The organism is Rhizobium sp. NLR8a (assembly GCF_019685235.1).
Lineage (GTDB): Bacteria > Pseudomonadota > Alphaproteobacteria > Rhizobiales > Rhizobiaceae > Rhizobium.
This window is the reverse complement of the sequence record NZ_JABDWI010000018.1, coordinates 56,750-114,044: the sequence shown is the minus strand read 5'-3', so window position 1 is coordinate 114,044 and position 57,295 is coordinate 56,750. Positions and strand designations below refer to the sequence as shown.

General features: G+C 62.0%; 51 protein-coding genes, 1 other RNA gene and 1 pseudogene (2 of these 53 cut by a window edge). 36 read left to right on the top strand and 17 right to left on the bottom strand.

The annotated features are described in order from the left end of the window. The 7 genes from phnD to HJC04_RS28980 all read left to right on the top strand — a co-directional run. Positions 1-294: the 3' portion of a phosphonate ABC transporter substrate-binding protein gene (phnD, locus tag HJC04_RS29010; protein ID WP_210629614.1), read on the top strand. It extends 612 nt beyond the left edge of the window; the window shows 294 of its 906 coding nt (coding positions 613-906); the start codon falls outside the window, past its left edge; it ends in the stop codon at positions 292-294. Positions 295-358: 64 nt separating this feature from the next. After that, the gene (gene phnE / locus HJC04_RS29005) at positions 359-1,318 is read left to right on the top strand and encodes a phosphonate ABC transporter, permease protein PhnE (RefSeq protein ID WP_221147675.1); all 960 of its coding nucleotides are present in this window, start codon (positions 359-361) and stop codon (positions 1,316-1,318) included. Positions 1,319-1,325: 7 nt separating this feature from the next. Then, positions 1,326-2,669, top strand: a complete 1,344-nt coding sequence (gene phnE, locus HJC04_RS29000) for a phosphonate ABC transporter, permease protein PhnE (RefSeq protein WP_221147674.1) — start codon at positions 1,326-1,328, stop codon at positions 2,667-2,669. 141 nt (positions 2,670-2,810) lie between these two features. Beyond that, complete coding sequence (locus HJC04_RS28995) at positions 2,811-3,506, top strand: DUF1045 domain-containing protein (RefSeq protein ID WP_210629617.1); 696 nt, start codon at positions 2,811-2,813, stop codon at positions 3,504-3,506. Between the two features lie 13 nt (positions 3,507-3,519). Then, positions 3,520-4,659: an alpha-D-ribose 1-methylphosphonate 5-triphosphate diphosphatase gene (locus HJC04_RS28990; protein ID WP_210629618.1), complete on the top strand. Its 1,140-nt coding sequence runs from the start codon at positions 3,520-3,522 to the stop codon at positions 4,657-4,659. Next, a complete protein-coding gene (gene phnN, locus HJC04_RS28985) occupies positions 4,656-5,252 on the top strand; it encodes a phosphonate metabolism protein/1,5-bisphosphokinase (PRPP-forming) PhnN (protein ID WP_210629619.1) in 597 nt (198 codons plus the stop codon). Before HJC04_RS28990 ends, phnN begins: the two co-directional genes overlap by 4 nt. A gap of 20 nt (positions 5,253-5,272) precedes the next feature. Continuing rightward, on the top strand, positions 5,273-5,776 hold the full coding sequence (locus HJC04_RS28980) for a GrpB family protein (protein WP_221124358.1): 504 nt from the start codon (positions 5,273-5,275) through the stop codon (positions 5,774-5,776). Between the two features lie 50 nt (positions 5,777-5,826). Here the strand turns inward: HJC04_RS28980 and HJC04_RS28975 are convergent, their stop codons facing one another. Both HJC04_RS28975 and HJC04_RS32135 read right to left on the bottom strand, forming a co-directional pair. Beyond that, on the bottom strand, positions 5,827-6,537 hold the full coding sequence (locus HJC04_RS28975) for a LysR substrate-binding domain-containing protein (protein ID WP_311044190.1): 711 nt from the start codon (positions 6,535-6,537) through the stop codon (positions 5,827-5,829). A 27-nt stretch (positions 6,538-6,564) separates the two neighbouring features. After that, a pseudogene (locus tag HJC04_RS32135) lies at positions 6,565-6,726 on the bottom strand (LysR family transcriptional regulator); the annotation flags it as partial. A gap of 537 nt (positions 6,727-7,263) precedes the next feature. On the opposite strand from HJC04_RS32135, the gene HJC04_RS28970 reads away from it, so the two are divergent. From HJC04_RS28970 to HJC04_RS28955, 4 genes are all read left to right on the top strand, one after another. Continuing rightward, positions 7,264-8,313, top strand: a complete 1,050-nt coding sequence (locus HJC04_RS28970) for an ABC transporter substrate-binding protein (RefSeq protein WP_221147673.1) — start codon at positions 7,264-7,266, stop codon at positions 8,311-8,313. Between the two features lie 109 nt (positions 8,314-8,422). Then, on the top strand, positions 8,423-9,496 hold the full coding sequence (locus HJC04_RS28965; RefSeq protein WP_221147672.1) for an ABC transporter ATP-binding protein: 1,074 nt from the start codon (positions 8,423-8,425) through the stop codon (positions 9,494-9,496). Continuing rightward, positions 9,493-10,662, top strand: coding sequence for an ABC transporter permease (locus tag HJC04_RS28960; RefSeq protein ID WP_210629622.1), 1,170 nt, complete (start codon positions 9,493-9,495; stop codon positions 10,660-10,662). Before HJC04_RS28965 ends, HJC04_RS28960 begins: the two co-directional genes overlap by 4 nt. Before the next feature lies 1 nt (position 10,663). Continuing rightward, positions 10,664-11,452 carry an ABC transporter permease gene (locus tag HJC04_RS28955; RefSeq protein ID WP_221147671.1) on the top strand — a complete coding sequence of 263 codons (789 nt, stop codon included), beginning with the start codon at positions 10,664-10,666 and terminating at the stop codon, positions 11,450-11,452. A 58-nt stretch (positions 11,453-11,510) separates the two neighbouring features. Here the strand turns inward: HJC04_RS28955 and HJC04_RS28950 are convergent, their stop codons facing one another. Both HJC04_RS28950 and polA read right to left on the bottom strand, forming a co-directional pair. Continuing rightward, positions 11,511-13,880: a DNA translocase FtsK gene (locus tag HJC04_RS28950; RefSeq protein ID WP_221147670.1), complete on the bottom strand. Its 2,370-nt coding sequence runs from the start codon at positions 13,878-13,880 to the stop codon at positions 11,511-11,513. Positions 13,881-14,050: 170 nt separating this feature from the next. Further along, positions 14,051-17,050, bottom strand: coding sequence for a DNA polymerase I (polA, locus tag HJC04_RS28945; RefSeq protein ID WP_210629625.1), 3,000 nt, complete (start codon positions 17,048-17,050; stop codon positions 14,051-14,053). Positions 17,051-17,454: 404 nt separating this feature from the next. Between polA and HJC04_RS28940 the strand changes: the two genes are divergently transcribed. Further along, positions 17,455-17,871, top strand: coding sequence for a MarR family winged helix-turn-helix transcriptional regulator (locus HJC04_RS28940; RefSeq protein ID WP_011423544.1), 417 nt, complete (start codon positions 17,455-17,457; stop codon positions 17,869-17,871). A 6-nt stretch (positions 17,872-17,877) separates the two neighbouring features. Here the strand turns inward: HJC04_RS28940 and HJC04_RS28935 are convergent, their stop codons facing one another. After that, positions 17,878-20,265 (bottom strand): EAL domain-containing protein, encoded by a 2,388-nt coding sequence (locus HJC04_RS28935; protein ID WP_221147669.1) that lies wholly within the window; start codon positions 20,263-20,265, stop codon positions 17,878-17,880. 211 nt (positions 20,266-20,476) lie between these two features. Between HJC04_RS28935 and HJC04_RS28930 the strand changes: the two genes are divergently transcribed. The 6 genes from HJC04_RS28930 to HJC04_RS28905 all read left to right on the top strand — a co-directional run bounded on the left by HJC04_RS28930 (position 20,477) and on the right by HJC04_RS28905 (position 29,775). Next, positions 20,477-21,865, top strand: coding sequence for a M20/M25/M40 family metallo-hydrolase (locus HJC04_RS28930; RefSeq protein WP_210629627.1), 1,389 nt, complete (start codon positions 20,477-20,479; stop codon positions 21,863-21,865). Positions 21,866-22,237: 372 nt separating this feature from the next. Next, positions 22,238-22,930 (top strand): SH3 domain-containing protein, encoded by a 693-nt coding sequence (locus HJC04_RS28925; RefSeq protein ID WP_210629628.1) that lies wholly within the window; start codon positions 22,238-22,240, stop codon positions 22,928-22,930. 542 nt (positions 22,931-23,472) lie between these two features. Next, positions 23,473-25,800, top strand: coding sequence for a transglycosylase domain-containing protein (locus HJC04_RS28920; protein ID WP_210629629.1), 2,328 nt, complete (start codon positions 23,473-23,475; stop codon positions 25,798-25,800). Between the two features lie 282 nt (positions 25,801-26,082). Then, complete coding sequence (gene dnaK / locus HJC04_RS28915; RefSeq protein ID WP_221147668.1) at positions 26,083-27,999, top strand: molecular chaperone DnaK; 1,917 nt, start codon at positions 26,083-26,085, stop codon at positions 27,997-27,999. Between the two features lie 85 nt (positions 28,000-28,084). After that, complete coding sequence (dnaJ, locus tag HJC04_RS28910) at positions 28,085-29,212, top strand: molecular chaperone DnaJ (protein ID WP_221147667.1); 1,128 nt, start codon at positions 28,085-28,087, stop codon at positions 29,210-29,212. A 362-nt stretch (positions 29,213-29,574) separates the two neighbouring features. Further along, the gene (locus tag HJC04_RS28905) at positions 29,575-29,775 is read left to right on the top strand and encodes a hypothetical protein (protein WP_085776534.1); all 201 of its coding nucleotides are present in this window, start codon (positions 29,575-29,577) and stop codon (positions 29,773-29,775) included. 125 nt (positions 29,776-29,900) lie between these two features. On the opposite strand, the gene HJC04_RS28900 is transcribed toward HJC04_RS28905, so the two are convergent. Next, positions 29,901-30,266 (bottom strand): helix-turn-helix domain-containing protein, encoded by a 366-nt coding sequence (locus HJC04_RS28900; protein WP_210629632.1) that lies wholly within the window; start codon positions 30,264-30,266, stop codon positions 29,901-29,903. A 380-nt stretch (positions 30,267-30,646) separates the two neighbouring features. Between HJC04_RS28900 and recF the strand changes: the two genes are divergently transcribed. From recF to HJC04_RS28885, 3 genes are read left to right on the top strand one after another with little or no spacing between them, the layout of a single operon-like run. After that, entirely contained in the window at positions 30,647-31,771 is a 1,125-nt protein-coding gene (gene recF / locus HJC04_RS28895) for a DNA replication/repair protein RecF (protein ID WP_210629633.1), read from the top strand. After that, a complete protein-coding gene (locus tag HJC04_RS28890) occupies positions 31,768-32,601 on the top strand; it encodes a molybdopterin-synthase adenylyltransferase MoeB (protein ID WP_405048799.1) in 834 nt (277 codons plus the stop codon). Before recF ends, HJC04_RS28890 begins: the two co-directional genes overlap by 4 nt. Further along, positions 32,598-33,071 carry a GNAT family N-acetyltransferase gene (locus HJC04_RS28885; protein ID WP_210629634.1) on the top strand — a complete coding sequence of 158 codons (474 nt, stop codon included), beginning with the start codon at positions 32,598-32,600 and terminating at the stop codon, positions 33,069-33,071. The genes HJC04_RS28890 and HJC04_RS28885 overlap by 4 nt, the downstream gene beginning before the upstream one ends. Before the next feature lie 33 nt (positions 33,072-33,104). Here the strand turns inward: HJC04_RS28885 and HJC04_RS28880 are convergent, their stop codons facing one another. Beyond that, on the bottom strand, positions 33,105-34,106 hold the full coding sequence (locus HJC04_RS28880) for a D-glycerate dehydrogenase (RefSeq protein ID WP_210629635.1): 1,002 nt from the start codon (positions 34,104-34,106) through the stop codon (positions 33,105-33,107). Positions 34,107-34,291: 185 nt separating this feature from the next. Here HJC04_RS28880 and HJC04_RS28875 point away from each other — a divergent pair, with 185 nt between their 5' ends. Continuing rightward, positions 34,292-34,831 carry an SH3 domain-containing protein gene (locus HJC04_RS28875; RefSeq protein WP_210629636.1) on the top strand — a complete coding sequence of 180 codons (540 nt, stop codon included), beginning with the start codon at positions 34,292-34,294 and terminating at the stop codon, positions 34,829-34,831. Here the strand turns inward: HJC04_RS28875 and HJC04_RS28870 are convergent. Further along, positions 34,824-35,816 carry an adenosine kinase gene (locus HJC04_RS28870; RefSeq protein ID WP_221147666.1) on the bottom strand — a complete coding sequence of 331 codons (993 nt, stop codon included), beginning with the start codon at positions 35,814-35,816 and terminating at the stop codon, positions 34,824-34,826. The genes HJC04_RS28875 and HJC04_RS28870 overlap by 8 nt on opposite strands. A gap of 523 nt (positions 35,817-36,339) precedes the next feature. Between HJC04_RS28870 and HJC04_RS28865 the strand changes: the two genes are divergently transcribed. Then, positions 36,340-37,287, top strand: coding sequence for an AEC family transporter (locus tag HJC04_RS28865; RefSeq protein WP_210629638.1), 948 nt, complete (start codon positions 36,340-36,342; stop codon positions 37,285-37,287). Between the two features lie 121 nt (positions 37,288-37,408). Here the strand turns inward: HJC04_RS28865 and HJC04_RS28860 are convergent, their stop codons facing one another. Next, complete coding sequence (locus HJC04_RS28860; RefSeq protein ID WP_210629639.1) at positions 37,409-37,972, bottom strand: cytochrome c family protein; 564 nt, start codon at positions 37,970-37,972, stop codon at positions 37,409-37,411. A gap of 153 nt (positions 37,973-38,125) precedes the next feature. Here HJC04_RS28860 and HJC04_RS28855 point away from each other — a divergent pair, with 153 nt between their 5' ends. Continuing rightward, on the top strand, positions 38,126-38,881 hold the full coding sequence (locus HJC04_RS28855) for a 3-deoxy-manno-octulosonate cytidylyltransferase (RefSeq protein WP_210629640.1): 756 nt from the start codon (positions 38,126-38,128) through the stop codon (positions 38,879-38,881). A 10-nt stretch (positions 38,882-38,891) separates the two neighbouring features. Next, the gene (locus HJC04_RS28850) at positions 38,892-39,746 is read left to right on the top strand and encodes a prephenate dehydratase (protein ID WP_210629641.1); all 855 of its coding nucleotides are present in this window, start codon (positions 38,892-38,894) and stop codon (positions 39,744-39,746) included. 19 nt (positions 39,747-39,765) lie between these two features. Here the strand turns inward: HJC04_RS28850 and HJC04_RS28845 are convergent, their stop codons facing one another. From HJC04_RS28845 to HJC04_RS28825, 5 genes are all read right to left on the bottom strand, one after another. Continuing rightward, complete coding sequence (locus tag HJC04_RS28845; protein ID WP_210629642.1) at positions 39,766-40,134, bottom strand: VOC family protein; 369 nt, start codon at positions 40,132-40,134, stop codon at positions 39,766-39,768. Positions 40,135-40,266: 132 nt separating this feature from the next. Further along, positions 40,267-40,527 carry a hypothetical protein gene (locus HJC04_RS28840; RefSeq protein WP_210629643.1) on the bottom strand — a complete coding sequence of 87 codons (261 nt, stop codon included), beginning with the start codon at positions 40,525-40,527 and terminating at the stop codon, positions 40,267-40,269. Between the two features lie 142 nt (positions 40,528-40,669). Beyond that, positions 40,670-41,365, bottom strand: a complete 696-nt coding sequence (locus HJC04_RS28835) for a YafY family protein (protein WP_210629644.1) — start codon at positions 41,363-41,365, stop codon at positions 40,670-40,672. A 4-nt stretch (positions 41,366-41,369) separates the two neighbouring features. Next, positions 41,370-42,329: an NAD(+) diphosphatase gene (nudC, locus tag HJC04_RS28830; protein ID WP_210629645.1), complete on the bottom strand. Its 960-nt coding sequence runs from the start codon at positions 42,327-42,329 to the stop codon at positions 41,370-41,372. Next, complete coding sequence (locus HJC04_RS28825) at positions 42,326-42,736, bottom strand: HIT domain-containing protein (RefSeq protein ID WP_210629646.1); 411 nt, start codon at positions 42,734-42,736, stop codon at positions 42,326-42,328. Before HJC04_RS28825 ends, nudC begins: the two co-directional genes overlap by 4 nt. Before the next feature lie 89 nt (positions 42,737-42,825). Here HJC04_RS28825 and ffs point away from each other — a divergent pair. The 3 genes from ffs (at position 42,826) to HJC04_RS28810 (ending at position 45,180) form a co-directional block, all read left to right on the top strand. Beyond that, positions 42,826-42,922, top strand: an RNA gene (gene ffs / locus HJC04_RS28820) — signal recognition particle sRNA small type. Positions 42,923-42,968: 46 nt separating this feature from the next. Further along, positions 42,969-44,834, top strand: a complete 1,866-nt coding sequence (locus HJC04_RS28815; RefSeq protein ID WP_221147665.1) for a DNA polymerase III subunit gamma/tau — start codon at positions 42,969-42,971, stop codon at positions 44,832-44,834. 22 nt (positions 44,835-44,856) lie between these two features. Further along, on the top strand, positions 44,857-45,180 hold the full coding sequence (locus HJC04_RS28810; RefSeq protein ID WP_003571208.1) for a YbaB/EbfC family nucleoid-associated protein: 324 nt from the start codon (positions 44,857-44,859) through the stop codon (positions 45,178-45,180). 84 nt (positions 45,181-45,264) lie between these two features. Here HJC04_RS28810 and HJC04_RS28805 read toward each other — a convergent pair whose 3' ends face one another. Then, entirely contained in the window at positions 45,265-45,882 is a 618-nt protein-coding gene (locus HJC04_RS28805) for an MOSC domain-containing protein (protein WP_221147664.1), read from the bottom strand. Positions 45,883-45,939: 57 nt separating this feature from the next. Here HJC04_RS28805 and recR point away from each other — a divergent pair, with 57 nt between their 5' ends. Beyond that, the gene (gene recR, locus HJC04_RS28800; protein WP_210629650.1) at positions 45,940-46,545 is read left to right on the top strand and encodes a recombination mediator RecR; all 606 of its coding nucleotides are present in this window, start codon (positions 45,940-45,942) and stop codon (positions 46,543-46,545) included. 11 nt (positions 46,546-46,556) lie between these two features. Next, positions 46,557-47,795: a lytic transglycosylase domain-containing protein gene (locus HJC04_RS28795; protein ID WP_221147663.1), complete on the top strand. Its 1,239-nt coding sequence runs from the start codon at positions 46,557-46,559 to the stop codon at positions 47,793-47,795. Positions 47,796-47,801: 6 nt separating this feature from the next. On the opposite strand, the gene HJC04_RS28790 is transcribed toward HJC04_RS28795, so the two are convergent. Then, positions 47,802-48,257, bottom strand: coding sequence for a GNAT family N-acetyltransferase (locus HJC04_RS28790; protein WP_221147662.1), 456 nt, complete (start codon positions 48,255-48,257; stop codon positions 47,802-47,804). Positions 48,258-48,265: 8 nt separating this feature from the next. After that, positions 48,266-49,897, bottom strand: a complete 1,632-nt coding sequence (locus HJC04_RS28785) for an MFS transporter (protein WP_221147661.1) — start codon at positions 49,895-49,897, stop codon at positions 48,266-48,268. A 244-nt stretch (positions 49,898-50,141) separates the two neighbouring features. Here HJC04_RS28785 and rimP point away from each other — a divergent pair, with 244 nt between their 5' ends. The 6 genes from rimP to truB form a co-directional block, all read left to right on the top strand. After that, positions 50,142-50,747: a ribosome maturation factor RimP gene (rimP, locus tag HJC04_RS28780; RefSeq protein ID WP_088396888.1), complete on the top strand. Its 606-nt coding sequence runs from the start codon at positions 50,142-50,144 to the stop codon at positions 50,745-50,747. A 59-nt stretch (positions 50,748-50,806) separates the two neighbouring features. Beyond that, on the top strand, positions 50,807-52,408 hold the full coding sequence (nusA, locus tag HJC04_RS28775) for a transcription termination factor NusA (protein ID WP_064693309.1): 1,602 nt from the start codon (positions 50,807-50,809) through the stop codon (positions 52,406-52,408). Then, positions 52,405-53,097, top strand: coding sequence for an RNA-binding protein (locus HJC04_RS28770; RefSeq protein ID WP_210629655.1), 693 nt, complete (start codon positions 52,405-52,407; stop codon positions 53,095-53,097). The genes nusA and HJC04_RS28770 overlap by 4 nt, the downstream gene beginning before the upstream one ends. A gap of 102 nt (positions 53,098-53,199) precedes the next feature. Then, positions 53,200-55,953, top strand: coding sequence for a translation initiation factor IF-2 (infB, locus tag HJC04_RS28765; RefSeq protein ID WP_210629656.1), 2,754 nt, complete (start codon positions 53,200-53,202; stop codon positions 55,951-55,953). A 150-nt stretch (positions 55,954-56,103) separates the two neighbouring features. After that, positions 56,104-56,508, top strand: coding sequence for a 30S ribosome-binding factor RbfA (gene rbfA / locus HJC04_RS28760; RefSeq protein ID WP_009993666.1), 405 nt, complete (start codon positions 56,104-56,106; stop codon positions 56,506-56,508). Between the two features lie 12 nt (positions 56,509-56,520). Continuing rightward, on the top strand, positions 56,521-57,295 hold the 5' portion of the coding sequence (truB, locus tag HJC04_RS28755; protein WP_221147660.1) for a tRNA pseudouridine(55) synthase TruB. 158 nt of this gene lie beyond the right edge of the window; the window shows 775 of its 933 coding nt (coding positions 1-775); its start codon is at positions 56,521-56,523; the stop codon falls past the right edge of the window.

Genomic DNA, 57,295 nt, shown 5'->3' with positions numbered 1-57,295 from the left:
GACGGCTACACCTCCGGCACCTTCCGCAAGGAAGTCGACAAGGGCGCCGTGGACCCGAACAAGCTCGTTGAAGTCTGGCGTTCGCCGCTGATCCCGAACGGCCCGCTCGTCGTGCGCAACGCTCTCGGCCAAGAGTGGCAGACGAAGCTCGCAGCCTTCTTCACGGCCCTGCCGGAAAAGGATCACAAGTGCTTCTCGGCTGTCGAAGGCGGCGACTACAAGGGCTATGCCCCGGTCAAGCACGACTTCTACAATGCTGTCGTCGAGGTTCGCAAGGCGGCCATCGGCGGCTGATCGCCTTTTCAATGCGGGGCGGCCGGCAACGGCCGCCCTTTGTTTGTTACCGCGGGGAGCGTCCATGACCATTGCCGATACACAGCCGCACGTGCAGAGCACGCAGGAGATCGCCACCGCCTGGGATCGGATGGTCGCGAAGCGCCGCTTTTATACCGTCCTTGGCTTGGTCATGATCGTTGCGGCATTCGTCAGCTCCGTCCGGTTCGCCGATGAGAGCAATGCCGGCCATTTCTTCGAGCGTCTGCCGCATCTTTTCGACTTCCTGAGCTGGCTCATTCCCAAGGATTGGAACGATGTCTGGCGCGCGCTGTTCGACATAGCCAGCGTCAACGACAGAGGCGGCGAGGAATTCAACTTCGACAAGGGCCGCGTCTACGTCTGGGGTGCCTTCTACATTCCGGAATATTTCGAGCTGATGATCGTCACGATCAACGTAGCGCTCATCTCGACCATCATCGCCTTCATCTTTGCGGTTCCCTTGAGCTTCTTTGCCGCGCGCAATCTCACGAATTCATGGCCGCTGCGCATCGTCACCAAGCGGCTGATGGAGTTCCTGCGCGCCTTCCCCGAGATTGTCATTGCCGGCCTGTTTTCGGCGATCCTGTCGATCGGGCCGGTCGCCGCCATCATAGCCATCACCCTGCACACGATCGGCGCGCTCGGCAAACTCTTCTACGAAGTCGCCGAAAACATCGATATGAAGCCGCATGAGGGGATGAAGGCCGTCGGCGCCAACTGGTGGGAGCGCGTGCGCTTCGCCGCCCTGCCACAGGTGCTGCCGAATTTCACCTCCTATGCGCTCTTACGCCTGGAGATCAACGTGCGCGCCTCGACCATCATCGGGGCCGTCGGCGGCGGCGGCATCGGCGAGGAGCTGAAGCTTTCGATCTCGCGCGGCTTCGGCGCCAAGACGATGGCGCTCGTTCTGCTGCTCTTCGTGACGGTCGTCGCCGTCGACCAGTTCTCCGCATGGCTGCGTCGCCGTCTCGTCGGCGAGCACGCTTTCCTTCCGCAACATTGAGGCCGCCATGACGGTGATTGACGCAAACCGCATGCATGAGATCGAAGCGCGCTATCCGGAATATTTCCACCGATCGTTCCGCCAGCGTTTCGGCGGGCTGATGATCCTCATTGCGACGCTGCTCTACGGGCTCTATGCCGTCTGGTTCTTCGACCTGCCCAAGCTCTTCGCCGAGGCCCATTGGGAACGCGTCGGCATCTATCTCAGCCAATGGGTGAGCTACGATGTCCAGCCGGACCTCCGCATCCAGGACGACGGCTCGATCGAGGTGCGTTATCCCCGCTTCTCACCGCTCGGCGATCATCCGCACCCGGACTGGGTGGTCAACAATCCCGACGGCAGCATCACCGTTTCCATCAGCGGCATCAGCCGCAGCGTCACCGTCTCAAAGAGCGAAACGATCGTGACCGCGCACGGCGTCAGCGTCCCCGTCGACGTATCGAGCGGCGCGCCTGAGGTGGTCGGGCCGGTGCCGAGCTGGATGACTGTTTATGACGACAACGTGCTTGCGGATCTCGGCTTTGCCGGCGACGTCAGTATTTCCGTCGATCGCGTGAAGGTCCGCAAACGCTTCCTCGGCTGGGCGAATTTCATCTTCGACACGCAATCCTCCTTCTTCGACAAACCGGTCGGCGAAGTCATCGGCCTCGTTGTTTCCGGCCCGCGCATCAAGCCCGACCAAACCAACCTATCGCTCGCCTTCGAGGATATCTGGAACAACAGCGAATGGCAGCATGGCGACGTCTGGACCAAGCTTTTCCAGACGATCGTCATGGCCTTTCTCGGAACGCTGCTCGGCGCGCTTGCCGCCTTCCCCCTCGCCTTCCTGGCAGCGCGCAACATCACGCCGAACCGCCTCCTGAACCAGATCCTGAAACGCTTCTTCGATTTCCTGCGCTCGGTCGACATGCTGATCTGGGCGCTGTTCCTGACGCGCGCCTTCGGCCCCGGGCCGCTCGCCGGCAGCGGCGCGATCTTCCTCACCGAGACCGGCACGCTCGGCAAGCTTTATTCCGAGGGGCTCGAGAATATCGACAACAAGCCGCGGGAAGGCATCAAATCAACCGGCGCCCAAACGGTGCTCGTCCATCGTTACGGCATCATGCCGCAGATCGTTCCGGTTATCGTCAGCCAGACGCTCTACCAGTGGGAATCGAACGTGCGCGGCGCGACCATCATCGGCGCTGTCGGCGCGGGCGGCATCGGCCTCAAACTCTGGGAGGCGATGCGCACCAACGCCAACTGGGAAAACGTCGCCTATATGGTCATTCTGATCTTGATCGTCGTCTTCCTGTTTGACGCCGCCTCGAACGTCCTGCGCCACCGGCTGATGGGCACGAAGACGCACTGACCGTTCGACGAGGGGCGACGGCGACGCTGCCGCCATCATCATTCTGTCACGGAAATCTTTTAGCCGGGAGCCTGCTTGCGGTTCGCCGCCAAATCACTGCACATTGCGCTCCCCGTTTCGACGATCCCCAGGATAAAAGCCTTGCGCTACGCTCTCTATTTCTCGCCGCCGAAGGATGATCCCCTGACCGGCGCGGCTTCGCTCTGGCTCGGCCGCGATGCTTTCACCGGCAAAACCTATCCTGCACCCGAACATGAGACACTCAGTGCGGCAGAGCAGTTCGAGCTGACCGCCGACCCACGCCGCTACGGCTTTCACGCGACGATCAAGGCGCCGTTTTCGCTTGCCGCTTCCGTCACCGAACGGGATCTCATCACCTTTGCCGAGGATTTCGCGGCGCGCACCCCGGCCTTCAAGATTCCTGAACTCGTGCTCGGCCAGCTTGGCCGTTTTTTTGCACTGGTTCCCGGTTCTCTTTACCAACCTCTTCAGGATTTCGCCGGAAAGGTGGTAAAATCCTTCGAACCGTTCCGCGCTACGCTTTCCGAGACTGATATCGCGCGACGCAACCCGGAGAAGCTCAGCGACAGCCAGCGCGCCAATCTGCAACGCTGGGGCTATCCTTACGTCATGGAGGATTTCGGGTTCCACATGACTCTGAGCGGCCAGGTGCCGGAGACACGCGCGGAGGTGATGAAAACGGTCCTGGCGGAGCGTTTTGCCGGTTTTACCGGCCGGCCGCTTTCGATTTCCGGCCTCGCCGTCTTCATCGAGGAGACGCGCGGCGCCCCGTTCAAAGTTCATTCCTGGCTGCCGCTTTCCGGCGCCAAAAGCTGAAAGACCTGACGATATGAGCAAAGAGACCGTCTTTTCCAACGCCCGCATCGTTCTCGAGGAGGACGTCCTTTCAGGATCGATCCTCATCCGCGACGGCAAGATCGTCGATATCTCCGAAGGCAATTCGGTAGCCGGCGAAGATTTCGAGGGCGACTACGTCATTCCCGGCCTTGTCGAGCTGCATACCGACCATCTCGAAGGCCATTATCAGCCACGTCCGGGCATCCGCTGGCACAAGACGGCTGCCGTCCAGGCGCATGACGCCCAGATCGTCACATCGGGCATCACCACGGTCTTCGACTGCCTGCGCATGGGCGCGGACGAGGACGGCGGCTTCGAACATGGCGAGATGCGCGAGATGGCCGACGCCATCCAATCGGCGGAGAAGGAAGGCAGGCTGCGCGCGGAGCACCTCCTGCACCTGCGCTGCGAGGTCTCGGCCGACAACGTGCTCGAACATTTCGCCGATTTCGAAAAGGATCCGCATGTGCGGCTCGTCTCGCTGATGGATCACGCGCCCGGCCAGCGGCAGTTCCAGACGATGGATCAGTATATCTTCTACTACCAGAAGAAGCGGGGCCTGAGCGATGAGGCTTTTGCCCGTTTCGTCGCCAAGCGCCAGGCGGAATCGGCGCGCAATTCGACGCCTCATCGCAATGCCATCGCCAAGGTCTGCGCCGAGCGCGGCATCACCGTCGCAAGCCATGACGACGCCACGCTCTCTCATGTCGACGAGGCGATCGACAATGGCGTGCGCCTCGCCGAGTTTCCGACCAGCTTCGATGCCGCCCGGGCATCGCACGAGCACGGCATGAGCGTGCTGATGGGCGCACCGAATATCGTGCGCGGCAAATCCCATTCCGGCAACATCGCCGCCCGCGATCTCGCCGAAATGGGCGTGCTCGACGTGTTGTCCTCCGACTACGTGCCGCTCAGCCTGCTGCATGCACCCTTCATCCTCGCCGACGAGGTGGAGAGCATCACCCTTCCGAAAGCGATCGCGATGGTGACATCGACGCCCGCCCGCACGGTCAGCCTCGACGATCGCGGCCGGATCGCGACCGGGCTGCGCGCCGATCTCGTCCGTGTCCACCGTTCGCACGGCGTGCCGGTCACACGCTCCGTCTGGCGCCAGGGACGCCGTGTCGCATGACCCCGCACGAACCACATGCAGCAGCCGGAGCCGAACGGGGCATCATGGTCGTCGTCGTTGGGCCGAGCGGCGCCGGCAAGGACACGCTGATGAACCTCGCTGCGCGACGTTTTGCCGGCCGCGACAATGTGCATTTCGCCCGCCGCGTCATCACCCGCCACCGTGACGCCGGCGGCGAGGATCATCTTTCCGTCTCTCTCCAAGGCTTTGCCGCCATGGAGCAGTCAGGCTCCTTCGCCGTCTGGTGGGAAGCGCATGGCCTGAAATACGGCATTCCGGCCGAAGTCTCGGTGGCGCTGTCGCGAGGCCACGTCGTCGTTGCCAACGGCTCGCGCTCGGCGCTTCACCGCTTCCAAGCCGCTTTCCCGCGGCTGAAGGTCATCAACGTCACGGCCCGTCCCGAAGTGCTCGCCAGCCGGCTGGAAGCGCGCGGCCGCGAGACACATGAGGACATCATGGCCAGGCTCGCCCGCGGGCCGCTGACCGTGCGTGGCGACTACGACGTCACGGAGCTCGACAATAGCGGCTCGCTCGAAGAAGCTGAGCAGAAGATGATCGCGATCCTGGACGGATTGTTGGCCGAAGTGCGCTGACGACAATCGCGAGGAAGGGCATGCGCGCCGTCAAAGTGGTCGACTACAACCCGTCCTGGCTGCGGCTCTTTGCCGAAATCAGCGCCGAGATCTCCATCCTGCTCGGCAATCTCGTGCTTTCCATCGATCATATCGGCAGTACGTCGGTTCCCGGCCTGGCCGCCAAGCCGAAGATCGACCTCGATATCGTCACGATCTCCGACGACGCTCTACCGACGGCGATCGATGCGATGCGCGCGGCCGCTTTCGTCTTCCACGGCGATCGGGGAGAGAAACGCTGGGCCTTCACCCGGGATCACCCGGGTTACGGATTCAAGCTCTATCTCTGCGGAGCCGATAATCGCGCGCACCGCGAGCGCATCCTGTTTCGCGACTATCTCAGGGAGCACCCGGAAAGAGCCCGGGCCTATGCCGAGCTGAAACGCCGGCTGGCTGTGGCGGCAGGCGGCGACTGGGATTTCTACACCGGCGGGAAGACCGGGTTCGTCAGTGAGACGGTGCGGCTGGCCATATCGGGAGCGTGAGATCGGCTGTGCGCCCTTTTTCAAACGAGGAAAGCGTGTTCCACCCCCTCCTATCGCCCCGGCTTGCTGGTTTCATCAGACGAATGACCGCCAATAGTTTCAGCGATTGACTGTTGCATCCATGCGCGGAACCGCGCCAAGGTCACTTCATTCCAGCGTTCTCGCGATCCGACGAAATAGTAGCCGCCGAGCCGAACATCCGTTTCGAGCAATTCGACCAGCCGCCCAGCGCGCAGGTCATCCGCAGCGATCAAACGCGTCGCAAGCGCTATTCCTTGGCCCGCGACCGCCGCATCGACCGTCAGATTGGCCGACCAAAGGCGCGGACCATTCAAAACGACTTCATGCTCGAAGCCGGCCTTGTGGAACCATTGGCGCCATTGGTCGCGGCTTTCCTCATGGATCAACGGCTGGCACACCAGATCATCGAGAGTGCGTATTGGGGCGTTCCTGCTGATCCATTCGGGGCTTGTAACCGGAAACATGCGGGGCCTCTCCAGCAAGATCCAGCGGACATTTCCTCTTGGCTCGTCAGAGTAGCGAATGTCCACATCGGCCTCATAACGCGTGAAATCCGGTTCCAGATCGGTTGCGCGCATCACGAAATCGATTCCGGGCAAGGCAAGCTGGAGCTGATTGAAGCGCGGCGTCAGCCAACGCGTTGCGAGGCCCGGCACGCACCAGATGCGCAACACGGTGCGGTTGACCGCTGGGCGCAATTCCGCCGTCGACTTGGCAATGAGGTCGAAAGCGATCCCCACGGTCTCGGCAAAAATCCGGCCTTCCGCCGTGAGCCTGATGCCGCGCGGTCCGGCATCGACAAGCCGTGTGCCAAGCCAGGCTTCGAGGTTGCGGACGTGACGGGATATGACGGTGTGGCTGAGATTGAGATCGTCCGCGGCCCTGCGCATCGAGCCCAGCCGGCTGACCGCCTCGAAAGCGCGCACCATGGATAATGGTGGCAAACGTCCGCGTTTCTGAACCCCTGCCGGTTCATCTGCCAACGATTTCCCTCTGCGCAATCCTGTCCCTCACAAGGAAAGTGGTTCGACCGAACCGAAGTCGGAATGCCGTCTACGCCTTCCATATTACACAGGCTTCGGACCTTCGGTGTAACGAAGAGTGGTGCACGGTGGTGCATATGATGCACCACTTACCGGTTACTTGACAATTGCGCTACCGGCCCCTTTTTCACCGGCGAGTCCCGTCGAATTCTGGGGCTTGAGCAATGCCTGGCCGTGGAGGTCGATTGGGAGCGGTGCATCCACGTCTCCACCGAGGGCAACAAAAAGCGCCTTTCCGCCCCTTGGGACATCCGCCAGCATTGTCCCTAGCAAAACCGTCCGCCTCTTGGAGATGACACATGGCAAGCCTGCTGCAGCCGGGCTTTGCTTATCCCACAGGCGCGGCTGACGAGATCGCCAACGATTCAGAAGATCGTGGCTGTCAACCAGGCGTCTGAGACGCTCAACAAACAGGGGAAGCGAATGAAACTCAAGAACAGGTCTACGATTGCAGCTCTGGGACTGCTGTCATTGGCAGTCGCTGCCGGGCCGAGCGTGGCCAGGGACCTCACCATAGCTTCCTGGGGTGGGAACTTTCAGGATGCTCAACGAAAGATTTTTTTCCAACCCTTTTCTGAAGTCACCGGCAAGCCCTTGCTCGATGAGGCCTGGGATGGCGGTATCGGTGTACTTCAAGCGAAGGTCAAAGCTGGCAATCCTTCCTGGGACGCCGTGGAGGTCGAGGCAGACGAGCTTGCGCTCGGCTGTGCAGACGGTCTTTTTGAAAAGGTGGACTGGAGCAAGCTCGGCGGCAAGGATGCATTCCTCCCATCCGCCGTCAGCGATTGCGGCGTCGGCTCCATCGTTTGGTCGACAGCAATCGCCTATGACGGCGCAAAGATTGCCAAGGGCCCGGAATCCTGGGCCGATTTCTGGGATGTGAAGAAATTTCCGGGCAAGCGTGCGCTGCGCAAGGGGCCGAAATACACGCTCGAATCCGCGCTGATGGCCGATGGCGTGCCGGCAGATCAGGTTTACGAGGTCCTGGCGACATCGGCAGGCGTCGACCGCGCCTTCGCCAAGCTCGACGCCTTGAAGCCGAGCCTCGTCTGGTGGACCTCGGGCGCCCAGCCGCTGCAACTGCTTGCCTCCGGCGAGGTTGCCATGACCAGCGCCTATAACGGCCGCATCACCGGCATCAACCGCTCGGAAGGCAGGAAGTTCAAGGTTGTTTGGCCGGGCAGCATCTACGCCGTGGACAGCTGGGTCGTCCTTAAGGGTGCCGAAAACAAGGATGCGGCCTTTGACTTCGTTGCCTTCGCTAGCAAGTCGGAAAATCAGGCCAAACTGCCGCAATATATCGCCTACGGTCTTACGAACACAGAAGCCGGCAAGACCCTGCCGCCCGACCAACTGGCGGACCTGCCGACGACCCCGGCCAACATGCAGGGTGCCGTCAGCCTCGATACAGACTTCTGGATCGACAATTCGGAAGCGCTGACCAAAAGATTCGACGCCTGGTTGGCACAGTAGCGGCACAATATCGCCCCACGGATCGCTCGTGCCGAGGATCCATGGGGGCTTCCGCACATCCTCGTCACTTCGTCTCCTTGAGAACCGATAATCCGAACGGAGGGCCGCCTTGGCTACGCCGCGCATACGCTTTGATAGAGTCTCCAAATCCTATGGCACGCTTCAGGTCGTCAAAGACCTGTCGCTCGACATCGAGAGAGGCGAATTCGTCAGCCTTCTCGGACCTTCGGGTTCCGGCAAGACAACCTTGCTGATGATGGCGGCGGGTTTCGAAAACCCAACCGGCGGCAGCATCTGTCTCGACGGCCGCCGTATCGACCATCTGCCGCCGCATCGGCGCGAAATGGGTGTCGTTTTCCAGAATTATGCACTCTTTCCGCATATGTCGGTCGCCGACAACATCGCCTTTCCGCTGAAGATGCGCGGTACCGGCCGCAGTGAGATCGAGGATCGCGTAAAACGAGCGCTCGACATGGTGCAGCTGTCTGCAATGAGCAGCCGCAAGCCGGCCCAGCTCTCCGGTGGCCAGCAGCAGCGCGTGGCACTTGCCCGCGCCCTGGTGTTCGAGCCGGCCGTCGTGCTGATGGACGAGCCACTTGGTGCGCTTGACAAGCAGTTGCGGGAACAGATGCAACTCGATATCCGCGCACTCCACAAACGTCTGGAGCTGACCGTGGTGTTCGTAACCCACGATCAGGCCGAGGCGCTTACCATGTCCGATCGCATTGCGGTCTTCGACCATGGGAACATTGAGCAGATCGGTTCGCCGCGTGATATCTATGACCGCCCGCAAACACGCGTCGTCGCCGAATTCATCGGCGAAACCAATCTGATAGAAGGAACGGTGAAGACGACGGGAGCAGCCGGGGCTTCCATCGAGATCGCCGATGGACGGCATGTGATGGTATCCGGCTACGGCTCCCTCTCGGTCGGAAGCCGCGTCCATATTTCGGTCCGCCCCGAGCGGATTTCTCTTATGGCCCGCGGCACCGGCTCTGCGATGAATGCCTTGCCGACGAAAATACTCGACAGCGTATACCAGGGCGATCACTTGCGGGTACAGCTTGACCACGATGCCTTCCGCTTCGTGGTTCGGACCGACAGGCGATCGGTGGAGTGGCCAGCCGGCGCCGAAGTGGTGGCGCATTTCGCACCGGACGATTGCTGGGTGATTGCGGCATGAGCGCTTTCCGTCAAAGCGTGGGCAGCCTCGCCCTCGTCCTTCCTCTTACCCTGTTCCTGGGTGTCTTCTTCATGTGGCCACTTCTGACAGTGCTCGAGCAGGCGGTGTCCGATCCTGTCGTCAGCCAAAACCTGCCCCGGACGACCGCCGCGGCCTCAACCTGGAACCGTATTTCCCCACCCTCCGACGACATGCAGACAGCGCTTGTCGACGACCTGAAATCGATCGACGACGATCAGAAGCTGGGCGAGGTGGTCCGAAGACTGAACAGCGCCCAGCCGGGCTTCCGCACTCTGATGAGAAAGACCGTCGCCGCGGTGAAAGACGGCGCTGGGGCGGCAACCCTCGGCGAGGTGGACGCGCGATGGAACGATGCTGCGTTCTGGAGAGCGATCGCCGAGGCGACCAATCCTTATACCGATCGCAATCTCCTTGCCGCGGTTGATCTTCAGCACGACACATCGGGAGCGATCGTGGCGATGCCGGATGGAGAGTCGGCCAATCAGGCGATTCTTCTAAGAACTTTCGGTGTGGCTGCCGTCGTGACCTTGGCGACATGCCTGACCGGCCTGCCATATGCGATGCTGGTCGCAGCCACCAGTGGCTGGCGGCGACAGCTTCTCCTTGCCGCGGTGCTCCTGCCGCTATGGACATCGCTGCTGGTGCGCACCGCGGCGTGGTACATTCTCCTGCAGGACAAGGGGCTTATCAACTCCTCCCTCCTGTCGCTCGGCCTCGTCAGCGACGCGTTGCCACTTCTCTTCAACCGAACGGGTGTCATTATCGCCATGACGCATGTTCTGCTGCCCTTCATGGTCCTCCCGATCTACAGTGTCCTCATCGCAATCCCTCGAAATCTCATGCCGGCGGCAGCCTCCCTCGGTGCGAGACCGATCCGGGCCTTCCTGCATATCCTGTTGCCTCTGACATTGCGCGGCATCGCTTCCGGCGGGCTGCTCGTTTTCATGGCAGCGCTCGGTTATTACATCACGCCGGCGCTCATCGGCGGGCCGAAAGACCAGATGATCAGTTCGGTGATTGCCTTCTACGCCACCGGCTCCGCCAATTGGGGCATGGCCGGCGCGCTCGGTATCGTGCTGCTTGCCGCGACCATCGTGCTCTATGGCGTCTATGGCCGGCTCACGACGAAGACGGCAGGTGCATGACATGATAGTTCGTTTGCTTAAATCTCTGTACGGCGCGGCAACGGTGATTTTTCTGCTGGCCCCGCTTTTGGCGATCCTTCCGATCGCATTTACCTCCAGCAGTTTCCTGGCCTATCCCATCCCTTCTTTTTCGACCCGCTGGTTTGCGGAACTCGCAAACGAGGACGCCTGGCGCCGGTCCATCGTCAACGGCCTGCTGATCGGTACGGGGACCACTCTGCTTTCAACCGTGCTCGGCATGCTGGCCTCGCTTGCGCTGCGCAGGCGCATTGTCTTCGGCTCAACGCTGCGGACAATGTTCCTTCTGCCGATGGTCGTTCCAGCGGTCGTGCTCGGCGTCGGGCTTCAAATCCTATTTGCCAAGCTCGGATTTCCGAATACCTTTGCGGCCGTCATCATAGCGCATACCGTTGTCGCCGTCCCCTTCGTGCTGATCAGCATTACCGCATCGCTTGAAGGTATCGACTATCGTGTCGAGCGGGCGGCGACGAGCCTGGGGGCTTCCCCGGCAAAGGTCTTCTGGAAAGTGACGCTGCCGCTCGCCATGCCGGGCGTGCTGTCGGGCGCGGTGCTTGCTTTTGCCACCTCGCTTGATGAAGTCGTGCTGACATTGTTTGTTGCCGGCCCAAATCAGTTGACGCTCGCGCGCCAGATGTTCTCGTCGATTCGCGAAAACATCAGCCCGGCCATCGTCGCTGCGGCATTTCTCTTCATCCTCGGAACGGTCTTTCTCGGAGGCCTGCTGGCCGTCGTGCACAAACGCGCCGCCCGTTCCACAATCGTGGGATGATCCGGGGCTATGGAGTGCAGCGCCTCACGTCGAGCCGTGATGGCGCTGCTCATGCCGATCAATCGCCCTCGCTCCGTCCGGAAACGATCTCGCGCTTGCCGACATGGTTTGCCGGGCCGACGAGACCTTCCTTCTCCATGCGCTCGACGAGCGAAGCGGCTCTGTTGTAACCGATGCCGAGGCGGCGCTGGATATAGGAGGTCGAGCACTTCTTGTCGCGCATGACGACCTTGACGGCCTGCTCGTAAAGCTCATTGCCATCCTCCGAAGCCATGGCGCTCTTGTCGAAAACGGCGCCGGCGTCTTCCTCTTCCGGCTCTTCCTCCTCGTCGGCCGTCACGGTGTCGAGATATTCGGGGCGCCCCTGCGTCTTCAGGTGCGCAACGACTTTCTCCACTTCGGCATCGGAGACGAAGGGACCGTGGACGCGGGCGATGCGTCCGCCGCCCTGCATATGCAGCATGTCGCCCTGGCCGAGCAGCTGTTCGGCGCCCTGCTCGCCGAGGATGGTGCGGCTGTCGATCTTCGAGGTGACCTGGAAGGAGATGCGGGTCGGGAAATTCGCCTTAATCGTGCCGGTGATGACATCGACCGACGGGCGCTGGGTCGCCATGATCAGATGAATGCCCGCGGCACGCGCCATCTGCGCCAGACGCTGGATCGCGCCCTCGATCTCTTTGCCGGCGACCATCATCAGATCGGCCATTTCGTCGACGATCACGACGATATAGGGCATCGGCGCAAGATCCAGCTCTTGGCTTTCCTCGATCGGCGCGCCGGTCTGCCGGTCGAAGCCGACCTGGACCATGATGTGGATGGTCTCGCCCTTTTCGCGCGCCTGGGAGACGCGGCCATTGTAACCGTCGATGTTGCGCACGCCGAGGCGCGACATCTTGCGATAACGCTCCTCCATTTCGCGCACGGCCCATTTCAGCGCCATGACCGCCTTCTTCGGATCGGTGACGACGGGCGTCAGCAGATGCGGAATGCCGTCATAGACGGAAAGCTCAAGCATCTTCGGGTCGACCATGATCAGTCTGCATTGCTCCGGCGTCATGCGGTAGAGCAGCGACAGGATCATCGTGTTGATGGCGACCGATTTGCCCGAGCCGGTGGTGCCGGCGACGAGCAGGTGCGGCATCTTCGCGAGCTCGGCGATCACAGGCTCACCGCCGATGGTCTTGCCGAGTCCGAGCGCCAGCTTATAGCCGCTCTTGTCGAAATCCTGGCTCTCGATCATCTCGCGGAAATAAACTGTTTCACGGGTGACATTCGGCAGCTCGATGCCGATGACGTTGCGGCCGGGAACGACGGCGACGCGAGCCGACAGCGCCGACATCGAGCGGGCGATATCATCGGCCAGGCCGATGACCCGCGACGACTTCACGCCGGGCGCCGGTTCGAATTCATAAAGGGTGACGACGGGGCCGGGGCGGACATGAATGATCTCTCCCTTGATGCCGAAATCCTCAAGCACGCTTTCCAGAAGGCCGGCATTCTGCTCCAGCGTCTCCTGCGACATGATCTCGCCGAGACGTTCAGGCGGCTCCTGCAAAAGAGCGCGCGGCGGGAATTCATAACCCGATGCATCGATCTTTTCAGGCCTCGCCGCAAGGCGCGGCGACGGCAGGACTGCGGCGACCGGGGGCGTAGGCCGAGACACGGGGGCGGCCTGGGGCACGAGGGCAGTCTGAGACTCTGGGGCGGCCTGAGGCACCGGCGTGACCTGAGGCATCGGAGCAGTCTGGGGCGCGGCCTGCGGCGCCGGTGCAGTCGCCGCCTCGCGGGTAGGCACGGGCCTTTCCAGGGAAATGGCCGCCGACGGGCGCGGAGCTACCGGCGCGGGCGCTGCAGCCGGCGGCTGGACCGGTCGGAATGCCGCCTGAGTGGGCTTCGGCGCGCCCGGGCGCCATTCCATGATGCGAAACAGCGAGGTAATTGATTCGGGCGCGGTCTCGATCTTCGGAAGAATGATCGAGGGCGCGCGTACCGGTTCGCCCTCCTCGAAGGCCATGACTTCCCAGAAGGCAAAATCGGAAATCGAAGACAGTTCGGAAGCGACGCGCAGGGTGGGAGCCTCCAGCGCGGCGGCCGGCGGCTGCGGCGTCTCGGTCGTCTGAGCCGGTGCTGCGGCAGCTCCAGCGGGCTCCGGCAGGTAGATATCGAAGGGCACGTCGACCGTGACCGGTTCTATCCGTATCGCCTGCTGTTCCGCTTCCGGTTCGCTGCGAACGGGCTCGTTCGACGGGCGGCGGCGGCTGATCAGCGTTTCGGGCGTGCGGGTGAAGCGAACATTCGGCGCGAGCGAGAAGTTGCTCTGCCAGATCGGCGCCGGCGGCCTCTCGCCTGGATTTTCCTCCGGAAGCTCCGTTTCAATGCCGCTGGAAAAATCTGCGGCATCCGTCAAATTGGTTCTGGGAAAACGCATGCGTCCGCTACTCACTCATGCCTAACAAACTACGACCCTACCGGGATAGAAAAGGAAGGTTAATAAGTTCCTTCCAGCCGTATCGTTCCGATACGAACCAGGGAAGCACATCGTCGTGAATTCAATAAGTTAGGGGAAGCGGAAAAATCTTTTTCGTTTTGGGGAGGCGGTTAATGCGCCTCGTCCCAATTGCTGGCGGCGCGAGCATCGACCTTGAGCGGCACGCGCATTTCGAGCGCCGGCATCGTGGCGTTTTCCATGACGGAGACAATGACCGGCATCGCCTTTTCGACGTCCTCGTCCTCGACCTCGAAAATCAGCTCGTCATGCACCTGCAGCAGCATGCGCACACGCTCGGCAAGACCGGCTTCGGCCAGCGCCGGCTCCATCTTGATCATCGCCCGGCGGATGACGTCGGCAGCAGAGCCCTGGATCGGCGCGTTGATCGCCGCCCGTTCGTTGAAGGCGCGCACCGAAGGGTTGGAGGAGCGGATTTCGGGATAGTTGATGCGGCGGCCGAAGATCGTTTCGACATAACCCTTGTCGCGGGCCATCGCCTTGCGGCTTTCCATATAGTCGCGGATGCCGGGGAAGCGCTCGAAATATTTCTTGATGTAGTCGCCGGCTTCCGAGCGCTCGATCGAAAGCTGGTTGGCGAGGCCGAAGGCGGAGATGCCGTAGATGATGCCGAAATTGATCGCCTTGGCGCGGCGGCGCACCTCACCCGGCATGCCTTCGACCGGCACGCCGAACATTTCCGAGGCCGTCATGGCGTGAATGTCGACGCCATCCTCGAAGGCCTTGGTCAGCTGCGGGATCTCGGCCACATGGGCGAGCACCCGCAGTTCGATCTGGCTGTAGTCGGCGGAGATCAGCTTGTGACCCGGCGTCGAGATGAAGGCGGTGCGGATCCTGCGGCCCTCTGCGGTGCGCACCGGAATGTTCTGCAGGTTCGGTTCGGACGAGGACAGGCGCCCCGTGGTCGTCGAAGCCAGCGAATAGGAGGTGTGGACCCGCCTGGTTTCCGGATGGACATAGCCCGGAAGCGCGTCGGTATAGGTGGATTTCAGCTTGGTGAGCTGGCGCCAGTCGACGATCTTGCGCGGCAGCTCGAAACCGGCGGCGGCGAGGTCCTCGAGCACCGAGGCGGAGGTCGACCATTGTCCGGTCTTCGTCTTGCTGCCGCCGGCAAGTCCCATCTTGCCGAACAGGATGTCGCCCAGCTGCTTCGGCGAACCGATGTTGAAACGCTCGCCGGCGAGCTGGTAGATCTCGTCTTCCAGGCGCGCCGCACCCTGAGCCAGTTCGCCTGACAGCCGCGACAGGATCTGCCGGTCGACGGTGATGCCGCGCGCTTCCATACGCGCCAGCACCGGCAGCAGCGGCCGCTCCAGCCGCTCGTAGACGCTGGTCAGCCCCGTCGCCGCCAGCCGCGGCTTCAACACCAGCCACAGGCGCAGCGTCACGTCGGCGTCTTCAGCGGCATAATGGGTGGCGCGGTCGATATCGACCAGATCGAAGGTGACGTTCGCCTTGCCGCTGCCCGCCACATCCTTGTAGGGGATCGGCGTATGGCCGAGGAATTTTTCCGAGAGCGGATCCATGCCGTGAGCGCCGGTGCCGGCGTCGAGCACATACGAGATCAGCATCGTGTCGTCGAAACTCTTCGTCTCGATGCCGTAGCGCTTCATCAAGAGGTAGTCGTATTTCAGGTTCTGGGCGATCTTGAGGACCGATTCGTCCTCCAGCAATGCCTTCAGCCGCGGCAAGGCGTCACCCATGGGAATCTGGTTGTCGGCCAGGCCGCCGCCGAGCAGATCGCCGACGCCGTTCTTGTGGGCAAGCGGCACATAGGCGGCGCGAATCTTCGTTCCAGTGGGATCGCTGACATTGTCGGCGATCGCCATCGCAAAACCGACAAGCTCGGCCTGCATCGCATCCAGCGACGTGGTCTCGGTATCGAAAGCCACGAGGCCGGTGTCGCGCGCATCGGCGATCCATCGGTCGAGCGCCGCCAGATCGCGGATCGTCTCATAGGTCGAATGATCGAAAGGCAGCGCCGCAAAAGCCTCGGCCCGCGCTTTGGCTAGATCCGCCGGCGAAAAAGCGCCTTCGACACCGCTCTTTGCCTTCGCGCGCGGCGGCACGGGCACCGATTCGCCCGAAACGTCGGGGATGCCGCCGGCAACGGGCTCCGGCTCGGCCGCATCGAGATCGGGACCATGGGCCGCCTTACCCCATTCGATAGGGACGACCGCCGGTTCGATGGCGCTCGCATCGCAATCGCAGACTTCGGCGACGCGTCGGGTCAGCGACGTGAATTCCATCGTCTTCAGGAAGCCGATGAGCTTCGGGCCGTTCTGCGGTTCCAGCACCAGCGCGTCGAGATCGAGATCAAGCGGCACGTCGGTGCGCAGCCGCACGAGTTCGCGCGAAAGCCGCGCCATCTCGATATTGGCAAGGATCGTCTCGCGGCGTTTGACCTGCTTGATCTCGGTGGCGCGATCGAGCAGCGTGTCGAGATCGCCATATTCCTCAAGGAGCTGGGCAGCCGTTTTCGGGCCGATGCCGGGAATGCCGGGAACATTGTCGACGGAGTCACCGGTCATCGCCTGCAGGTCGATCATCTTTTCCGGCGGCACGCCCCATTTCTCGACGACATCGGGAATGCCGATCTGCTTGTCCTTCATGCTGTCGTACATGTGGACATTTGAGGTGACGAGCTGCATCAGATCCTTGTCGGAGGAAACGATGGTGACATCGGCGCCCGCCGCCTCGGCCTGGCGGGCGTAGGTGGCGATGATATCGTCGGCCTCGAAGCCTTCGGTCTCGATGCAGGGCAGGTTGAAGGCGCGGGTCGCCTCTCTTATCAGGCCGAATTGCGGGATGAGCTCTTCCGGCGGGGCCGAGCGGTTCGCCTTGTAGGCGTCATAGAGATCCTTACGAAAGGTCTTGGCGGAATAGTCGAAAATGACGGCAAGATGGGTCGGCGTTACGCCGACATCGGTGTTGCGCGCATCCCTCAAGAGCTTCCACAGCATGTTGCAGAAACCGGAAACGGCGCCGACCGGCAGACCGTCGGTCTTGCGTGTCAGCGGCGGCAATGCGTGAAACGCCCGGAAGATGAAGCCGGAACCGTCGACTAGGAAGAGATGATCGCCTTTTTTCATGCGTGCATGGATAGCGCGGGCAGGAAACCAGGTCCATATAAAGTTCGGTGCACCAGGAGCGGAACGGATTTCCGCTCACCAAACTGTTACCAATTTGTAACGTACCGTGACCCTTGAAAAACCACATTCGTAGCCACAAATCCATGTCACCGGCGCTTGATCGCGTCGCGGGTCTGATTACCGGCTTGTCCCCCGCCGCATCAGGCTTGGACAAAGGCCTTATCCCCCTCTCCGGGCCTTTGTCCCCATTTTAAAGTCGCCATGGCCAACCTCCAGGTCATGGCGACTTTTATTTTCCAGGTCCGCGCAGTTCCGGCTTACATTTTTTGCAGCATCCTCTGCGATTTGCTGCATTGTCTCCGGCACGGTTTTGAGCCTAACTTGCAATCATGGGATTTAACCGCATGGATTCGGGAGCTTACCTTGCCAGCCAGCTGGCGAAGGGTTTTGCCCGCTCGCTGCACCAGCGCGCGGTAGGGCTCGGTTTCTCTCCCGGCCAGTTTCCCATCCTGCTGGAACTCTGGGCCGAGGATGGGCTGACCCAGAAACAGCTTCTCGACCGAGTTGCTATCGAGCAGGCGACCATGGCCAACACGCTTTCGCGCATGGTCCGCGACGGGCTGATCGAACGCCGGCCGCATCCGTCCGACAAGCGGGCGCAGCTGATTTTCCTGACGCCGAAGGCCCGTGCCATGGAGGCTGAGGCGATCGAGACCGCGCGTGAGGCGGACCTGGCGCTGTTCAAAGGCTTTCGCGGATTCGAGCGCGAGCTGACGCTCGAATATATCCGCCGGCTGCTGGAAAACGCCAAGGCGCTCTGACCGGGACTACTCGCAGGCAAGACGCGTAGGTCGCCGCCACGGTGTTGACAGCGCGTCGGAGTCGGCCGTCGAGGACAGAAGACTTTTGCGGGCGGCGAGCTTGATGCTCGGCTCGATATCCGGCTTGCCGAGCAAAAAGCCCTGTACCTGGGCGCAGCCTTCTTCGACGACGATCTGGCGCTGCGTCTCGGTTTCGACGCCCTCCGTTACGACAGGCATGCCGAGGCTGTGGCCGAGACCGATGATTGCGCGCACGATCGAACGTGACGCAGCGTCATGTTCCAGCATGCCGGTGAAGCTGCGGTCGACCTTGATCTTGTCGAACGGGAAGGTTCGCAGGTTGGAAAGCGAGGAAAAACCGGTGCCGAAGTCGTCCATGACGATGTGAACACCCAGACTGCGCAGGCGCTGCAGCGTGGCCATCACCCGATCGCGGTCACGGATGAGAGCGGCTTCGGTGATTTCGATTTCCAGCCGGTCGGGCGCGAGCCCCGTTTCCTCGAGGATTGCCTCGATCCGCTCGCAAAGGTTCGGCAGCATGAACTGCACCGGCGAGACATTGACGGCGATCGTCAGCGGATGCGGCCAGCGCGCAGCCTCTGTACAGGCCTCGCGCAGCACCCATTCGCCGAGCTGGACGATCGATCCGCTTTCCTCGGCGATTGGAATGAAGACATCCGGCTCGCTGATGCCGTGCCCCGGCCGGTTCCAGCGCATCAAGGCCTCATAACCGCTGACCTCGCCGCTAAGCGCACCGTAAATCGGCTGATAGCAGACATGGATCTGATTGCGGGTGATGGCGTGGCGCAGTTCGCTTTCGATTTGGCGGCGGGCTCGCGTGGCCTCGTCCATTTCCGCATCGAAGAAACACGCCTTTCCGCGGCCGCCGTGTTTGACCCGATAGAGTGCGATATCGGCATTGTTGCAGATCTCGTCGACATCACGTCCGTCGGCCGGGTAAAGGGCGATGCCGAGGCTGACGCCGACGGCGGTGGGGTCGCGCGCCGTATCCATCTCGGCGGCGAATTCGTCGAGGATCGCGGCTGCGAGCTTCTGTGCGGCCGCCGGTTGCTGTCCGGCGGGCTGGATGATGGCAAATTCATCGCCACCGAGACGGGCGATCGTATCGCTTTCATCAGCGACGCGACGGAGAATCGAGGCGACCTTGCGGAGAATTCGGTCGCCCTCGGCATGGCCGAAAATATCGTTGACGCTCTTGAACCGATCGAGATCGATGTAGAAGAGAGCCACCTTGCTGCTCTTTCGTTCGGCCATCTGCAGCGCCTGGCGGATGCGCGTATCGAACAACGACCGGTTGGGAAGATCGGTCAGAACATCGTGGTGGGCGAGATGTTCTATCATCTCTTCGGCCTGCCTGCGCTCCGTCAGATCGCGCACCGCCAGCACGTCACAATTGTGACCGCGATAGACGATCCGGCTCGTATTCACTTCGACGGCGATCTCCTTGCCGCTGCTGGTGCTGAGCAAGGTCTCGCCGGGCCTGTTCTGCCCCTGGATGACGGTCAAGGCAGCGGACGCCGCCTTGCCGGCAAGATCGGCAAGCTTCCAGCCGGAAAGAGCCTGGAAGCGTTCATTGGCATCGATGATCCTGCCATCGCGCAGGATCAGCAATCCTTCCTGTGAGGCATTGGCGAGCCCTCTCAGATCCGTCAGATGGCTTTCGATAAAGACCACCGCGATAGCGGTCAGAATGAGAGCGGTCGCCGCTACCACCACGATCGCCGCCAGCAGACTGGTATCGAGCACCATCGCCGGAACCTCTTTGCCGGGATCCGGCACGAGCGTGATGCTTGCCATCGAAATGAAGTGGAGAGCGCAGATTGCAAGGACGAAGGTGACGGACGAGGTGAGGAGCCGCCTCGGGCCCCTCCACTGGAAGAAGGCGTGGAAGGCAGCGCTCGACAGCAGCGCCCCCGCCAGAACCGCACTCAGCGTCATGTAGGGATCATAGACGATTACCGCCTGTGTCTCGATCGCCTGCATACCGGTCAGGTGCATCGAGGCGATGCCGAGCGCCATCAGGACGCCGCCGCGGATTTGCGAAAACCTGCCGCGGCTCTCCGAAGCGACGACGATCGCCGCCCACGAACCGGCAACCGACAGGAGGAAGGAAAGCGCCGTCAGCCCCAGTTGGTAGCTGATCGGCATGCCGCCGTCATAGGCCAGCATCGCGATGAAGTGCGTTGCCCATACGCCGGTGCCGAAGGCGAAAGCCGAGGCGCCGATCCAGAGCTTGCGGCGCCCGGCATCGCATTCTTGAGCGCGCGAAAGCGGCAGCATTGCTGCCATCGCGCCGACCAGACAAACCGCGGCGGCCGCAAGTACCAGCCGCCAATCATGATCGTCCCGAATACATGTAATGACCGAAAACATCCGTCCCCCCGAACAGCTGAATTCAGTCAGATTATTTAGGTTGTACTAAATAACTGTAAATTGAATTAGAAGCTTCTTCTATATTAACCGGCAATCTTCTTGCACCCCGATCCGGATATGGCCGCGTTCGCGCCGCCCATTTTGCTTTTCCGCCTCGCCTGCCTTCCTCGTTTGGTCTATCGTCCGGCCAAATTTCAAAAAGGAGTCGACAATGGCGGATCTACAACAGGTGCTTGCGCGCGCGGATCACAACCTTTCCTCAAGCCTCGAAAAGCTGTTCGAGCTTCTGCGCATCCAGTCGATTTCCACCGATCCCGTCTACAAGGCCGAATGCCGAAAGGCAGCCGAATGGCTGGTCGCCTATCTCGAAGGCCTTGGCTTTACCGCCTCGGTGCGTGACACTCCGGGCCATCCGATGGTGGTCGCCCACCATGGCGGCGCTTCCGCCGACGCGCCGCATGTGCTTTTCTACGGCCATTATGACGTGCAGCCGGTCGACCCGATCGAGCTCTGGGAAAACGATCCCTTCGAGCCATCGATCAAGGATGTCGGCGATGGCCGCAAGATCCTGACCGGGCGCGGCACCTCCGACGACAAGGGCCAGTTGATGACCTTCGTCGAAGCCTGCCGCGCCTATAAGGAGATCAACGGCGCACTTCCCTGCCGCATCACCATTCTGTTCGAGGGTGAGGAGGAATCGGGCTCACCGTCCTTGAAGCCTTTCCTCGAAGCAAACGCCTCCGAACTCAAGGCCGATTATGCGCTTGTCTGCGATACCGGCATGTGGGACCGCGATACGCCGGCAATCGCCGCGGCACTGCGCGGCCTCGTCGGCGAGGAGGTGGTCGTGACGGCCGCCGACCGCGACCTGCATTCCGGCCTCTTCGGCGGTGCTGCGGCCAATCCGATCCATATTCTCGTCGAGGCGCTTGCCGGCCTGCATGACGAGACGGGCCGCATCACGCTCGACGGTTTCTACGACGGCGTCGAGGAAACGCCCGACAACATCAAGGCGTCATGGGAGACGCTCGGCAAGACGGCCGAGAGCTTCCTCGGTGAAGTCGGCCTTTCCATTCCCTCCGGCGAAAAGGGCCGGTCGGTGCTGGAACTCACCTGGGCAAGGCCGACGGCCGAAGTCAACGGCATCTGGGGCGGATATACCGGCGAAGGCTTCAAGACGGTCATCGCCGCCAAGGCCTCGGCAAAGGTTTCGTTCCGGCTCGTCGGTACCCAGGATCCGGCTGCTATCCGCGAAGCTTTCCGCAGCTATGTCAGGTCGAAAATTCCGGCCGACTGCTCGGTGGAATTCCATCCGCATGGCGGCTCGCCGGCGATTCGTCTCTCCTATGATTCGCCTGTTCTGACCAAGGCGAAGACGGCGCTTTCCGACGAATGGCCGAAACCTGCCATCGTCATCGGCATGGGCGGCTCGATCCCGATCGTCGGCGATTTCCAGAAGATGCTCGGCATGGAATCACTGCTCGTCGGTTTCGGTCTCAGCGACGACCGCATCCATTCGCCGAACGAGAAATACGAGCTTGTTTCCTATCACAAGGGCATCCGCTCCTGGGTGCGTATCCTTCAGGCACTGGCCGGCTGAAGGGCAATGGCGTGCCTGACCAGGAAAACAAAAACAAAAGGCCGGTCGCCCGGCCTTTCGTCATCCGCTCGGCTCGGTGCCAGTTCATCCGTGGTCAAGGAGCAAGCAGGTATTGACGCCAGATTGCAGCCGCAAGGTTAACAGAGCGTTAATGCTTCGAACGCAACCGATTTCCGGGACGAGCATGAGAGCACAAATCTCCCCCCGTTCAAGCTACGTTCATCGCGCTCAATCTATAAAGCATTGAAAGACAAGCGAATGATGACGCCCTAACAAATGCCGGCGATCGCTCTATCTTTTGTTCCAGATGGCATATGCCAAGGAAACGCAGCCGAGTGCTGCCTGAAAACACGCCAACGAGGAGTAAGAAGCGTGAAAAACCTGATCGTCAAGATAGCCGGGGCCGCGCTGCTGTTGCTGGCTCCGGCAATCGCGCAGGCCGCCGAGGGTTACTCGACGGCAAACGTCAATATGCGTGCGGGTCCGAGCACCCGGTATCCCGCCGTCGCCGTCATACCCGCCGGATCATCGGTCGAAATTCGCGGCTGCCTTTCCAACGTCAACTGGTGTGACGTCGAGTTCTATGGCGGCCGCGGCTGGGTCTCGGGCCAGTACGTGCAGGCAGTCTACCAGCAACGCCGCGTCTATGTCGGGCCGGAATATTATCGCCCGCTGGGCATTCCAATGGTCACCTTCAGCGTCGGCAATTATTGGGACCGTTACTACCGCCATCGCGATTTCTATCGCGAGCGCGACCGCTGGAGCCGCGGCCCCGACTATTATTACCGCAACCGCGACGGCGATTATTACCGCAACCGCGACGGCGATTATTACCGTGACCGCGATCGCGGTTATTATTCCCGCGACCGCGACTACCGGGAACGCAACCGGGACTGGCGCGACGATGATCGCAGAGAGGAAGTCCGCCGGCCCGAGCGTCGGAAAACCGACACGGATTTCCGTGACCTGCCGCAGTTCAGAGGTGGTAAGGCCGACACCCACAATCGTCCGGATCCAAGGGCTTCGCCTTTCGTCTGCCGTCCGGGCGATCCCGCCTGCGACTGAAACATTGAGGGCGGCAGCGATGCCGCCCTTTCTGCGTCACGGGGTGCTCTTGCGAAAATGGAGCTAAGAAAGAGCCCGGCGCTCCTTGGGGGGATGCACCGGGCCTGATGTCGATCGGCGCGCGTTGAGGGGAGACGGCCGATCAATCGCGGGACGTGAGGGGCTGTCCCGCTTCCCCATAAACAATCGTCGAGCCTATTGGTTCCGCTCGCCGCATAATTCCTTAAACCGGAAATCCTGTTTGCTCGGCCTGCGCAACGCGTCCCTATCTCTCTGGTCATGACCATGCGGCTTCGACAATGCGCCGGGCGCTTGTCGGCCTTTAACACCCCGTTAAATCGCCGCAATTACAGTTCACTCGGATGATCGCGTCGCCCGCTGCATAGTTCCTTAAATCGAAACCAGTTTAAGGAAAAAATTATGCAGCACTTCAAAGTGCTACAGCGTCCTTCGCGCGTCTAAAGACACGCCCGGCGCTGTAATAGGGGCGCCGTTATGCGAAGTGGGCTTCGCGATCGAACAGGGGATGCGACCGGTCCGCGATGGCAGGCAGAGGCAAATCAGGCGACAGAATCGAACCGTCCTTCAGCGGCCGCCCGGCCCGCGAAGATGATGAATTTTCGCTCGACGCCGATGACCGCGTCATCGGAAGTGGATCCGTGCGCCGCGGCGGCTCCAAGCCGCCGCCGCAGCGTGCCGCCCGCCAGCGGCGGCGCGAGCCGCGGGAGCGTGAGGGCGGCGGCCTTTTCGGCTTCTTGCGCCGCGTGGTCTATTGGTGCGTCGTGCTTTTCATCTGGGCCGGCATCGGCATTGCCGGGCTCGTCCTCTACTACGGCTCGCGCATGCCGAGCGCCAGCACATGGGCGATTCCCGAGCGGCCGCCGAACGTCAAGATCACCGCCGTCGACGGCAGCGTCATTGCCAATCGCGGCGCCACCGGCGGCGAGGCGCTGTCGCTGGAAAACATGTCGCCCTATATTCCGGAGGCCGTCATCGCGATCGAGGACCGGCGCTTCTATTCGCATTTCGGCGTCGATCCGCTCGGCCTCGGCCGGGCGATCGTCACCAACTTCACGGCCGGCCACATGGTGCAGGGCGGCTCGACGCTGACCCAGCAGCTTGCCAAGAACCTCTTCCTCTCTCCCGAGAGAACACTGGAGCGCAAGGTGCAGGAGGTTCTGCTCGCGCTGTGGCTGGAGCAGAAATATACCAAGGACCAGATCCTTGCGATGTATCTCAACCGGGTGTTCTTCGGATCGAACGCCTATGGCGTCGAGGCAGCGTCGAGGCGCTATTTCAACAAATCGGCGCGGGATGTGAACCTCGGCGAGGCAGCAGTGCTGGCAGGCCTGCTCAAGGCGCCGTCGCGGCTTTCGCCGGCCCGCGACGCGGAAGCGGCGAATGCGCGCGCCCAGCTCGTGCTCGCGGCCATGCGCGAGCAGGGTTTCATCACCGATTCCGAGGTCAAGACAGCAATGTCGCAGACCCCGGCTTCGGCCAAGAGCTACTGGTCGGGCGCCGGGCATTACGTCGCCGACATGGTCATGGACGAGCTGCCGGGCCTGATCGGCGACGTCAAGGAAGACATCATCGTCGATACGACGATCGACAAATCGCTGGAGAAGAAGGCTGAGCAGTCGCTGGTCGACGTGCTCGACAAGGAGGGCGGCAAGCTCGATGCCTCACAGGCGGCCCTGGTTTCGATCGACGGCACCGGGGCGATCCGGGCACTCGTCGGCGGCAGAGACTATGCGACGAGCCAGTTCAACCGCGCCGTCAAGGCCAAGCGTCAACCGGGATCTTCGTTCAAGCCCTTCGTCTATACCGCGGCGCTGGAAAAAGGGCTGACGCCTTTTTCGGTGTTCAACGACGCGCCGATCCGCATCGGCGACTGGACGCCGGAGAATTACGAAAAGAAATACAATGGCGAAGTGACGCTGGCGACCGCGCTCGCCAAGTCGCTGAACACGGTGGCCGCGCAGCTGGTGATGTATGACGGGCCGGATCAGGTGATCAAGCTCGCCCACCGGCTCGGGATCGAAAGCGAGCTGCAGCCGAACGCCTCGATTGCGCTCGGGACGTCCGAAGTGTCGTTGATGGAATTGACCGCCTCCTATGCCGCCTTCATGAACGGCGGCTACAAGGCGACGCCGCACGTCATCCGCCGGGTGACGACCGCCGAGGGCAAGGTTCTCTACGAAAATACTTATGACAGTCCGCCGCGCGTGCTTTCCGAGCAGATCGCCGCGCAAATGGATACGATGATGATGGGCGTCATCGAGAACGGCACCGGCAAGAGTGCTAAGATTCCCGGCTGGCAGGCGGCGGGCAAGACCGGCACGACGCAGAATTCGCGCGACGCGCTGTTCGTCGGCTTCACCAGCAATCTCACGACAGGCGTCTGGTTCGGCAATGACGACGGCAAACCAATGAAAAAGGTGACCGGCGGCGGTCTTCCTGCCAAGGCCTGGAAGGAATTCATGATCGCCGCCCACAAGGGTCTTTCGCCGGCACCGCTCTTCGGCAACGGCCAGCTGATCGACAATCCGAACAGCGGTCAGCCGATGGCGCAGGCAACGCCCGACGGCGGGCAGCCGGTCACGGCCGAAGTGCCGCCGCCAACGACGATCGGCGGCATCATTTCCGGCGTTTTCGGCGGCGGCGAGAATGCCGAGCGTTATCCGCAGGCGCCTGTCCGGCAACCGCGGGCAAGCCCCGGAAACGGCCCTGTTCCTCCTGCAGACGTTGCCGAAGGCGGCGGTTCAAGCTACGACGGCATCGTGCCGCCCGGCGATGTCGGTGGGCCGCAGACGACCTCGTCGGTGCAGCCTCGGCGCACGACTCTGCTCGATCTGATCATGGGTCAATGAGATTCCGTGCTGCATGCCCGGCGCAGGCCACATTTCCTAGAAATCGCACGCTTCCGGGGGATCGGGCGGCCTCTTTCCCGGCTGCTGCGAAAATTGAAGGCAACACATTCGTTTTGCTGGATTCCGGGCTATTTCCCGCCTTGCAGTCCAGAAAACCGCTCCTTATATACGCCGCATCACCGCAATCACGATTGCGTAATCTCAAATAGACCCATCCCGTAAGGGGCTGTCAGGGAAATGCCTTCTGGGGGTTCCGACAGCTTGCTTCAAGGAGAGAATGACATGGCAAAAGTAATTGGTATCGACCTTGGAACGACGAATTCCTGCGTCGCAGTCATGGACGGCAAGGACGCAAAGGTCATCGAGAATGCGGAAGGTGCGCGCACGACCCCTTCCATGGTGGCCTTTTCCGACGATGGCGAGCGCCTCGTCGGCCAGCCGGCCAAGCGCCAGGCGGTCACCAACCCGACGAACACGCTCTTTGCGGTCAAGCGCCTGATCGGCCGCCGCTACGAAGACCCGACCGTCGAGAAGGACAAGCATCTCGTTCCCTTCAGCATCGTCAAGGGCGACAATGGCGACGCCTGGGTCGAAGCCAATGGCAAGGGCTACTCGCCCGCACAGATTTCCGCGATGATCCTTCAGAAGATGAAGGAAACCGCCGAATCCTATCTCGGTGAAAAGGTCGAGAAAGCCGTCATCACTGTTCCCGCCTACTTCAACGACGCGCAGCGCCAGGCAACCAAGGATGCCGGCAGGATCGCCGGTCTCGAAGTGCTGCGCATCATCAACGAGCCGACTGCTGCCGCTCTCGCCTACGGCCTTGACAAGAAGGACGGCAAGACGATCGCCGTCTACGACCTTGGCGGCGGCACCTTCGATATTTCGATCCTCGAGATCGGCGACGGCGTCTTCGAAGTGAAGTCCACCAACGGCGATACCTTCCTCGGCGGTGAAGACTTCGACATGCGCCTCGTCGAATATCTCGTTGCCGAATTCAAGAAGGACAACGGCATCGACCTGAAGAACGACAAGCTTGCCCTGCAGCGCCTCAAGGAAGCTGCCGAAAAGGCGAAGATCGAACTGTCGTCCTCGCAGCAGACCGAAATCAACCTGCCGTTCATCACGGCTGACGCCTCCGGTCCGAAGCACCTGACGCTGAAGCTGACCCGCGCCAAGCTCGAGAGCCTGGTCGACGATCTCGTCCAGCGCACGATCGCTCCGTGCAAAGCGGCTCTCAAGGATGCCGGCGTCACCGCTGCCGAAATCGACGAAGTGGTCCTCGTCGGCGGCATGAGCCGCATGCCGAAGGTGCAGGAAGTCGTCAAGCAGCTGTTCGGCAAGGAGCCGCACAAGGGCGTCAATCCGGATGAAGTGGTTGCGCTCGGCGCCGCCATCCAGGCCGGCGTTCTGCAGGGCGACGTCAAGGACGTCCTGCTGCTCGACGTCACCCCGTTGTCGCTCGGCATTGAGACACTCGGCGGCGTCTTCACCCGTCTGATCGAACGCAACACGACAATCCCGACTAAGAAGAGCCAGACCTTCTCGACCGCCGAAGACAACCAGCAGGCCGTCACCATCCGCGTTTCGCAGGGCGAACGCGAAATGGCTGCCGACAACAAGCTGCTCGGCCAGTTCGACCTCGTCGGCCTGCCGCCGTCGCCGCGCGGCGTGCCGCAGATCGAAGTCACCTTTGACATCGACGCCAACGGCATCGTGCAGGTTTCGGCCAAGGACAAGGGCACCGGCAAGGAACAGCAGATCCGCATCCAGGCTTCCGGCGGCCTCTCCGACGCCGACATCGAAAAGATGGTGAAGGATGCCGAATCCCACGCTGCCGAAGACAAGAAGCGCCGCGAGACCGTGGAAGCCAAGAACCAGGCCGAGAGCCTGATCCACTCCACGGAAAAGTCGCTGAAGGATTACGGCGACAAGGTCTCCGAAGCCGACCGCACCGCCATCTCGGATGCGATCGCCGCGCTGAAGTCCTCGACCGAGGCAACCGAAGCCGACGCCGAAGACATCAAGGCCAAGACCCAGACGCTGATGGAAGTTTCCATGAAGCTCGGCCAGGCGATCTATGAAGCACAGCAGGCCGAAGGCGGCGCTGCTGCCGATACCTCCGCGGAAGGCGGCGACAATGTCGTCGACGCCGACTACGAGGAAATCAAGGACGACGACCGCAAGAAGTCCGCGTAATCCGCGGCGGCGTGGTTATGCTTCAACACCTGATCCGGCTGCTCACCATGGCAGCCGGAAATCCATTTCCGGGGTTTAATCCTTAATGGCAAAAGCGGACTTTTACGAAACTCTGGGTGTAGCCAAATCGGCGGACGAGAAAGAGCTGAAGAGCGCCTTCCGAAAGCTGGCGATGAAATATCATCCGGACAAGAACCCGGATGACAAGGAAGCCGAACGGAAGTTCAAGGAAATCAACGAAGCCTATGAAATGCTCAAGGACCCGCAGAAGCGGGCAGCCTATGATCGTTATGGCCACGCAGCCTTTGAGCATGGCGGCATGGGCGGCGGTGGCGGCGGCTTTGCCGGCGGCGGCTTCTCCGACATCTTCGAGGATATTTTCGGCGAGATGATGGGCGGCGGACGGGCGCGCCAGCGCTCGTCGGGAGGCCGCGAACGCGGCGCCGATCTTCGCTACAATATGGAAATAACGCTGGAAGAGGCTTTCTCGGGCAAGACGGCGCAGATCCGCGTTCCCACCTCCATCACCTGCGACGTCTGTTCGGGTTCAGGCGCCAAGCCCGGCACGCAACCGAAGAACTGCGGCACCTGCCAGGGCACGGGCCGCGTGCGCGCGGCGCAGGGTTTCTTCTCGATCGAGCGGACCTGCCCGACCTGCCACGGCCGTGGCCAGATCATTCCCGATCCGTGTCCGAAGTGCCACGGCCAGGGCCGGGTGACGGAAGAGCGGTCACTCTCGGTCAATATTCCCGCCGGCATCGAGGACGGCACGCGCATCCGCCTACAGGGCGAGGGCGAAGCCGGGGCTCGCGGCGGACCGGCCGGCGATCTTTATATCTTCCTGTCGGTGAAGCCGCATGAATTCTACCAGCGTGACGGAGCCGACCTCTATTGCGCCGTGCCGATCTCGATGACGACGGCTGCTCTCGGCGGAACCTTCGACGTAGCGACACTCGACGGCACCAAATCGCGGGTGAGCGTGCCTGAGGGCACGCAGGCCGGCAAACAGTTCCGTCTCAAGGGCAAGGGCATGCCGGTGCTGCGTTCGGCGCAGACGGGCGACCTTTATATCCAGATCCAGATCGAGACACCGCAAAAGCTCACCAAGCGTCAGCGCGAACTGCTGCAGGAATTCGAGCAGATTTCTTCCAAGGAGAACAATCCGGAGTCGACGGGTTTCTTTGCCCGGATGAAGGAATTCTTCGAAGGCTGAGCCGTCGATCGATAGGCAATCGCGATAGCCGGGGACGGAAACGTCTCCGGCTTTTTTTGTACCCGCAAATCCTGATTTGGGACATGGGCAGTTCATGCCAGGCGATCTGTTCCAGATCTGCCGCGCAATCTGTTCCAGATCGACACGGTGCCCGCTCGGAACAGGAACTTGCGTTAACGCAGCCCGATGATGCCGCTTGCAAGTTTTTAAAATGACTCCAATCTCTGCTGTCAGCGCATGACCCAGGAGCTCGGAATCGATGTCAGGGGGGTGATGCGCAGTTTCAGAGCGACAGAGCGTTTCCCGCGCGTCCAATTGGACGCAGGCGCTCTAACGGGGACCACGAAGCAAGAGTATTCATCATGGCGCCAGCCTTTTCCTCTCAGTCCGAAGATGTCGACGTTCTCGCCGGCGCCATTTACACATGGTGTGCCGAGCGCAATATCAAGCTTCGCAGCCAGCAGGGCCTTTCCATCGCCAGTATCGCGATCGACCTCTACCACGCCGGCCACCAGACGCAGGACGACCTGCTAACGGCGTTGCATGGGTGCGAGATTCACTGATTCACCAACGCGTCGCGAAATGCGTCTACCGCTGGGGACAGGCAGCCCCCCGACATGGCTCGGAGGTCATCCCTGTCTGGAGAAGTCTTGCTTCTCCCGAAGGTCAGCTAACCGCTTCAGCGGAGTCAGGCGGCGCTATCGACCGCTTCGCCGCTCATCAGTGTAAGGATTGTCTTGACCGCTTCCTTGCCTGCCGCCGAATTCAGCTTGTCGTAGCTCAGCGCAAGGGCATAGGCATCAGGGCTGAGTTCGATACGGCCGCCGAATTCCGATATATCGGTCCCCTCGAAGAGGGCGGCGATCTCGACGCCGAGAAAAACCGCGATCTGATGCAGCTTGCTGGCTGAAACCCGGTTCGTTCCCTTTTCATATTTCTGGATCTGCTGGAAAGTCAGTCCGAGTGCTTCACCGAGCTCGAGCTGGGAAACACGACGAATGGCGCGAAGCTGTCTGATGTTGCGACCAACGATGATATCGACCGGATCTGGCACTTCACCACTCTCTTATACATGAACCTTTTGTTCACCATATCGTTTTCCCGAGATAAGGCAATCCTGTAGTTGCAAAATTCAACCGGCTTTTTGCAGGCGTCACGTTACGTCAGCAAACGCCGAGAAATGCCGCAGAAGCCCTGTCATCCAGGTGATCGGAGCGCGACGACGACGGCTGTCGTCGGTAAGGACGGCCAATCTCGACGCCTCGGATTCGGTTGTATTTTTCGCGGGTTCGAGAAAACCGTACCGAAAAGTTCCGGAATTGACCGTGTTTACGATGCTCCCCGTCAAGCGGGCGCGATCCGCGCGCGAAGCTGCGCGCTTGCCATCTGCGCCGCTTCGGCTTAGCTGTCACGCTTCACGGACCCGGATACGCAATGCCGCATAAGGTTTCTCTCTCCCGTCTGAAGCTGACGGACTTCCGCAATTATGCGGCCGCGAGCCTTAGCCTCGATGGTCGGCACGCCGTGCTGACCGGAGACAATGGCGCCGGCAAGACCAATCTCATGGAGGCGGTCTCGCTGCTTTCGCCCGGCCGCGGCCTGCGCCGAGCCGCCTATGGCGACATTACCCGCGTCGGCGCGGCCGGCGGCTTTTCGATCTTCGCGGCGCTGGATGGCATGGAGGGCGAGGTCGAGATCGGAACCGGCATAGAAGCGGGTGAGGAGACCACAGCCCGCCGGCTTCGCATCAACGGCACCCCGGCAAAAACCGCCGACGAGTTGACCGATCACCTGCGTCTTCTCTGGCTGACACCGGCGATGGACGGGCTCTTCACCGGCGCCTCCTCCGACCGCCGGCGCTTTCTCGACCGGCTGGTGCTGTCGCTCGATCCGGCCCACGGCCGCCGCGCCAGCGATTTCGAGCGTGCCATGCGCAGCCGCAACAAACTGCTGGACGAGAGCCGCTTCGACCCTTCCTGGCTTGCGGGTATCGAAGAACAGATGGCAAGCCTCGGTATCGCCATGGCGCTCGCCCGCCAGGAAATGCTCGGCCTTTTGAGCCGGCTGATCGAGGAAACACTGGAGAGCTCGCCTTTCCCCTCGGCCTCACTGCAGCTCTCGGGCTTCATGGACGGCCAGTTCTCGCGCCCATCGGTCGACCTCGAGGACGACTACGCGGAGATGCTGGCCGAGAGCCGCTACCGCGATGCCGGCGCGGGGCGCACGCTGGAGGGACCGCACCGGGCTGACCTCATCGTCCACCACCGCGAAAAGGCGATGGAGGCGGCGCGTTGTTCCACCGGCGAGCAGAAAGCGCTGCTTGTCGGCCTGGTGCTTGCCCATGCACGACTCGTCGGCAATCTTACCGCCCATGCGCCGATCCTGCTGCTCGACGAAATCGCCGCGCATCTCGACGAGAACAGGCGCGCCGCGTTGTTCGACCTCATCGACGGACTGGGCGGTCAGGCCTTCATGACCGGAACGGATCGGGGAATGTTCTCGGCCCTCGGCGACAGGGCGCAGTTCTTTACGGTTGCGGACGGAAGGGTGTTCGGATGAGGGAGACAGCTTTTCCCGATGTCGCTTTTCCCGATGTCGGGGGCCATGCTACCATCGCCGCCATGGAACCTCTCAGCCCCGATGAAATCGCCCGGTATCAACGCCATATCCTGCTCCCCGAAATCGGCGGGGCAGGCCAGCAGAAACTCAAGGCCGCCCGCGTGCTGGTGATCGGCGCCGGCGGGCTCGGTGCGCCGATTCTGCAATATCTCGCCGCCGCCGGTATCGGCACGCTCGGCATCGTCGACGACGACCGGGTGTCGCTGTCCAATCTGCAGCGCCAGGTGATCCATGATTCCGGCACGATCGGCGAGCGGAAAACCGAAAGCGCCGCCTTGGCCATTGCCAGGCTCAACCCGCATGTGCGGCTCATCCGCTTCGAGGAACGCTTTTCTCGCGAGACTGCCCGGCGTCAATTGTCCGGCTTCGATCTCCTGATCGACGGCTCCGACAATTTCGATACGCGTTATGCCGCGGCCGATGCGGCGGAGGAAGCACGTATCCCACTCGTCACCGGAGCCGTCGGTCGTTTCGACGGTTCGCTGACGGTGCTAAAACCTTACGCGACGGCCGAGGACGGAGCGCCCAACCCAGGCTACCGCGACCTGTTTCCCGAGGCGCCACCGGCGGGCCTGATCCCCAGCTGCGCCGAAGCCGGCATCATCGGCGCGCTCACCGGCGTCATCGGCACGATGATGGCGATGGAGGCGATCAAGCTCGTCACCGGCGCCGGCGAGCCGCTGATCGGGCGGCTGCTGCTTTACGACGCACTCTCGGCCCGGTTCGAAACCGTGCGCTACAAGCGCCGCCGCGCAAGGCAGGCCGGATGACGATTATCCGCCTTGATCGGAGCTTCACGCGCTGGGACGAGCTGCTCGCCCTCATCCTCACGGCCTTCGCTTCGATGAACGGGAGGATCGATCCGCCGTCCTCGGCGCTCAGTCTGACGGCGGAGGCGCTGGCAGCAAAGGCTGAGGCCGAGATCGGCCATGTCGTCATCGACGATGGCAAACTGACCGGCTGCCTGTTTCTGCGGCCGGAGGCCGATTGTCTCTATGTCGGCAAGCTCGCCGTTCTGCCGGCAGCGCAAGGCAAGGGCCTCGGCAGGCGTTTGCTCGCAGTTGCCGAGGAGACGGCTGCAGAACTCGGCTTTGCCGCTTTGCGGCTGGAGACACGCATCGAGCTCACCGACAATCACGCCGTCTTTGCCGCCTGGGGATTTTCCAGAAGCGCCGAAAAGGCCCATCCTGGTTTTGCCAGGACGACCTTCGTCGAGATGCGGAAGATCCTTACTCGCTGACGCGCATCGACCGAATCCGCTCCCCGAATTAGCTCACCGGCCCGGCAGCACCCGGTTCGGCGGTCTGTGGCCGTCGATGAAGGTGCGGATATTGATGATGACCTTGTCGCCCATGTCGATCCGGCCTTCGATCGTCGCCGAACTCATATGCGGCAGCAGCACGACCTTGCCCTCATTGGCGAGCTTGACGAGCTTCGGATTGACGGCCGGCTCGTTCTCGAACACGTCGAGGCCGGCGCCGGCGATCTTGCCCTCCCTCAGGCATTTGATCAGCTGGGCTTCATCGACGACGTCACCGCGCGCTGTATTGACGAGATAGGCGGTGGGCTGCAGCAGCGCCAGGCGGCGCGCCGAAATCAGGTGAAAGGTTGCCGGTGTCGAGGGGCAGTTGATCGAGACGATGTCGACACGGGCCAGCATCTGGTCGAGGCTTTCCCAATAGGTTGCCTCCAACTCGTCCTCGACGGCTGGATTGACGCGCTTGCGATTGTGATAGTGGATCGAAAGACCAAAAGCCTTGGCGCGGCGGGCCACCGCCGTGCCGATACGCCCCATGCCGACGATGCCGATGCGCTTTCCGTGAATGCGCCGGCCGAGCATCCAGGTGGGAGACCAGCCGGCCCACTCGCCCGGCTTGTCGGTCAGGATCCGCGCCCCTTCGCCGAGCCGCCTCGGAACCGCGAGAATCAGCGCCATTGTCATATCGGCGGTGTCCTCGGTCAGGACGTTCGGCGTGTTGGTGACGGTGATGCCCTTGCGCGCCGCCGCCTCGACGTCGATGTGGTCGGTGCCGTTGGAGAAGCTGGCAATAAGCTTCATCTGCGGCCCCGCCTCTTCGATCAGGGCCGCATCGATGCGATCGGTGACCGTCGGCACCAGCACGTCGGCAGTCCGGACAGCGGCGATAAGCTCGGGAACGGAGCGCGGCGCGTCATCGATGTTCAGCTCGGCATCGAACAGCTCCCGCATTCGGGTTTCGACGGCATCCGGCAGCTTGCGGGTGATATAGACCTTCGGTTTTTTCTTCGCTGTCATGGCTGCCTGCGGTGCCTTGTTCAGAGGTCTTTAACCAAGAGGGGTGATAATTTTCCCGTTCCGGGCAATTTCTACCAGACCCGCACGCGAAGACAAACAAAACTCGTGGTGCAGCCGGGGAATGTCAAAGCCCGGACCGCGTGCAGGCCGGGCTTGCCCGCGAATTCGAGCAAACGGAAGCCTCCATGCGCAGCAAAGTCCTGAAGTCCTGCCTCGCCCTCGCGATCGCTCTGGCCGCATCCATGGGAACCTTAGAATTTGCTCATGCGCAGGCGGCCAAAGGGCCGAGCGGCCTGCCGTTGCCGCGCTTCGTCACATTGAAATCGAAGCGCGTCAACCTGCGCATCGGCCCCGGAACGGATTTCGCCGTATCGTGGATGTATCTGAAATCCGGCCTGCCGGTGGAAATCATCCAGGAATACGACAATTGGCGCCGCATCCGCGATGCCGACGGCACTGAAGGCTGGGTCAATCAGTCGCTGCTGTCAGGCCAGCGCGCGGCGATCGCCGCACCCTGGATGAAGGCGAAGGGCAAGGGCGTTTATGTCAACCTGCGCCGCGAGGCGCAGCCCTCCGCCTCGATCGTCGCCAAGCTGGAACCCGGCGTGATGCTGACGATCGGCGAATGCAACGGCGATTGGTGCCACGCAGAAACCGACGGCGCCGCAGGCTGGGTGGCGCAGTCGGAAATCTGGGGCGCCTATCCCGGCGAGGCCTTCAAATAAGCCCCGCCTGTTTGGCGGCGTCGGAAAGCGAGGTCATCGGGCGTGGGCCGATCTGCTGAATGACAATGCCGGCGGCGAGACAACCGAGCTTGCCGCAATCCTCCAGGGACCTTCCCTGCGTGTAGCCATAGAGGAAGCCGGAGGCAAACAGGTCGCCGGCGCCCGTTGTGTCAACAACTTCCCGAATCCTGATCGCATCGACGTAATAACGCTCGCGGCCCTTCAGGATGACGGCGCCGTTCTCGCTCATCGTCACGGCGGCGATCTTGCAGTCCGCGGCGATCCTGTTCAGCGCCTCTTCGAAATCGTCGGTCTGGTAAAGCGACAGCGCCTCCTGGCGATTGGCAAAGACGATATCGACCTTGCCGGAGCGCATCAGATCGAGGAACTCGCCGCGATATCGGTCGACGCAGAAACTGTCGGACAGTGTCATCGACATTTCCCGGCCGTGTTGATGGGCGATGCGGGCGCAATCGAGAATCGCCTCCTTGGCGCGCGGCGGATCCCACAGATAACCTTCGAAATAGGTGACCTTGGCATTGGCGACGACATCGGCCTCGACATCCTCAGGACCGAGTTCGACGCAGGCGCCGAGATAGGTATTCATCGAACGCTCGCCATCCTCGGTGACAAAGATCATCGAACGCGCCGTCGGCGGGAAGGTGCCCTTCGGCTTCGTCTGATAGTGGACGCCCTGGGCGCGGATGTCGTGGGTAAAGATGTCTCCGAGCTGATCTGCGGCGACATTGCCGAAATAGGCGGCCTTACCGCCGAGGTTGGCAACGCCCGCCGCCGTGTTGCCGGCGCTGCCGCCGGAGGCTTCCAGTGCCGGTCCCATGCGCGAATACAAGAGTTCGGCGCGTTCGGCGTCGATGAGGTTCATCGCCGCCTTCGTGATCTGGTTGTCAATGAGGAACTGGTCGTTGCAACGGGCGATGATATCCACGATTGCGTTGCCGACCGTCAGAACATCGAATCTTGTCATGAAATGGGGGGTCCCGGATTTGTGATAGCGGGGTTCGGTCTTAGCGAAATTTCTGCGGTTTGGAAGGACAAATGGTGAATGGCGCATCTATTTCTTCGCAAAAGTGCCGCTTATTCGTCACGCCGCTGTCATCTTCGAAATCTACAAAAACTCGCAGGAAAACCGGCATGAGCAGCTTTCAGTTGCGGCCGGGCGCCCGAGGGATGATCCCTTCGATCTTACCGGCGCGATGCTGACCACGGATGAACTGGCAGCTTCGTGATCGGGATATCCGGCAGGGCCGGAGCGGAAAAGCGGGCTGTGCCCGCTTTTTTTGCTTTGCGGAGAGCCGAGCGCCGGAGCGGGCGGCGCTTGCCTTTTCAATTCGAACCTTTTGCTGCCAGAGCGCCGTGCATCCGTTCGGATGCAAAGGACGCTCTCACTCTTTAAATCTACGCATCGGACTTACCGAAAATCGATTCCGATTTTCGGGCCGATGCTGTAGAGGTCGGATACTCCCCTCCCCCGCAGAGCATCCTGCCTCATGTCAGCCATCATTCTCGACGTCCTCCCCATCTTCATCCTGATCCTCATCGGCTGGGTGATCGTTCGCAGCGGCCTGATGACGTCGAATGTCGGCGACGCGCTCAGCGAATTCGTCTTCAAGATCGCCGTGCCGCTGCTGCTCTTCCGCACCATCGCCGAAGCGGATTTCCACGGCGCCTCGCCTTTCCGGCTCTGGATCGTCTATTTCTCCGGCGTCGCCATCACCTGGACGGCCGGGCATATCGCCGCCACGCGGCTTTTCGGCCGCGACGAACGGATCGGCGTTCTCGCCGGGGTGTCCTCAGCCTTCGCCAACAACGTCTTCATCGGGCTGCCGCTCGTTCAGCGGACCATCGGCGACGAAGGGCTGGTGGCGTTGTCGATCCTCCTTGCCGTGCATCTGCCTGTCATGATGGTCGCTGGCACAGTGCTGATGGAACATGCGGAGCGCAAGATCGCCGGCAAAAGCGACCGCAGCATGATGTTCGTGCTTCGCCAGATCGCCATCAATCTCATACGCAATCCGCTGGTGATCGGGCTTGCGGCGGGCATGGCCATGCACCTTTCCGGCCTTACCATGACTGCAACGCTGGCGACGGTCGTCAATCAGATCGCCGGCATTGCCGGTCCGGCAGCGCTGATCTCGCTCGGGATGGCGCTGGAGAGATACGGCGTCTCCGGCAATTTCGGTATTGCCAGCGTCACCTCGAGCTTAAAGCTGCTGCTGCTGCCCGGTTGCGTCTGGGCGGCGAGCCATCTCCTCGGCCTCAACCCTGCATGGACGGCAGCGATTGTGCTGACCTCGTCGGTGCCGACAGGCGTCAACGCCTGGCTGATCGCCAACCGGTTCGGCGTCGGTCACAGCCTCGCCGCCTCGACGATCACGGTGACAACGGCTCTCGGCGCCATCACGGTCTCGCTCTGGGCCTATTTCCTCGGCGCCTGAGCATGTCACCCAAAATGCGCGGCGGTCTTGTCATAACGACGCGCGCAAAAACTCGCTCTTCGCGCAGCAAAAAGCCCGGCGCGCGGGCCGGGCTTTGAAAATCAGGCGATCATCCCGCCGTTCACTGCGTGGCCGTTTTCGGATCCGGCAGCGGCACCGGCGAATCAGCGAGCGTGTGCAGGTAGAGGATGACGTTGGCGCGATCCTGATCCTTCGCCAGACCGGCGAAGCCCATTGCGGTGCCGGGAACATCCTTCTTCGGCGCCAGCAGGAACTTGTTGAGGTTCTCGAAAGTCCACTTCTCGCTGCTACCCTTGGAGAAATCCTTCATCGCAGCGGAATAAGCGAAGCCTTCATGCGAGGCGATCGGGCGATCTACGACACCAAAGAGGTTCGGACCGACCTTGTTCGGTCCGCCTTTGGTGCCGTCATGACAGGCCTGACACTTCTTGAAGACCGCTTCACCGGCCTTGGCATCTGCAGAAGCGAGCAACTGCGCGATCGGAACGGCAGCGGCCGGCGCAGCTTCGCCACCGGCGGCCGGCGCCTCTTCGGCAACGATCGCGAAACCTTCCTTCTCCGGCGCTTCGGAATGGAAGATCCCCTCGGACGCGATGGAGACCGACATCAGAACGAAAATCGTTCCGAGCAGCGCCCCCACGGCCGTATTGACGTATGAATTCATCTGCAATGCTCCCCTTGCAGCCGGCAGACAAGAACCGGACCATCTTGAAATCGCGCGGAACCTATGTCTTTTGACTGTTCGTTGCAACTGTCTAAATGGTCTTATGCGTGAGACTTTTTGACACTTTTCAGCCCGGAATAGAAGGCCCGAACAATGCGTGATTCAAATTTCGACGACGTGCTCGTATTGATTCCGGCACGGATGGCCTCCACCCGGCTTCCGGGCAAGCCGCTCGCCGATATTTGCGGACTGCCGATGGTCGTGCAGGTGGCGATGCGCGCAAGAGAAGCCGAAATCGGCCGGGTCGTCGTCGCCGTCGACGATCCGCAGGTGTTCGATACGGTGGCCGCCGCCGGCTTCGAAGTTGTCATGACCAGCAAGGATCATCAATCCGGCTCGGACCGCATCTTCGAGGCGTTGACGAAGGTCGATCCGGACGGCAAGGCGAAGTTCATCGTCAACGTCCAGGGCGACCTGCCGACGATCGAGCCGGAAACAGTGCGGGCGGCCTTGCGCCCCCTCGAGAACGAGGCGGTCGATATCGGCACGCTGACCATCGAAATCGATAATGAGGAGGACAAGACCGCGCCGCACATCGTCAAGGTCATCGGTTCGCCGATTTCCGACACCCGCCTGCGCGGCCTCTACTTCACTCGCGCCACGGCGCCCTACGGCAAGGGGCCGCTCTACCATCATATCGGCCTCTATGCCTATCGGCGCGCGGCGCTCGAACGGTTCGTGTCGCTCGGCCCGTCGACGCTTGAAAAGCGCGAGTCGCTGGAGCAGCTGCGGGCACTGGAGGCCGGCATGCGCATCGATGCCGAGATCGTTGACACGGTTCCGCTCGGTGTCGATACTCCCGCCGACCTCGAAAAAGCGCGGCGCATCCTCTCTGCACGGCAGAACTGACAGGACGATCATGAACATCAAGACCAACAGGATCGCCTTCCAGGGCGAATTCGGCGCCAATTCCGACATGGCCTGCCGCGACATGTTTCCGACCATGGAGCCGCTGCCCTGCCAGACTTTCGAGGATGCCTTCACGGCCGTCGACAATGGCGACGCCGATATCGCAATGATCCCGATCGAGAACACCATTGCCGGACGCGTTGCCGATATCCATCATCTGCTGCCGGAATCGCGGCTGCATATCATCGGCGAATATTTCATGCCGATCCGCTTCCAGCTGATGGTGCTGCCCGGGGTCACCCAGGACGAGATCCGCACGGTGCACAGCCATATCCACGCACTCGGCCAATGCCGCAAGATCGTGCGCGCTCACGGCTGGAAGCCTGTCATCGCCGGCGATACGGCGGGGGCGGCTAAACTCGTCAAGGAAACCGGCGATCGCTCGATGGCGGCACTCGCGCCGCGCCTTGCCGCCGATCTCTATGGGCTGGAGATCGTCGCCGAGAACGTCGAGGATACCGAAAACAACGTTACCCGTTTCGTCATCCTGTCCCGCGATGAGGAATGGGCGCAACGCAGTTCGGCCGAGGAAAAGGTCGTCACCACCTTCGTCTTCAACGTTCGCAACATTCCGGCCGCGCTCTACAAGGCGCTCGGCGGATTTGCCACGAACAATATCAACATGACGAAGCTCGAAAGCTATCAGCTCGGCGGAAAATTCGTGGCGACGCAATTCTACGCCGATATCGAGGGCCATCCGAACGATCCGAACGTTCGCCGGGCATTGGAGGAGCTGCGTTTCTTCTCCGAAAAGGTGCGCATCCTCGGCGTCTACAAGGGGCATGTGATGCGAGGTCTGCTTTAACAGGCCTCGCGCTCTCTCATTATTTATCCGGCTCGCAGACGCGCAGCCGATGCCCGTCCGGGTCGAGCACCACGAAGGTCGGGCCGAAATCGAGTTCGGTCAGTTCCTGGGCAATCGGCAGGCCGCGCTGACGCCAGTCATCATATTGCCTGGCGACGGCATTTTCTCCCGCCACCATGAAGGCCACTTCGCCTCGATTGCCGATGGCGGAAGGCTGCGGCTCGACCTTGCTGCGCCGCCAGAGACCAAGGGTGAAGCCGCCATCGAGCGGGAAGGCGACGAAATTCGGCGCTTCGACGGCCGGCTCGCGGTTCAGGAGGTTCCGGTAGAAGCTGGCGCTTTCGGCAGGATCCTTGACATAGAGGATTATCAGATTGGGGCTGGTCATTTCGATTCTCCCGTTGCTGTAAGTTGGGTCATGCGAGATGTCCTGCTGCCAATTTGTGGCAGCAGGAAACGAAAGGCGCCGCGAAAGCAACGCCCCGTTCTCGTCAAGTGGATGAGCTGGACAATCAGATATTTAGAGCGGGAACCGGTCCTGGAGGCGCGGGTTGCGCCCATCCATGAAACCGAGGTCGCGCCTGCGGGAATCCGGCATGGCTTCGACATCGAGTTTCGAGCGGCTTGCCTCGGGGATCCGGAAAAGGCTCATAGCCAGGCGCAGCAGGCCGGAGCGTGCCGACTGCCGGACGTCGGCAAAAGTTTCGGCCGAAATGATATCTGCAAAACTATCGGAGGCGAAGCGATCGCCGGCCTGTTGAATGATTGGAGGCGTTACCATGATCAGTACTCCTTCCCAAGCGCATCGGCACGATGCGCAAAACCTGGATGTCACAGCCTCCTGCGTGTCCGAAGACGCGCGGCGCTGTAGTGAAGTGAGGCTGATAATAACTCTCCCTGCTGACAGTTTATGGCAGCAGCGTTCAGGTCTCCAGCGGCACGTCCTGCGTCTCGCGCCATTCCTTTAGGAGCACCGTGCGGCGACGGGGATAACGCATCTCATGGACCGCCATGTCGATGATGCGATCGGTGCGGAAATGGCGAAAATCCTGGCGCAGTTCGCACCAGGCCATGATGATGCGCACATGCTCGAAATAGCCGAGCGCGAAGGGCCAGACACGGCGGCGGGAGATACGGCCCTGCTCGTCGCCGTAATGCAGTTCGAGCACGCGCTCCAGGCGGATCGCCTTGCGGATAGCCGAAACATCAGCCCTGTCCTCGTCCTGGCGTTTGCGACCAACGAACAGTGTCGCCGAATCGACCGTTTCACGCATGTCGGCCGGCAGCACGGCGACGATCTTGGCGAGCGCATCGGCGCCGGCGCCCGCAAGGCGCGGCTCGGCGGCGCGGGCCACCCAGCGCGAACCGAGCACCAAGGCTTCCAGCTCTTCTTCGGAAAACATCATCGGCGGCAACATGAAGCCGGGCTTCAGCACATAACCGATGCCCGCTTCGCCTTCGATCATCGCCCCCTGGGCCTGCAGGCTGGCAATATCGCGATAGAGCGTGCGCAGGCTGACGCCGGTTTCCTGGGCAAGAACAGTTCCGGTCACCGGCCGCCGATAACGCCGGAGCGTCTGGAGCAGCGTCAGCAGCCGTTCCGAGCGGGCGACCGGCATCGTGTTACCGCTTCCACTCCGCCCAGTCGCGCATCAGGCGGTGGGCGATCGCCCCTTTCGGTGGAGAGGCCTTGCCCGTTGCACTCGGGCGTTCCAGCATCTCGATTGTTTCCTCGCGGGTGAACCAGCGGCAATCCTCGAGTTCCGTCTCGTCGCGTGTAATTTCGGTGGATTTGGCCTCGGCGTAACAGCCGATCATCAGCGAATGCGGCATCGGCCAGGGCTGCGAGGCGTGATAGCGGATGCGGCCGGTGCGGATGCCCGATTCCTCCAACGTTTCCCGGCGCACGGCATTCTCGATGGTTTCGCCGGGTTCGACGAAGCCGGCAAGGCAGGAATACATGCCGGGCGCAAAATGCGGGCTGCGGCCGAGCAGGCAAAGGTCGCGCGTCTCGTCGATCGTCAGCATGATGACGACGGGGTCGGTACGAGGGAAGATCATGTGTTCGCAGGCGGCGCAGACGCGCTTGTAGCCGCCGATATGAATCTCCATCGCCGCGCCGCAGCGGCCGCAGAAGCGGTTGTCGCCATTCCAGCGGATGAGGCTTGCGGCCTGGGCGAATTCGCCGAGCAAGACTTCGTCGATCAGCATCTCGCGAAACAGCGTGCGGCCGTCGGCCGGCTTGTATTGGCTGGCAAGGTCCTCGACGTCGATGCCGACGGGAACGGCAAGGCGCGGCTCGCCTGATTTGCGGTAGCCGAGCAGCACAGTCTCGTCCCAATTCGGCTGCAATTCCTGCAGTTCGTAACGGGCAAACAGCGGATCGAGCACCTGGCCGTCATGTTTCAGCACCAGCTTGTCCCGGGCAAAGGCGAAGATATGGGTACCGTCCTTTGCCAGCGCCCTTTCGACGGAATGTTCGTCGCGATGTTCGGAATCGCGATTGAGGTCGTTGGCGGCAAAGGCAGTGAGATTGCTGGGTTCCGGATGCGGCACATCCGAATCGAAAAGCGAATGGTTCATGATGAAAGGGCTTCCCGCAGCTTTGCTGTGAATTCGTCTCTCCTTGCGTCCTCGTAAGGCTCGGCGCGCTCGAAACCCCAGATGGGACCCGGCCAGTTGGCATCGCCTTCGAAGCGGGCAATGACATGAACATGAAGCTGGCGGACGATGTTGCCAAGAGCCCCTATGTTGATTTTTGTCGCGCCGGTGATGTTCTTCAAGGCCTTGGCGACAAGCTCCGTCTCGAAGGCGAGCAGCACCTGATCGAGCGGCGTCAACTCGAAAATTTCAGCAATGCCGGCCCGGCGCGGGACCAGAATGAGCCACGGCCAGCGGGCATCCTTGGATAATCTGAGATCACAGAGACCGGTGACCATGATGCTGACGCTGTCGTTTTCCAGCCGGGGGTCGAGCACAAAACCGTCCAAGGGACATTCCTCCTGTCTTTTCCTAGGACTAGCAGTTTTTTTGGATGTTGGCTTGCTTTTGATGACGATATTGCCGATATGTGCATCCGGGAGGTTGGTGGTGGACGAGCCACTCGCCAACCGGGTCAGGTCCGGAAGGAAGCAGCCCTAACGAGCCCGGCACGGGTCATCGTGCCAGCCTCCCACCTTCTCTCCACGAAATGCTCGACAATTTCGGGCGACAAGCAGGGCGATGAGCGATACCGAGCGACAATCAAAAGATGCCGCCTCGACGGGCACCGGGTACCGGGTGCTGGCTCGCAAATACCGCCCCAAGGATTTCACGGACCTGATGGTCGGCCAGGAGCCGATGGTCCGCACGCTCACCAACGCCTTCGAGACCGGCCGCATTGCCCAGGCCTATATGCTGACCGGCGTGCGCGGCGTCGGCAAGACGACGACGGCGCGCATCCTGGCGCGGGCGCTGAATTACAAGACGGCAGAAATCGACAAGCCGACGATCGACCTGCGTGTGCCCGGCGAACATTGCCAGGCAATCATGGAAGGCCGGCATGTCGATGTGATCGAAATGGATGCCGCTTCGCATACCGGTATCGACGATATAAGAGAAATCATAGAGCAGGTGCGCTACCGGCCGGTTTCGGCGCGCTACAAGGTCTATATCATCGATGAAGTGCACATGCTGTCGACCCAGGCCTTCAACGGCCTGTTGAAGACGTTGGAAGAGCCGCCGGAGCATGTGAAGTTCATCTTCGCCACCACCGAAATCCGCAAGGTGCCGATCACCGTGCTGTCGCGTTGCCAGCGCTTCGACCTGCGCCGCATCAGCGCGTCGGATCTCGTCGGGCTGTTTTCGACAATCGCGGCCAAGGAGGGCATTGAGGCGGAAGGCGACGCGCTGGCGATGATCGCGCGAGCCGCCGAAGGCTCTGCCCGCGACGGCCTGTCGCTGCTCGACCAGGCGATCGCCCATGGCGCAGGCACCGTGCAGGCGGAAGCGGTGCGCGGCATGCTCGGCCTTGCCGACCGCGCCCGGATCGTCGATCTCTTTCAGCATATCATCAAAGGCGACGTGGCCGCCGCCCTCGGCGAATTCCAGAACCAGTACGAGGCCGGCGCCAATCCGGTGGTCGTACTCACCGATCTTGCCGATTTCACCCATCTGGTAACGCGACTGAAATATGTGCCGGATGCGGCAAACGACCCTTCTCTCAGCGAGATCGAGCGCACCAAGGCGGCGGAATTCGCCAAGGGTGTTGCGGTGACGACGCTGTCGCGCATCTGGCAGATGCTGCTGAAGGGCATTCCCGAAACGGAAGGCTCGTCGCGCACGGCGGGTGCCGCCGAGATGGTGCTGATCCGGCTTGCGCATGCGGCCCATCTGCCGGCGCCCGAGGATGCGGCGCGGCGGCTTACGGAGTTTTCCGGCGATAATGTTGGCCAACGGCCCTCCTCACCTTCGGGCAATGGCGGCGGCAACGGAACACGGGTTCCTTATCAGAGCAGCGTTACGGCACGGGCGACGGAGCCGACACCACGGCCGCAGCCTTCGGGGCCGACCGCGATGCTCCGCGCCGTGCCAAATCCGGAACCGCAGAATATCGGCCGCACCGAGGCCAGGCCCGCAGAGGCTCCGAAGCCGCTCGTGCGTGTCAATTCCATCGCCGACATCGTCGAGCTTGCGAGCGAGAAGCGCGACGTCAAGCTGAAGGCACTGGTGCGCAACTTCGTGCGCCCGGTCCGTCTTGAGCCGGGTCGGCTGGATGTGAACCTCACCGAAGGCGCTCCGAATACGCTGCTCAACGAGCTTGCCGTTAAGCTCAAGGAATGGACCGGCATCCACTGGATCGTCAGCACCAGCCGCGAAGAAGGCGGGCCGACGATGGTGGAGGCGGAAGCCAAGGCGCAGGAGCAGCGTGTGAGCGACGCGCGCCAGGACCCTGACGTAGCGGCAATCCTGGCGCAGTTTCCGGGCGCGAAAATCATCGACGTGCGCGTGCGGGCACCCGAACCGGAGGAGGAAGGCGAGGTCAAACCGCCGGCTGTCGCCGAATCCGAGGAAGGCGACATCCTGCCGGGCGACGACATAGAATTCTAAGGTTTCAAGAAGGAGCGAGACGATGCGCGACATCATGGGCATGATGGGCAAAGTCAAGGAAATGCAGGCCAAGATGGAGCAGATGCAGGCGGAAATCGCCGAGCTCACGGCCGAAGGCAAGGCGGGCGGCGGCCTCGTCACCGTCATCATCTCCGGCAAGGGCGAACTCAAGAGCCTGAAGATCGACCCGTCGCTGTTCAAGGAGGACGACGTCGAGATCCTCGAGGATCTGATCGTCGCCGCTCATAAGGACGCCAAGGACAAGGCCGAGGCGCTCGCCGCCGAAAAGACAAAGGCGCTGACCGCCGGTCTGCCGATCCCGCCCGGCTTCAAGCTGCCATTCTGATAGCAGGCAATTGGTCTTCATATTGACTGTGGTTCCATTAGCCGATGCGGCTATCGAGCCGGCGATGCCTACAGAACGCCGCTCTTAACGCTGTGCTTCCAGCATCGCCCGCAGCTTGCAGTGAATGGGGGCGGCGAGATATCGCGACCGGTCCGCCTCCGAAAGCTGCCGGCCGAATGTTCTCATCAGCTCCGGCATCGTCACCTTATTGCCTGAAAAGGGCTGATGCTCGACCGCCGTTCCGACCTCGGCCACACCGGGCCTGATGACACGAGAGTAAATGCCGGGACGGGCGGCATCGGTGTAGCGTTTGACGAATTTCGGATCGTGCATCCTGGCGGCGAAGGTGGCGCAGGGAATGCGGCATGCGGTGACTTCGAGGATGAGATCGCCTGATACGAACCGGTCGCCGACGGCAACGTCGCGATTGTCGAGACCGGAGATGACCATGTTTTCGCCGAAGGTGCCGGGCTCGTAAGACCGGCCTAACTCCTCGCTCCACCAGTCGAGCGTCAGCGATCCCTCGATATAAACCGCCTGATCGACACCGCCATGGTGTTTGCGGTTGCAGATGGCATCGCCGACCACCCCCTCGGCGTCGATCATCACCGCGCCGTTGACGGGCCGTTTGAAGATACCGGTCTTGTAGCTCTTGCCGGCCAGCCTCTCCGGATTGCCGATACAAAGCGCCAGAATTTTCATGGGGCAGCCGATCCTTCCGCGATTCCGTTTTCGTTCCATATCAGTTAAGAACAGCGCATGGCAAAACGAGTCACCGGCCCCGAAATCGAAAAACTCATCCAGCTTCTGGCGAAGGTGCCGGGCCTCGGGCCGCGCTCGGCCCGCCGGGCGGCGCTGCATCTGATCAAGAAGAAGGACCAGTTGCTCGGGCCGCTGTCGAACGCGATGGGCGAAGCCTATAACAGGGTGAAGATCTGCTCGCGCTGTGGCAACGTCGATACGGTCGACCCCTGCACCGTCTGCACCGATACACAGCGCGATCAATCCGTCATCATCGTCGTCGAAGACGTATCCGATCTGTGGGCGCTGGAGCGGGCGGGGGCGATGAACGCCGCCTATCACGTGCTCGGCGGCACGCTGTCGCCGCTCGACGGGATCGGGCCCGACGACCTCAACATTCGCGGGCTGGTCGCCCGGATCGGCGAAGGCGGCATTCGCGAACTGATCATCGCCGTCAACGCCACCGTCGAGGGGCAAACGACGGCGCATTACATCACCGACCAGTTGCAGGGACTCGAGGTGAAGATCACGCGGCTGGCGCATGGCGTGCCGGTTGGCGGCGAGCTCGACTATCTCGATGAGGGCACGCTGGCGGCGGCGCTGCGGGCGCGGACGGTGATGTGAGGGGTTTGTCTATGCTTCGAATATTCGCGCTCGCCGTAACAGCCGCGCTTCTCCCCCTCCCTTCCCACGCGGCCCCTTCCAAAGCCGATGTCGAGGCGCAGTTCGAAAACTGGGTGCAGAAGGACCTCTGGCCGGAAGCAAAGACAGGCGGCATTTCCGAGAAGACCTTCCAGGCCGCCTTCTCCGGCGTCACGCTGAACTGGAACCTGCCCGATCTCGCCCCGCCCGGCTTCCCGTCGCCGAAGGAGCAGAAGCAGACGCAGGCCGAATTTTCCTCGCCCGGTCCCTATTTCAACGAGGACCGGCTGAAGAGACTTGCCGTAACGGGACGCGGCTTTGCCGCGCAATATGGCTCGACGCTGAAGCGGATCGAGAAGACCTATGGCGTGCCGGGCTCGATCGTGCTTGCCATCTGGGGCCGGGAGACGGGCTTCGGGGCCGCGAAGATCCCGAATTCGGCGATCGAGGTACTGGCGACCAAGGCCTTCATGTCGTCGCGCAAGGAGATGTTCCGTACCGAGCTGCTGGCGGCACTGCACATTCTCGACGGCGGCGACGTCACACCCGTCGATTTCAAGAGCTCATGGGCCGGCGCGCTCGGCCAGCCGCAATTCATGCCGACGAGTTATCTGAAATATGCGGTGGATTTCGACGGCGACGGCCACCGCAACATCTGGACCTCGGTGCCGGATACGCTCGCCTCGATCGCCAACTATCTGGTCAAGAAGGGCTGGCAGCGCGATCGTGACTGGGGCTTCGAGGTATCGATACCCGAAGCGGTCTCCTGCGCGCAGGAGGGGCCTGATCTCGCAAAGCCGCTTTCGCACTGGGCCTCGCTCGGCATTGAGCGCATCTCCGGCAAGGCCTTTCCCTCAGGTGAGATGAAGGCTCAAGGGATGATGCTGGTGCCGGCCGGCCGCGACGGTCCGGAATTCATCGTCACGCCGAATTTCTACATCATCAAGGAGTATAACAATTCCGACCTCTACGCGCTCTATATCGGCAATCTCGCCGACCGGATCGCCTCGAACGGCGGCACCTTCGAGGGCGAATGGGGCGATGTCGGCAAGATGCTGCGTTCGGATGTCGCCGCCATGCAGAAGGCGCTGGAGCGCCAGGGTTATGACGTCGGCGGTTCCGACGGATTGCCGGGCTACAAGACGCGGCGCTCGATCGGCCATTGGCAGGAGAAGAACGGCATGAAGCCGACATGTTTTCCCGAAGCCAGCATGAAGGGCAAGCTGAAGTAGCCGGCTTCACAGGCTGCGCTTCATGCCCATATGGCTGGCGACGAAGCCGAGCTTCTCGTAGAAGCGGATCGAGTCTTTCCGCGTTTTGTCCGATGTCAGCTGCACGAGGCCGCAGCCGCGCTCGACGCATTGGGCGACCGCCCATTCGATGAACTGCGCGCCGAGACCCGAACCGCGAAGCTCTCTTGCGACACGGACGCTTTCGATCTGACCGCGCCACATGCCGGTCCGGGAGAGGCCGGGAAGAAAGCTCAGCTGCAGGCAACCGACGACCTGGTCGGAGGCGTCGGTTGCGACAGCCAGCAGCTGGTTGGCATCCGCCTCGATCGCCGCGAAAGCCGAGAGATAACGCGCGTCAACGGGATCGGAGACAATTTCTCTGGCGGCGCCGAGATCGTCATCGGCGAGAAGCCGGACGATGGCGGCGAGATCGGATCGGTGGGCAAGCCTGAAACTGTGCATGGCTGGTCTCAATGATGCAGATCGATCGGCGCCTTGTGGAAGACATCGTCGTCTGGCGGGATGGCCTGGCGCTCGATCATGCGGTGGACATGGGGCGGGCCTTCGCCGCGGTGAAGCGCGCGCAGCCGGTCGATGTTTTCGGCGTCGGCCTGCGTGCGCCGCTGGTTGTGTCTTATATATTCGACCCAGGTCGGCGTATGGTAGGTCTCGGTCCACAGCCCGGGATTTTCGAGATCGCGCATCAGCGCCCAGTTGCGCGCGCCGTCCCGGATGCGGATGCGGCGGCGCTCGCCCATCAGCGCCATGAATTCCGCCAGGTCGTCGTCGGCGATCTGGTAGTCGACCTGAATGACGATCGGGCCGCTGCGCGGGGTGATGTCGAGGCTCAAGGCCGGCGCAGTGAAGCGGTTTAAGGGATCGAGATTGAGCGAGGCGAAGGCCGGCATGGAAAAGCGCAGGCCGATCGCAATGCCGAGCAGCATGACAACGGATGACATCAGCAGCGCATCGGCGACCCCATAGCGATCGGCGGCGACACCCCAGAGCCAGCTGCCGCCGGCGATGCCGCCGAAGGTGACGGTCTGGTAGAGCGACAGCGCGCGGCCGACCACCCAGCGCGGCGTCGACAGCTGCACGATGGTGTTGAAGAGCGACAACGCCGAGACCCAGCAGGCGCCGGAGACGAGCAAGCCGGCGGAGGTCAGCACGGCGCTCGGACTGTAGGCGGCGATGACGGCACTCAGCGCGAAACCGGCAAAGGTCAGGCGGATGATCGTCTCGCTGGACAGCGCCTGGCGAATTCTCGCACTCAGCACCGCACCACCGATCGCACCGATGCCGAAGGCGCCGAGCATGAAGCCATAGGTCAGCGGACCGCCGGCAACGAGATCGAGGGCGACGACCGGCAGCAGCGCCAGGATCGAGCTCGCGCCGATGCCGAAAACCAGCCCTCGCACGAGGACCTTTTCAAGATTGGGCGACATCGAGACATAACGCAGGCCGGCGAAGATGGCGCTGCCGAGCGCTTCGCGCGGCAGGGTGGAGACGGGCGTGCTCGGGCGCCAGCGCAGCAGGGCGTAGATCAGGGCGAGGTAACTTGCGGTGTTAACCGCAAAGGCCGCGGCGGCACCCGCTGCCGCCACAATGACGCCGCCGATCGCCGGGCCGACGCTGCGGGTGATGTTGAAGCCCATGCTGTTCAGCGTGACGGCGCCGGGCAGATCGGCGCGCGGCACCATATCGCCGACGGAGGCCTGCCAGGAGGGGTTGTTGAGCGCCGTGCCGCAGCCGATCAGGAAGGTGAAGAAGAGCAGCAGCCAGGGCGTGACCCAACCAAGAAGGGCCGACGCCGTCAGCAACGCCGAAACCGTCAGCATCATGCACTGCGCCGTCAGCATAACCCGGCGGCGATCAAAATTATCGGCCAACGCCCCCGATATCAGTGAAAACAGCATGATCGGCAGCGCTGTCGAGGTCTGCACCAGCGCGACCATGTCCTCCGAGGCGGTAATCGTCGTCATCATCCAGGCGGCACCCACCGCCTGGATCAGGCCGCCGAAATTCGAGGAAAGGCTGGCGAACCAGATGGTGCGGTAGGTATCGTGCCGCAAGGGCGCCAGTGTCGACGATGTATAGCCCACGATGTCTCCCGCTTTTGTTATTGTGTGCCAACGGCAATATATGCGGAAGACGATCGCTGGCCATAGGTCCGTTCTCCTCGCCCGGCATGAATTGGCGGAATCGCTCTCAGACCTTGCAATTTCGGAAAAACCCGACTATATGGCTCTCAAATTCTTGATCGCTTGATGAAGAGTGGGCCGCAAGGACCCGCTCTTTTTTATTAGCTCGATCGCCTGAACAGCTTGAAATTGCGAGGAGCGCCGCTTGTCGGACATGACAAACGCAGACAACGAACTTGAGCCGCGGCTGATTACCGAAACCGGGCTCGACCAGCGTCTTGCCGATATCATCGAACCGGTTCTCGTCGGCATGGGCTTCCGGCTGATCCGCGTGCGCATGCTGAACCAGAACGGCGCCACGATGCAGGTGATGGCCGAGCGCAATGACGGCACGATGACGGTTCAGGACTGCGAAGAAGTCTCGATGGCGATTTCTCCCGTCCTCGATGTGGAAGATCCGATCGATAAAGAGTATCATCTCGAGGTGTCTTCGCCCGGCATCGACCGTCCGATGGTGCGGAAATCCGATTTCGTCCGCTGGCAGGGCCACCTTGTAAAGTGCGAAACGTCGATCATGATCGGCAACCGCAAACGCTTCCGCGGCAAGATCGTCGAAGCAGACGCCGATGGATTCACGCTCGAGCGTGACCAGGTCGCCTATGGGGAAGAGCAGAAGGTCGTCATTCCCTTCACGGCGCTTAGCGATGCGAAGCTCATTCTGACCGACGATCTGATCCGCGATGCGTTGCGCGCCGACAAGCTGGCGAAAGCGCAGGCCGCGAACCAGAACGAAGCAGACGACCAGGAATAACCGATCAACAGACCGCTACAGGGACGGGAACCCTGGAGTAAAGACGGAGAAACAAGACAATGGCAGTCAGTGCGAACCGGCTCGAACTTCTGCAGATCGCAGATGCAGTGGCGCGCGAAAAAGTCATCGACCGGGAGATCGTGCTTGCCGCAATGGCCGATGCCATCCAAAAGGCGGCGCGCTCCCGTTACGGCACCGAATCCAACATCCGGGCCGACATCAATCCGAAGACCGGTGAAATCCGTCTGCAGCGTCTGCTCGAAGTGGTCGACAAGGCCGAGGATTATTCGACGCAGATCCCGCTAGAGCTTGCCCGCGACCGCAATCCGGACGCAGCCCTTGGCGATTTCATCGCCGATCCGCTGCCGCCGATGGATTTCGGCCGCATCGCCGCACAGTCCGCCAAGCAGGTGATCGTGCAGAAGGTGCGTGAAGCCGAGCGCGACCGCCAGTTCGACGAATTCAAGGATCGCGTCGGCGAAATCGTCAACGGCACCGTCAAGCGCGTCGAATACGGCAACGTCATCGTCGATCTCGGCCGTGGTGAAGGCATCATCCGCCGCGACGAAATGATCCCGCGCGAGAACGTGCGCTATGGCGATCGCGTCCGTGCATACGTATATGATGTCCGTCGGGAGCAGCGCGGTCCGCAGATTTTCCTGTCGCGCACACATCCGCAGTTCATGGTGAAGCTCTTCACCATGGAAGTGCCTGAGATCTACGACGGCATCATCCAGGTGAAGTCGGTCGCCCGCGATCCGGGTTCGCGCGCCAAGATCGCGGTGATCTCGAACGACAGCTCGATCGATCCGGTCGGCGCCTGCGTCGGTATGCGCGGCTCGCGCGTCCAGGCCGTCGTCGGCGAACTCCAGGGTGAGAAGATCGACATCATCCCCTGGAGCCAGGACCCGGCGACCTTCGTCGTCAACGCCCTGCAGCCGGCGGAAGTGGCCAAGGTCGTTCTCGACGAGGACGCCGAGCGCATCGAAGTCGTCGTTCCCGACGAGCAGCTGTCGCTTGCGATCGGCCGCCGCGGCCAGAACGTCCGCCTCGCTTCGCAGCTGACCGGCTGGGATATCGATATCATGACGGAGGCCGAGGAATCGGAACGCCGTCAGAAGGAATTCAACGAGCGCACCAACCTGTTCATGGATTCGCTCGACGTCGACGAGATGGTCGGCCAGGTTCTGGCGTCGGAAGGCTTTGCCGCCGTCGAAGAACTTGCCTATGTCGATCTCGACGAAATCTCCTCGATCGACGGTTTCGACGAAGAGACGGCGCAGGAAATCCAGCAGCGCGCCCGCGAATTCCTCGAGCGTCTCGAAGCCGAGATGGACGAGAAGCGCAAGGCGCTCGGCGTTGAGGACGAGCTGCGCCAGATCGACGGCATGACCGCCCAGATGATGGTGGCGCTCGGCGAGGACGGCATCAAGACGATCGAGGACTTTGCCGGTTGTGCGGCCGATGACCTCGTCGGCTGGACGGAACGCAAGAACGGCGAAACGAAAAAATTCGAAGGACTGTTCTCGAAGTTCGACGTCTCGCGTGTCGAGGCCGAGCAGATGATCGTGCAGGCCCGCCTCGCGGCCGGCTGGATCACCGAAGAGGACCTGGCGAAGGGGACCGAGGAAGAGGTCACCGAAGCCGAACAGGAAGCATGATGACCGCGCATGAGCCGAACGTTCTTCCTGAGGACGACGATCTTGCAGGGTATGACGTGAACGGACGCATGTGCATCGTGACGCGCGAAAGCGGATCGCCGGAAGAGCTGATCCGCTTCGTCGCGGCTCCCGACGGAACCGTCGTCGCCGACCTGAAGCGCGAGCTTCCGGGGCGCGGCTGCTGGGTGAAGGCCGACCGGTCGCTGGTCGACAGGGCGGTGGCGAAAAAGCTGTTCGCCCGGGCGCTGAAAACGGAAGTGAAGGCAGCAGACGATCTCGGCGCGAGCGTCGACCGGCTGCTGGCGGCGCAAGTGATGCAGATGATGAACATGGCGCGCAAGGCCGGCCAGTTCGTCAGCGGCGCCTCGAAAGTGGATGCCGCAGTCAGAAGTGGAGCAGCCCTTGCGGTGTTTCACGCCACTGACGCAGCGGATGATGGAGTGCGAAAAATCGACCAGGCCCGCAAGGCCTGGCACCTCGGAATGGAGACCGAGGAGGAGATACCTTCCTACCGTTTCTTTTCGGAGAGCGAAATGGAAGGCCTGATGGGCCAGAATGCTTTTATCCATGCCGCAGTGCTTGCAGGGCAGGCGGGTGAGGGTGTAGTGAAGCGCGCAAAGATGCTCGAACAGTACCGTATTGGCGGTCAGTCCCGGGCAGCGGGCGGCGCTGGCCGGCAACAACAATGAGGCGGTCACCGGCATCGGCCGGTCTCATTCTCATTGATCGACAGTATTTGAACGACAGGGTCTGATCTAGTCATCGCTCCCTGTCCGAAGGAACGGGAACGAATGACCGATAGTAACGACGACAAGACACTCAGCGTAACGGGCAAGAAGACGCTCACCCTGAAACCATCGGGGATGAGCCAGGGCACCGTTCGCCAGGATATGGGTCGGGGTCGCACCAAGGCGGTCGTGGTCGAGACCCGCAAGCGGCGCCCGATGCGCCCGGAAGACGAAAAGCCGATCACGCCTGCAGCCCCCGCAGCTCCGGTTCGCGCAGCCGAACCGGCGCCGGCACCTGCTCAGGCGCGTCCGCAGCAGTCGACGCCGGCACCGCGGATTCATCAGCCCGGCGGCAGCCAAGCCAACCAGCGTCCGCAGCAGTCCTATCAGCAGCCGCGTCCGAACGATCGCCCGCGCCCTGTCGTGCTGAACCATCTGTCGCCTGAGGAAATGGATGCGCGCCGCCGTGCGCTCGCCGAATCTCAGGCGCGTGACGCCCAGGATGCGATCCGCCGCGCCGAGGAAGAAAAGCGCCGCGCCGCCGAAGAGGCTGTCCGCAAGGCAGCTGAAGCGGAGGAAGCCGCACGCAGAGCCGTCGAAGAGGCAGCCCTGCAGGCCGAAGCGGCCGCCGCTGCCGCCGCCGAACCGGTAGCCGCTGCTGCAGCGCCGGCTCCCGCTACGGCCGAGGCTCGCCCGAACACGACCCCGCGCCCGGCAGCACCCGCGCCGGCAGCACGCCGGCCCGATGCCGACGGAGCAGCCGCTCGCCCGGCGCCCGGCGCGCCAGCTGGCGTGCGCGGCCGTCGCAATGACGGCGACGATGACGACCGTGGCGCTTCGCGCAGCGGTCCGGCGCGCGGCCGCGTCGTTCGCCCCGAACCTGCAAAACCGGTGACGACCCGTCCGAAAACGGATGAGGAGCGCCGTCGCGGCAAGCTGACGATCACCACCGCCGACGTCGACGGTGAGGACGCCGGCCGCAGCCGTTCGCTTTCGGCGATGCGCCGCCGGCAGGAGAAGTTCCGCCGCAGCCAGATGCAGGAGACTCGCGAGAAGATTTCCCGCGAAGTCGTCCTGCCGGAGACCATCACCATTCAGGAACTGTCGCAGCGCATGTCCGAACGCGCCGTCGACGTCATCAAGTACCTGATGAAGGAAGGCCAGATGATGAAGCCGGGCGACGTCATCGACGCCGACCTTGCCGAACTCATCGCCGGCGAATTCGGCCATACCGTCAAGCGTGTCTCTGAATCCGACGTCGAACTCGGCATCTTTGACATCGCCGATGTCGAAGGCGACCGCGTTTCGCGTCCGCCCGTCGTCACCATCATGGGCCACGTCGACCACGGCAAGACCTCGCTGCTCGACGCCATCCGCCATGCCAACGTGGTTGCCGGCGAAGCCGGCGGCATCACGCAGCACATCGGCGCCTATCAGGTGGAACAGAACGGCCAGAAGATCACCTTCATCGACACCCCCGGCCACGCCGCCTTCACGGCGATGCGTGCCCGCGGCGCGCAGGCGACCGACATCGCGATCCTGGTCGTGGCAGCCGACGACAGCGTCATGCCGCAGACGATCGAATCGATCAATCACGCCAAGGCGGCCGGTGTTCCGATCATCGTGGCGATCAACAAGATCGACAAGCACGAAGCCGATCCGCAGAAGGTGCGCAACCAGCTTCTGCAGCACGAAGTCTTCGTGGAATCGATGGGCGGTGAAACGCTTGACGTCGAAGTGTCGGCCAAGACAGGCAAGAACCTCGACAAGCTGCTCGAAGCCGTTCTGCTGCAGGCGGAAATCCTTGACCTCAAGGCCAATCCGAACCGCACCGCGGAAGGTACCGTCATCGAAGCTCAGCTCGACCGCGGCCGCGGCTCGGTTGCCACGGTTCTCGTTCAGAACGGTACGCTGAAGCCGGGCCAGATCATCGTCGCAGGCGATGTCTGGGGCCGTGTGCGCGCGCTCGTCAACGACAAGGGCGAGCATATGAAGGAAGCACCGCCGGCGATGCCCGTCGAAGTGCTTGGCCTTTCCGGCACGCCGCAGGCGGGTGACAAGTTCGCCGTCGTCGAGAGCGAAAGCCGCGCCCGCGAAATCTCGGAATACCGTCAGCGTCTTGCCCGCGACAAGGCGGCTGCCCGCCAGTCGGGACAGCGCGGTTCGCTGGAACAGATGATGACGCAGATGCAGAGCACCGGCATCAAGGAGTTCCCGCTCGTCATCAAGGGCGACGTGCAGGGTTCGATCGAAGCGATTGCCGGCGCGCTGGAAAAGCTCGGCACCGACGAGGTCCGTGCCCGCATCGTCCATTCGGGCGCAGGCGGCATCACCGAGTCGGATATTTCGCTCGCCGAAGCCTCGAACGCGGCCATCATCGGCTTCAACGTTCGCGCCAATGCGCAGGCACGCCAGTTCGCCGAGCGCCAGGGCATCGAGATCCGCTACTACAACATCATCTACGACCTCGTGGATGACGTGAAGGCAGCGATGTCGGGCCTCCTGTCTCCGGAACGGCGCGAGACCTTTATCGGCAATGCCGAAATCCTGGAGGTGTTCAACATCACCAAGGTCGGCAAGGTGGCCGGTTGCCGCGTTGTCGAAGGCAAGGTCGAGCGCGGGGCGGGTGTGCGCCTCATCCGCAACGACGTCGTCGTTCACGAAGGCAAGCTCAAGACCCTCAAGCGCTTCAAGGACGAAGTCTCCGAAGTGCCGATGGGCCAGGAGTGCGGCATGGCCTTCGAAAACTACGAAGACATGCGCGTCGGCGACGTCATCGAGTGCTTCCGCGTCGAACATATCACACGCACGCTCTGATCCTCGGCGTTACAGCAGCTTGACAAAAGCCATCCGCTCTTCGGCGGGTGGCTTTTCTATCTGCCGGCTTGACCTTTTCGGCCAAAAGAGTCATGGACGCTCTCCTTTGACGGGTTCGATTCCCAGCCGCATCGGCAAACAGAGATAACAATGACCAGACCAACATCCTCCGCGCCTTCGCAGCGCATGCTGCGCGTTGGCGAACAAGTCCGCGCCGCGATCACCCAGGTGCTGCAGCGCGGTGAAGTGCGTGACGACATCATCGAGGCGACCGTGATTTCGATCTCCGAAGTTCGCATGTCGCCCGATCTCAAGATCGCCACGGCTTATGTGACGCCGCTCGGCGTTTCCGACCACAGCATCGTCATCGAGGCGTTGAACCGCCATGCGAAGTTCATCCGCGGTCGGCTCGGGCCCCAGCTTCGGCAGATGAAATACATGCCGGAGGTGCGCTTCCGCGACGACACCAGCTTCGACAATTACAAGAAGATCGACGAGCTGCTGCGTTCGCCCGAGGTGAGCCGAGATCTCGATGGCGACAACGACGAACAGTAACAGAAGAGACTGATGTCCAAACCACGCAAACCCAAGGGCCGACCGATTTCCGGCTGGCTGATTCTCGACAAGCCGGTGGATTTCGGCTCGACGGAAGCCGTTTCCAAGATCAAGTGGCTCTATAAGGCGCAGAAGGCCGGCCATGCCGGCACGCTCGATCCGCTGGCCTCCGGCATGCTGCCGATCGCGCTCGGCGATGCAACCAAGACCGTTCCCTATGTGATGGACGGCCGGAAGATCTATGAATTCACGGTGAGCTGGGGCGAGGAGCGCGCCACCGACGATCTCGAAGGCGAGGTCACTGAGAGTTCGAACAAGCGGCCGAGCGAACAGCAGATTCGCGATATCCTGCCCAAATATATCGGCACCATCAGCCAGGTGCCGCCGCAGTTTTCCGCCATCAAGATAGCGGGAGAACGCGCCTACGACCTGGCGCGCGACGGCGAAGCCGTCGAGATCCCCTCGCGGGAAGTGGAAATCTTCCGGCTGACCCTGCTTGCCTGCCCGGACGCCAATACCGCGCATTTCGAAGTGGAATGCGGCAAGGGCACCTATGTCAGGGCGCTTGCCCGCGATTTTGGCCGCGAACTCGGCTGCTACGGACATATATCAGGGCTGCGGCGCACTTTTGTCGCGCCCTTTTCGGAAGAGGTCATGGTTCCGCTCGCAAACCTCGTGGCGCTGGAATCGATCGAGGATATGGATGAGCGGCTCGCCGCCCTCGATGCGCTGCTGATCGACACCTGCGAAGCATTGTCGGCCCTGCCCCATCTCGTCATCAACGACG

Excerpts from the sequence above, each read along its gene's own strand:
- phnE (WP_221147675.1), top strand. The coding sequence starts at position 359 with ATGACCATTGCCGATACACAGCCGCACGTGCAGAGCACGCAGGAGATC.
- phnE (WP_221147674.1), top strand. The coding sequence starts at position 1,326 with ATGACGGTGATTGACGCAAACCGCATGCATGAGATCGAAGCGCGCTAT.
- HJC04_RS28990 (WP_210629618.1), top strand. The coding sequence starts at position 3,520 with ATGAGCAAAGAGACCGTCTTTTCCAACGCCCGCATCGTTCTCGAGGAG.
- phnN (WP_210629619.1), top strand. The coding sequence starts at position 4,656 with ATGACCCCGCACGAACCACATGCAGCAGCCGGAGCCGAACGGGGCATC.
- HJC04_RS28980 (WP_221124358.1), top strand. The coding sequence starts at position 5,273 with ATGCGCGCCGTCAAAGTGGTCGACTACAACCCGTCCTGGCTGCGGCTC.
- HJC04_RS28970 (WP_221147673.1), top strand. The coding sequence starts at position 7,264 with ATGAAACTCAAGAACAGGTCTACGATTGCAGCTCTGGGACTGCTGTCA.
- HJC04_RS28960 (WP_210629622.1), top strand. The coding sequence starts at position 9,493 with ATGAGCGCTTTCCGTCAAAGCGTGGGCAGCCTCGCCCTCGTCCTTCCT.
- HJC04_RS28955 (WP_221147671.1), top strand. The coding sequence starts at position 10,664 with ATGATAGTTCGTTTGCTTAAATCTCTGTACGGCGCGGCAACGGTGATT.
- HJC04_RS28950 (WP_221147670.1), bottom strand. The coding sequence starts at position 13,880 with ATGCGTTTTCCCAGAACCAATTTGACGGATGCCGCAGATTTTTCCAGC.
- polA (WP_210629625.1), bottom strand. The coding sequence starts at position 17,050 with ATGAAAAAAGGCGATCATCTCTTCCTAGTCGACGGTTCCGGCTTCATC.
- HJC04_RS28940 (WP_011423544.1), top strand. The coding sequence starts at position 17,455 with ATGGATTCGGGAGCTTACCTTGCCAGCCAGCTGGCGAAGGGTTTTGCC.
- HJC04_RS28935 (WP_221147669.1), bottom strand. The coding sequence starts at position 20,265 with ATGTTTTCGGTCATTACATGTATTCGGGACGATCATGATTGGCGGCTG.
- HJC04_RS28930 (WP_210629627.1), top strand. The coding sequence starts at position 20,477 with ATGGCGGATCTACAACAGGTGCTTGCGCGCGCGGATCACAACCTTTCC.
- HJC04_RS28920 (WP_210629629.1), top strand. The coding sequence starts at position 23,473 with ATGGCAGGCAGAGGCAAATCAGGCGACAGAATCGAACCGTCCTTCAGC.
- dnaK (WP_221147668.1), top strand. The coding sequence starts at position 26,083 with ATGGCAAAAGTAATTGGTATCGACCTTGGAACGACGAATTCCTGCGTC.
- dnaJ (WP_221147667.1), top strand. The coding sequence starts at position 28,085 with ATGGCAAAAGCGGACTTTTACGAAACTCTGGGTGTAGCCAAATCGGCG.
- HJC04_RS28905 (WP_085776534.1), top strand. The coding sequence starts at position 29,575 with ATGGCGCCAGCCTTTTCCTCTCAGTCCGAAGATGTCGACGTTCTCGCC.
- recF (WP_210629633.1), top strand. The coding sequence starts at position 30,647 with ATGCCGCATAAGGTTTCTCTCTCCCGTCTGAAGCTGACGGACTTCCGC.
- HJC04_RS28890 (WP_405048799.1), top strand. The coding sequence starts at position 31,768 with ATGAGGGAGACAGCTTTTCCCGATGTCGCTTTTCCCGATGTCGGGGGC.
- HJC04_RS28885 (WP_210629634.1), top strand. The coding sequence starts at position 32,598 with ATGACGATTATCCGCCTTGATCGGAGCTTCACGCGCTGGGACGAGCTG.
- HJC04_RS28880 (WP_210629635.1), bottom strand. The coding sequence starts at position 34,106 with ATGACAGCGAAGAAAAAACCGAAGGTCTATATCACCCGCAAGCTGCCG.
- HJC04_RS28875 (WP_210629636.1), top strand. The coding sequence starts at position 34,292 with ATGCGCAGCAAAGTCCTGAAGTCCTGCCTCGCCCTCGCGATCGCTCTG.
- HJC04_RS28870 (WP_221147666.1), bottom strand. The coding sequence starts at position 35,816 with ATGACAAGATTCGATGTTCTGACGGTCGGCAACGCAATCGTGGATATC.
- HJC04_RS28865 (WP_210629638.1), top strand. The coding sequence starts at position 36,340 with ATGTCAGCCATCATTCTCGACGTCCTCCCCATCTTCATCCTGATCCTC.
- HJC04_RS28860 (WP_210629639.1), bottom strand. The coding sequence starts at position 37,972 with ATGAATTCATACGTCAATACGGCCGTGGGGGCGCTGCTCGGAACGATT.
- HJC04_RS28855 (WP_210629640.1), top strand. The coding sequence starts at position 38,126 with ATGCGTGATTCAAATTTCGACGACGTGCTCGTATTGATTCCGGCACGG.
- HJC04_RS28850 (WP_210629641.1), top strand. The coding sequence starts at position 38,892 with ATGAACATCAAGACCAACAGGATCGCCTTCCAGGGCGAATTCGGCGCC.
- HJC04_RS28845 (WP_210629642.1), bottom strand. The coding sequence starts at position 40,134 with ATGACCAGCCCCAATCTGATAATCCTCTATGTCAAGGATCCTGCCGAA.
- HJC04_RS28840 (WP_210629643.1), bottom strand. The coding sequence starts at position 40,527 with ATGGTAACGCCTCCAATCATTCAACAGGCCGGCGATCGCTTCGCCTCC.
- HJC04_RS28835 (WP_210629644.1), bottom strand. The coding sequence starts at position 41,365 with ATGCCGGTCGCCCGCTCGGAACGGCTGCTGACGCTGCTCCAGACGCTC.
- nudC (WP_210629645.1), bottom strand. The coding sequence starts at position 42,329 with ATGAACCATTCGCTTTTCGATTCGGATGTGCCGCATCCGGAACCCAGC.
- HJC04_RS28815 (WP_221147665.1), top strand. The coding sequence starts at position 42,969 with ATGAGCGATACCGAGCGACAATCAAAAGATGCCGCCTCGACGGGCACC.
- HJC04_RS28810 (WP_003571208.1), top strand. The coding sequence starts at position 44,857 with ATGCGCGACATCATGGGCATGATGGGCAAAGTCAAGGAAATGCAGGCC.
- HJC04_RS28805 (WP_221147664.1), bottom strand. The coding sequence starts at position 45,882 with ATGAAAATTCTGGCGCTTTGTATCGGCAATCCGGAGAGGCTGGCCGGC.
- recR (WP_210629650.1), top strand. The coding sequence starts at position 45,940 with ATGGCAAAACGAGTCACCGGCCCCGAAATCGAAAAACTCATCCAGCTT.
- HJC04_RS28795 (WP_221147663.1), top strand. The coding sequence starts at position 46,557 with ATGCTTCGAATATTCGCGCTCGCCGTAACAGCCGCGCTTCTCCCCCTC.
- HJC04_RS28790 (WP_221147662.1), bottom strand. The coding sequence starts at position 48,257 with ATGCACAGTTTCAGGCTTGCCCACCGATCCGATCTCGCCGCCATCGTC.
- nusA (WP_064693309.1), top strand. The coding sequence starts at position 50,807 with ATGGCAGTCAGTGCGAACCGGCTCGAACTTCTGCAGATCGCAGATGCA.
- HJC04_RS28770 (WP_210629655.1), top strand. The coding sequence starts at position 52,405 with ATGATGACCGCGCATGAGCCGAACGTTCTTCCTGAGGACGACGATCTT.
- infB (WP_210629656.1), top strand. The coding sequence starts at position 53,200 with ATGACCGATAGTAACGACGACAAGACACTCAGCGTAACGGGCAAGAAG.
- rbfA (WP_009993666.1), top strand. The coding sequence starts at position 56,104 with ATGACCAGACCAACATCCTCCGCGCCTTCGCAGCGCATGCTGCGCGTT.